Source organism: Citrobacter sp. Cpo074 (genome assembly GCF_030332745.1).
Taxonomy (GTDB): Bacteria; Pseudomonadota; Gammaproteobacteria; order Enterobacterales; family Enterobacteriaceae; genus Citrobacter; species Citrobacter portucalensis.
In genome coordinates, this window is sequence record NZ_JAOWHG010000033.1 from 397,788 (window position 1) to 455,458 (window position 57,671).

The window sequence follows — 57,671 nt, forward strand, 5'->3', positions numbered from 1 at the left end:
CGCATTGTGGCTATCGGTTTGGTTATGCTGCTCACCGCAGTGGTATTAAATCAGCTGGGCCAGGCGCTTATTCCCGTTAAACGCGCCAGCCCCACGCTTATGCTGGATAATATTTATCGCGTCAGCGAACTGCTGCATATTCCGACCAAAGATGCGTCGAAAGACAGTTTTCCTGGCGATCACGGCATGATGCTGCTTATTTTTTCCGCATTTATGCTGCGTTATTTCGGAAAAGTCGCAGGAATAATCGGCCTTATTATTGCTGTGGTTTTTGCCTTCCCGCGCGTAATGATTGGCGCTCATTGGCTCACTGATATCGTGGTTGGTTCCATGACGGTGGTCTTGATTGGCCTTCCCTGGTGGCTAATGACGCCATTAAGCGACCGATTAGTCACTCTGTTCGTGAATTATCTACCCGGCAAAAACAAACAATTTTTAAACAAATAACGCAGAGTAATTAACATCATCAGGGATACTTCTGATTCCCTGATGATGCCGGGCAATATTTCATCATTCTGATTGTCATTCCCCTGTCATCTTATTCATGTTTAAAATGAGTAGGTTGCGTATTTTTTACCCTGATTGTTCTTAATTTAGACAATGCCGTTTATTCACTTTCTGTATCAATTTTTCTTATAAGAAATCACGTAAAATCACTCGCATTGACCGGAACGATCGGGTAATCTCGAACTCGTTTTGCCTCGCGGGATAATTATTCCCTTTCAGAATAAATTTGTGCGTTCTGCCACAGATTTGACCTTAAGGAATTGTCTCATCGTGCGATGGTAATTAGTCTCGTCACGTTTGGCATTTTTTATAACGATATTTATCGTTAAGGACTTCAAGGGAAAACAAACAAAATGGTCAAATCTCAACCGATTTTGAGATATATCTTGCGGGGCATACCCGCGATAGCAGTTGCGGTTCTGCTTTCTGCATGTAGCACAACGAACACCGCCAAGAATATGCATTCTGAGACGCATGCTGTGGGCAATGGAGATAACTCTTCACTGCAAGCCTCTCAGGATGAATTTGAAAATATGGTACGTAATATCGATGTTAAATCACGTATTATGGACCAGTATGCTGACTGGAAAGGCGTGCGTTACCGCCTTGGCGGCAGCACCAAAAAAGGTATTGATTGCTCAAGCTTCGTGCAGCGTACATTCCGCGAGCAATTTGGTTTAGAGCTTCCGCGCTCAACCTATGAACAACAGGAAACGGGAAAATCCGTTTCGCGCACTAATCTGCGCACAGGCGATCTGGTTCTGTTCCGTGCTGGTTCTACTGGCCGTCACGTCGGTATTTATATCGGTAACAACCAGTTTGTACATGCCTCGACCAGCAGTGGCGTTATCATTTCCAGCATGAACGAGCCTTACTGGAAAAAACGTTACAACGAAGCTCGCCGGGTTCTGAGCCGCAGTTAGTTTCGTTTGGCAGCTATCCCTTGGCTATCCTGATGAGACATTCCAAAAGCACTGCTTCGGCGGTGCTTTTTTGTTTCACCCTGCGACTAAGAAAAATCTCACAACATGAGTCATTTCAGGTTATATTCATACAGAGTAAGCGGTTAAATCAGGTAAAATAAGGATCTATGTTCAGACGCTCTTCTTCATCCGGTCGGAAAATCCTGCTTTCCTGTATGTTAACGGGGCTTATCGTCGCAATACTCGTGAGTACCCTGCAGTTTTTCGTCACCTGGCATAAACGAGAAGTTAAGTACGACACGCTCCTTGCCGATATCCAGAATTACGTCAGCAGCTACTTCACCGACCTCAAAACCACCACCGATGCACTTCAGCCGCTGGTTGCCAACAGTTGCCAACAAGTCGGCGCTAAACTGACCTCCAGTGCAGCCTTCAGCCTGAACGTTCGCGCTTTCTTACTGGTAAAAGACGGCATCGCTTTCTGCTCTTCCGCGACAGGTTCAATGTTCACTCCGATTTTGGATTTGATACCAAACCTCGATATCAGCAGAAATATTGATGTGGAATTACTTCCCGGTACGCCCATGATGCCGGATAAGCCAGCGATCATGATTTGGCACCGAAACGCGTCGTTCAATGATAGCGGCGTATTTACCTCACTGAATATCAATCTGGCACCTTACCTACTCTATACCGCCCGGCAGGATGATTTTGACGGTATTGCGATTATCGTCGGTAATACCGCAATTTCGACATTCTCATCGCGAATCATCGATGTCTCCGCTCTTCCTCATACCTCCTGGCGGCAGGCCACTCTTGAAGGGATCCCGCTTAAAATTCGCTTATACGCACAAGAGTGGAACTATACCGACGTCTGGTATTCTATTTTGTTGGGATGTATGGCCGGGATTATTGCCGCCCTTCTCCTCTGGTACTACATCTACAGCATCCGTTTACGCCCAGGCAAAGATATCCTCAACGCCATCAAACATAACCAGTTTTATGTGGTGTACCAGCCCGTCGTAGAGATGCAAACGCTGGAAGTGAAAGGCGTCGAGGTCCTGTTACGTTGGAATCACCCAACAACGGGCGAGATCCCACCGGATGCCTTTATTCATTACGCTGAATCACAGAAAATGATTGTCCCGCTGACTCAGCATCTCTTTAAGTTGATCGCCCAGGATGCCCCGGCGCTGCAAAAAGTGTTACCCGCTGGCGCAAAATTGGGGATCAATATCGCGCCATCGCATCTGCATGGCGAGACATTTAAAGACGACATCCGGCACCTGCACGCTTCACTTCCCGCAAACTATTTTCAGATAGTGCTGGAAATCACTGAACGAGATATGCTCAATCAACACGAGGCCACAAAGCTATTTGAATGGCTGCATTCCGCAGGTTTTGAAATTGCGATTGATGATTTTGGCACCGGCCATAGCGCGCTTATTTATCTGGAACGCTTTACCGTTGACTACCTGAAAATCGATCGTGGGTTTATTAACGCCATTGGAACAGAAACCCTGACCTCTCCGGTTCTGGACGCCGTGTTGACACTTTCTAAACGTCTTAATATGCTGACGGTTGCGGAAGGGGTAGAAACTCCTGAGCAAGCCCGTTGGCTGCGCGATCGTGGAGTGCATTTTTTCCAGGGATACTGGATTAGCCGACCATTAAAGCTTGCTGATTTTGTGCGTTGGATGGCACAGCCCAATAAGCCGACGTGGTGATCGCAGTATGCGATTCATATACTCTCACTCGCCGCTACATCCCTTATCTTTCAGGCATGATGCCCGTCGGGTTGTGGCAGGAAAAGGAAATCACTTTTATATGATCCCTCGCGTACTGCTTCTGTTTATTACCCTCATCGGGTTTAGCGCCCAGGCGCAATCCATCAAAGAAAGCTATGCTTTTGCCGTACTGGGTGAACCGAAGTACGCATTTAACTTTAATCATTTCGATTATGTGAATCCCGCAGCCCCTAAAGGGGGTCAAATCACCCTGTCCGCCATTGGCACGTTTGACAACTTTAACCGCTATGCGATGCGCGGTAACCCCGGCGCACGTACCGAAACGCTTTACGATACGTTGTTTACGACCTCTGACGATGAACCTGGTAGCTATTACCCGCTCATTGCCGACAGCGCACGCTATGCTAACGACTATTCCTGGGTAGAAATTGCCATTAATCCACGAGCGCGTTTTCACGATGGCTCACCCATTACCGCCCGCGACGTCGCATTCACCTTCCACAAATTTATGACTGAAGGCGTGCCGCAGTTTCGTCTGGTCTACAAGGGAACAACGGTAAAAGCCATCGCGCCATTAACCGTACGCATTGAATTAGCCAAACCGGGTAAAGAGGACATGCTCAGCCTGTTTTCATTACCCGTGATGCCAGAGAAGTACTGGAAAGATCATAAGCTCAGCGATCCCTTATCATCGCCACCGCTCGCCAGCGGCCCTTATCGCATTACGAAATGGAAGATGGGCCAGTATATTGTCTATTCGCGCGTCAAAGATTATTGGGCCGCTAATCTGCCCGTCAATCGTGGACGCTGGAACTTTGATACCATCCGCTACGACTACTATCTGGATGATAACGTCGCCTTTGAAGCGTTTAAGGCCGGTGCGTTTGATCTGCGTCTTGAAAATGATGCCAAAAACTGGGCGACGCGTTATACCGGGAAAAATTTCGCGAATCATTACATCATCAAAGATGAGCAAAAAAACGAGTCCGCGCAGGATACCCGCTGGCTGGCATTTAATATTCAGCGTCCGGTATTCAGCGACCGACGGGTACGGGAAGCCATCACGCTGGCCTTTGATTTTGAATGGATGAATAAAGCGCTGTTCTATAATGCCTGGAGCCGGACCAACAGCTATTTTCAGAATACCGAATATGCCGCGACAAAATACCCCGACGCAGATGAGCTGGTGATACTCGCGCCCTTGAAAAAAGATCTCCCCTCTGAGGTCTTTAGCCAAATCTATCAGCCGCCAAAATCAAAAGGCGATGGCTACGACCGCGACAACCTGTTGAAAGCCGATACCTTACTGGAGCAGGCCGGGTGGGTACTAAAGGGTCAGCAGCGGGTAAACAGCGCCAGCGGTAAACCTCTGAGCTTTGAACTGTTGCTCCCGGCGGGCAGCAACAGTCAATGGGTGCTGCCGTTCCAGCACAACCTGCAGCGCTTAGGTATTACCATGAATATCCGCCAGGTGGATAACTCACAAATCACGAACCGCCTGCGCAGTCGCGACTATGACATGATGCCGAGGTTGTATCGCGCGATGCCGTGGCCGAGTTCGGACCTGCAAATTCTGTGGGCCTCTCAATATATTGATTCCAGCTACAACGCCCCCGGCGTACAAAGCCCGGTGATTGATAAACTGATCGACCAAATCATCGCGGCACAAGGTGATAAAGCCAAATTGATCCCACTAGGCCGGGCACTGGACAGGGTATTAACCTGGAACTACTACATGTTGCCGATGTGGTTTATGGCAGAGGATCGCATCGCCTGGTGGGATAAATTTTCGCATCCTGCTATTCGCCCAATTTACACCATTGGCCTCGACAACTGGTGGTATGACGTCAACAAAGCGGCGAAACTGCCCGCAGCCAGACGACAGGGAGAATAAATGGGCGCGTATCTGATTCGACGTCTACTGCTGGTGATCCCAACGCTTTGGGCCATCATCACCATCAACTTTTTTATCGTGCAAATAGCCCCAGGCGGACCGGTTGAACAGGCCGTCACCGCCATTGAGTTCGGGCAAAGCGGGGCATTACCCGGCGCGGGTAGCGAAGGCGTTCGCGCCAGCCACGCGCAAACCGGCGTTGGTAACATCAGCGACAGTAATTATCGAGGCGGCCGGGGTCTGGACCCGGAAGTGATCGCCGAAATCACTCGCCGCTATGGGTTCGATAAGCCCATTCATGAGCGTTACTTCAAAATGCTCTGGGATTACATTCGTTTCGATTTCGGTGACAGCCTGTTTCGTAGCGCCTCGGTGCTGACGCTTATCAAAGACAGCCTGCCTGTTTCCGTCACGCTGGGGCTGTGGAGTACGCTCATCATCTATCTGGTGTCGATACCGCTTGGGATCCGCAAAGCGGTGCATAACGGCAGCCGGTTTGATGTCTGGAGCAGCGCATTTATTATTGTCGGCTATGCCATACCGGCCTTTCTGTTTGCCATTTTGCTGATCGTCTTTTTTGCCGGGGGAAGCTACTACGACCTGTTCCCGCTTCGCGGGCTGGTTTCGGCCAATTTTGACTCCCTGCCCTGGTATCAGAAAGTAACCGACTACCTTTGGCATATTACCCTGCCGGTGCTGGCGACGGTGGTTGGTGGGTTTGCCGCGCTGACTATGCTGACCAAGAACTCATTTCTGGATGAGGTGCGCAAACAATATGTCGTCACCGCACGCGCTAAAGGGGTCAGCGAGAAAAATATTCTGTGGAAACATGTGTTTCGCAATGCCATGTTGCTGGTGATCGCCGGCTTCCCGGCAACGTTTATCAGCATGTTTTTTACCGGCTCACTGCTGATTGAAGTGATGTTTTCGCTTAACGGCCTGGGATTGCTGGGTTATGAATCCACCGTATCACGCGACTACCCGGTAATGTTTGGCACGCTTTATATCTTCACCCTGATCGGTCTGCTGCTGAATATCCTCAGCGACATCAGCTATACGCTGGTCGATCCTCGTATTGATTTTGAGGGACGCTAATGTCGCGATTAAGCCCCGTCAATCAGGCCCGCTGGGCGCGCTTTCGCCACAACCGTCGCGGCTACTGGTCGCTGTGGATTTTTCTGGTGCTGTTCGGTCTTAGCCTGTGTTCAGAACTGATTGCCAATGATAAGCCGCTACTGGTGCGCTACGACAATAGCTGGTATTTCCCCCTGTTCAAAAACTACAGTGAAAGCGACTTCGGCGGACCCCTGGCGACTCAGGCTGATTATCAGGACCCGTGGCTACAACAGCGCCTGGAAAACCAGGGCTGGATCCTGTGGGCACCAATACGCTTTGGGGCCACCAGCATTAACTTTGCCACCGATAAGCCCTTCCCTTCCCCGCCTTCCGCACAAAACTGGCTGGGAACAGACGCCAACGGCGGTGATGTACTGGCGCGCATCCTCTACGGCACACGTATTTCTGTCTTGTTTGGTCTAATGCTCACCCTCTGTTCGAGCGTGATGGGCATTATGGCTGGCGCAATTCAGGGCTATTATGGCGGCAAGGTGGACCTGTGGGGGCAACGATTCATTGAAGTTTGGTCAGGAATGCCAACGCTGTTTCTCATCATCCTATTGTCGAGCGTGGTCCAGCCTAACTTCTGGTGGCTGCTGGGCATTACTGTGCTGTTTGGCTGGATGAGCCTGGTTGGCGTGGTGCGCGCGGAATTTTTACGTACCCGAAACTTTGATTACATTCGAGCCGCTCAAGCGCTAGGCGTAAGCGATCGCAGTATTATTCTGCGTCATATGCTGCCTAACGCGATGGTCGCGGCCCTGACTTTTTTACCGTTTATTTTATGCGCCTCGATAACTACTCTGACCTCACTGGATTTTCTTGGGTTCGGTTTACCGCTTGGCTCGCCATCACTGGGAGAACTCCTGTTACAGGGTAAAAACAACCTGCAGGCACCGTGGCTTGGCATCACCGCGTTCATCTCCGTTGCCCTGCTACTATCGCTGCTGATCTTTATTGGTGAAGCGGTACGCGATGCGTTTGATCCCAACAAGGCGATTTAAAATGACACAACCTCTGTTAGCCATTGAGAATTTATCGGTAGGTTTTCGTCAACAAGAGACCGTGCGCACCGTAGTCAATGCCCTCTCACTACGGGTTGATGCCGGACAAACGCTGGCGCTGGTGGGCGAGTCTGGATCGGGGAAAAGCGTGACCGCGCTTTCTATCCTACGGTTGTTACCGTGCCCTCCGGTAGTTTACCCTTCCGGGGACATCCGTTTTCATGGTGAATCATTACTTCACGCCAACGAGCAGACACTTCGCGGCGTACGGGGGAATAAAATCGCCATGATTTTCCAGGAGCCGATGGTGTCACTGAACCCGCTCCACAATCTGGAAAAACAGCTTTATGAAGTGCTGTCGCTGCATAGGGGAATGCGTCGGGAGGCGGCGCGGGCAGAAATCCTGACCTGCCTGGATCGCGTTGGCATCCGTCAGGCGGCCAAACGTCTCGCAGATTACCCACACCAACTGTCCGGCGGTGAACGCCAGCGTGTGATGATCGCCATGGCACTGCTGACACGACCTGAGCTGCTTATTGCTGATGAACCGACTACCGCGCTGGACGTTTCCGTCCAGGCACAGATCCTGCAATTGCTGAGGGAACTACAGCGCGAGCTGAACATGGGATTACTGTTCATCACCCACAACCTGAGTATTGTGAAAAAACTGGCCGATACCGTGGCGGTCATGCAAAACGGCCAGTGCGTTGAGCAAAATAGAGCAGCACAGTTGCTCACTGCGCCAACGCATCCCTACACGAAGAAATTGTTAAACAGCGAACCTTCCGGCGACCCGGTACCTTTGCCTGTCGGGCAAGCTCCGTTGCTGGAAGTGGAAAAACTCCGCGTCGCCTTTCCTATCCGCAAAGGTATCCTGAAACGCGTGGTGGACCACAACGTCGTCGTTAACGACGTCAGTTTTTCCCTCCGGCCCGGTGAAACGCTGGGGCTGGTTGGAGAGTCAGGCTCCGGAAAAAGCACTACCGGACTGGCGCTTCTGCGGTTAATCACCTCGCAGGGAAGCATTGTGTTCGATGGTCTGGCACTGCATACCTTAAATCGACGCCAGCTGTTGCCGGTCCGTCACCGTATTCAGGTGGTATTTCAGGATCCCAACTCCTCGCTGAACCCACGCCTGAGCGTGCTACAGATTATCGAGGAGGGGTTGCGCGTTCATCAGCCTACCCTGTCAGCCGAACAACGCGAGGCACAGGTGAAAGCGGTAATGGCGGAAGTGGGATTGGATAGCGAAACGCGACATCGTTATCCTGCGGAGTTTTCTGGCGGACAACGCCAACGCATTGCTATTGCGAGAGCATTGATTCTCAAACCTTCCCTGATCATTCTGGATGAACCAACATCGTCGCTCGACAGGACCGTACAGGCGCAAATCCTGACGTTGTTAAAATCCTTACAGGAAAAGCATCGGCTGGCTTATATTTTTATCAGCCATGATTTGCACGTAGTACGCGCATTATGCCATCAGGTTATTGTGCTACGTCAGGGAGAGGTCGTGGAGCAAGGGCAATGCGAGCACGTCTTTAACGCACCACAGCAGGCCTATACGCGTCAGCTGCTCGCGCTAAGCTGACGCTCAAAAAGGATTGTTGTTTGAAAACGGTTCTGCGATAGCCACGCCGAAGTTTTTCAGTCTGCAGGTCGCGGCAAATTCGTCCTGGCGATTCACAAACAGGCACGGCTCCCCTTCACATTCCAGTACGGAACAAGGAACCTCGATATCACTGAGGGCCTGGCTGAGCTTATGCATGACTGACCACGCGCTGTCACCATCAGGACTGAGCAATTTGAGTGCCACCAGGCTGTTCTCATTACTCTGACCGTTTTGCGGAATCGGTTCAACTTTCGAACCTGCGAAACCCACCGACCAACGATAGCTCTGCGGCAGACGATGAACGATTGAGAGTTGTAATGTCATCACTTTCTTTCCCTGGAAGCACAATCACTTCACAATTATTTTACATCAATATTAACACATCATTGACAATACGTCTTTAGACAGTTGGTAAACGTTTACATCCAGTACTTATGCTGCTTACAGAACCCAGTAATTAAATTTATTCAACGGTTCTGGCATATTTCCGGGCTATATGTACTCGTTTCTGCGATCTAACTCAACCTTTTTAACTACAATGATGTGACTTTTTACATAAATTGATTTTACATAAAATAAACATAAGCGGGGGAAATGATAGATTTGCGGTTGATGTACATCAACTCTGGAGACCTTATGGCCCCCAGGTTGTGTAATAGATCACCGTTTTTGAGCGCGACTGGCGTAAAGATAGAAGAGAATTGAGCAGGTAGCGCAAAATGCGATCGACCATATCATTGGCCAGGCCGAGTTAAAGGTCGCCAGAGACAACAGGGCCCCGACAATGGCGCCAATGCCAAAGCGGAATGTCCCAGCCAGCGATGACGCCGTTCCCGCCATATGCGGAAATTCATCCAGAATAACCGCCATGGCGTTTGATGACACCATCGATACACAGCCAACAAACGCCGCAACGCCAACGACCAGAGCCCAGAACCCCAGCCCAAACAGTGCGCTAAAGACCATCCATCCCGCCATCACGAACTGGATCCACAGACCGGTACGGAACATATTCAATGCCCCAACCCGACGCACAAAGCGACTGTTGATGATAGTCATCACGAACAGGAATACGATGTTCAGTGCGAAGTAATAACCGAAATGCTGCGGTGAAACGTGGTTGATCTCAATGTAAACAAAGGGTCCGGCGCTCAGAAACGAGAACATCCCGGCAAAGCTGAACCCACTGGCCAGCATATAGCTCAGCACTCGTTTATGACGAAACAGCGAGGCAAAGTTGCCAATAGTGGTACGCAGGCGAAACGGCTGGCGACGCTCTACAGGCAGGGTCTCTTTGATCAGCGTAAAGATCATCACCGACGCCAGAACAGCCGCCATGGCGAGGATCCAAAAGATATAGTGCCAGCTAAGCCATACCAGCACCCAACCACCCACGATAGGTGCCAACAAGGGCGCAATTGTCGTGACCAGCATGACGAATGACATCATGCGTGAGAACTCTTCCTTCGGATAGATATCGCGCATCAGGGCGTTGATAACCACGCTCGCCGCCGCGGCAGCCAGACCGTGGAAGAAACGCATCACGATCAGTTGATCAATAGTTTGCGCCAGTGCGCAGGCCACTGCCGCCGCCGCAAACACCAGCGTTCCGCCCAGAATCACCGGCTTGCGCCCAATGCTGTCAGCCATTGGGCCATAGAGCAACTGCCCCACTGCAAACCCCAGAATATAGGTACTGAGGGTCATCTGCGCGCTACCCGCAGGCACACCAAACTGTTCTGAGATAACAGGTAGCGCCGGAAGATACATATCAATCGACAACGGCATCAGCATGGCTAACAAGCCAAGGATAAAGACTATGGCAATTGACGAGTTCTGCCGGGTGGTCACATTTAGCTCCTGAAATTAACGCGGGGTTAAGTTAACGCTGGCGATTTCTTCTTCGGTCAATGGACGGTATTCACCCGGCTCCAGATCGTCATCAAGCCTGATGTCACCAATTCGTTCACGGTGCAGTTCCACAACGTGGTTACCCACCGCGGCAAACATACGTTTTACCTGATGATAACGCCCTTCGCTGATGGTCAATCGCACCTGAGTTGGCGTAATGACCTCCAGAACAGCCGGTTTGGTCAGGTCTTTTTCATTATGCAACTGTACGCCATGGGCAAACTGCTCGGCGGTATCGTCTGCCACTGGCGACTCCAGCGTCACCAGATAGGTTTTCTCACAATGGTGACGAGGAGAGGTGATACGATGCGACCACTGTCCGTCATCGGTCATCAGTACCAGTCCGGTGGTGTCGATATCCAGACGCCCTGCCGCATGCAGTTTGTAGGCAACCGGTTCATCAAGGAAATAGAGCACCGTCGGATGATCCGGGTCATCCGTTGAGCAAACATAACCCTGAGGCTTATTCAGCATAAAATAGCGCGGGCCATTTTGTTGAACCAGGGAATTACCGTCATATTCGACGTCGTGTTCTGGTAGCAGCTTAAAGGCACTGTTTTTAACGATTTCACCGTCGACGGTAACGCGGTTAGCACGGATCTCACGCCCGGCAATAGCGCGGCTGACGCCGAGTTGCTGAGCGATAAATTTATCAAGTCGCATGAGTGTGATTTTTGCCTGTAAAAATACGAGAAGCGGGTTTACGCCCGAAAAGTGGGACTATTATCCGCCCAGTATAGCGGTGTTACACCATCCCTCAAGGGAAATGATTCATGGCATACTATACATTGTTGCTGTTTACCTTAATGAGCTCATGATTTTTACTCTTCGCCCGTACCAAAAAGAAGCCGTGGACGCCACGCTCAACCATTTTCGCCACCACCGCACCCCGGCGGTTATCGTCCTGCCAACCGGCGCGGGCAAAAGTCTGGTGATTGCTGAACTGGCCCGCGTGGCACGTGGTCGCGTACTGGTACTGGCGCACGTCAAAGAACTGGTCGCACAAAACCATGCCAAATATTGTGCGCTGGGGCTGGAAGCCGATATTTTTGCCGCAGGCCTGAAGCGTAAAGAGAGCCACGGGAAAGTAGTCTTTGGCAGCGTACAGTCGGTAGCGCGTAATCTGGACGCCTTTCAGGGTGAATTCTCACTGCTGATCGTCGATGAATGCCACCGTATTGGCGATGATGAAGAGAGTCAGTATCAGCAAATCCTCACTCACCTGACTAAAGTAAATCCCCACTTACGTCTGCTCGGGCTTACCGCCACACCTTTTCGTTTGGGTAAGGGCTGGATTTATCATTTTCATTATCATGGTATGGTGCGCGGCGATGAAAAAGCGCTGTTTCGCGACTGCATTTATGAATTACCGCTGCGCTACATGATTAAACACGGCTACCTGACGCCGCCAGAACGCCTCGACATGCCGGTCGTGCAGTATGACTTTAGTCGCCTGCAGGCGCAGAGTAACGGCCTGTTTAGCGAAGCAGATCTGAATCAGGAGCTGAAAAAGCAGCAACGAATAACGCCGCATATCATCAGCCAGATTGTCGAGTTTGCCCAAACCCGCAAAGGGGTGATGATTTTCGCCGCCACCGTTGAGCACGCCAAAGAAATTCTGGGCCTGCTGCCCGCTGACGACGCCGCGCTAATCACTGGGGATACGCCAGGCGCTGAGCGCGACGTGCTGATTGAAGAGTTCAAAGCCCAGCGCTTTCGCTATCTGGTGAATGTGTCGGTCCTGACCACCGGCTTTGATGCCCCGCACGTTGACCTTATCGCCATTCTGCGCCCGACGGAATCAGTTAGCCTTTACCAACAAATTGTCGGTCGTGGGTTGCGCCTTGCACCGGGTAAAACCGACTGTCTGATCCTCGATTATGCCGGCAACCCGCACGATCTGTACGCACCGGAAGTGGGTGCACCGAAAGGGAAAAGCGACAACGTTCCGGTACAGGTGTTTTGTCCTGCCTGCGGATTTGCAAACACCTTCTGGGGCAAAATCACGGCAGACGGCACGCTGATTGAACATTTTGGCCGCCGCTGCCAGGGATGGTTTGAAGATGATGACGGCCATCGCGAACAGTGCGATTTTCGTTTCCGTTTTAAAAACTGTCCACAGTGCAACGCGGAAAATGACATTGCTGCCCGCCGTTGTCGGGAGTGCGACACGGTGCTGGTTGACCCGGATGACATGCTGAAAGCCGCGCTCAGGCTCAAAGATGCGCTGGTCCTGCGCTGCAGCGGTATGGTATTACAAAACGGGCAGGATGATAAAGGCGAATGGCTGAAAATCACCTATTACGATGAAGACGGCGCTGACGTCAGCGAACGCTTTCGCCTGCACACTCCCGCGCAGCGTACGGCCTTCGAACAACTGTTTATTCGCCCGCACACCCGAACACCCGGTATACCCTTACGCTGGATAACCGCCGCCGATATCCTCAATCAGCAGGCGTTGTTACGGCATCCTGATTTCGTGGTGGCGCGCATGAAAGGTCAGTACTGGCAGGTCCGTGAAAAGGTCTTCGATTATGAAGGACGCTTTCGTCGGGCACATGAATTACGCGGTTAATCGTACTTTTGATTGATGTACCAGCCGTTTGAGTATAGAATCTCGCCCGCTTTTGCATACGCAAAGCAGATCACTTACCTGTTGCTGGGTCGCCTGTAGCAGGAATTATTAAAGAGAGATTTAAATGTTTACTATCAACGCTGAAGTACGTAAAGAGCAGGGTAAGGGTGCGAGCCGCCGCCTGCGTGCCGCTAACAAGTTCCCGGCTATCATCTACGGTGGCGCAGAAGCCCCGATTGCTATCGAACTGGATCACGATGCAGTTATGAACATGCAAGCTAAAGCTGAATTCTACAGCGAAGTTCTGACCATCGTTGTTGACGGTAAAGAAGTTAAAGTTAAAGCTCAGGCTGTACAGCGTCACCCGTTCAAGCCGAAGCTGTCCCACATCGACTTCGTTCGCGCGTAATCGCAAACAAGTTGAAGAAAAACCCCGCCAAGGCGGGGTTTTTTTATGGGATTTTGTCATCGATACTGATGGTTCTCGTCGACCGGATAAGGCGTTAACGCTCTCACCCGGCACACGGTTTTATTTCCCGCCAGACGTGCGGCGCTGCAGCTGGTCGCGCAGGTTCGGCGGCGTACCTTTGATGGTCAAGGTGTCCGTCGCCGGATCCCAGAAAATACGTTCACCCAGTAACATAGCGTCGAAGTTAATGGTTAACCCACCGCCGCTGCCTGCAAATTTGGTTAACTGACGCAGCGTACTGCGATCCGCAGGGAAGCTCTCTTCCAGCTCGTAGCCTTTATCAGCGGTAAATTCGCTGAAGCTGACTTCACTGACGCCGGAAAGCTCTTTAGACAGCGACTCCAGCTCGATCTCTTCACCAGCCTGCAGCTGCTCGTTACAGTAGCTGTACACCTGCTGACGCACGTTCTGGCGTTCGGCTTTATCGAGTTGCGCCTCGGCAGTAAAGTCATCGACCGCCTGCAGCAGGCCACGGTTTTGCGCTTTGGCGTTCAGACCTTCGCTGGCACCGAGGAAATCCATAAAGAAATCGGCGACTTTACGCCCGACTCGCCCTTTCAGGAACGTCAGATAGCGCGTGGACTCCGGATTGGTTTCCCACTCGGTTAAATCAATACGCGCCACGATGTCCGCATGATTGATATCCAGATAGTGCGTCGGGTTGATATCCAGATTTTCATTGACGCGCATGCTGCTTAAATTGTTCAGCACGGCGACCAGCAGATACTCTACCGCCAGATAGCGGTAATGGCAGAACAGGACAATACCGCCGTCGGCAAAAGGATATTTCGCCAGCTCGTCCCGCAAGCGTCCGGTCGCGGCACGACTAAATGCCAGAAAATCCTCTTCACCCTGACGCTGTAAATGCAGCGTTTGCGCCAGTTCACTCTCTTCGCTAAACAGGCCATAGGCTTTATTCTTGGCGCTATACACCCGATGCAACTCAGCCATCATATCGACAACCGTCGCTGTCGGTTCCAGTAATGAATCGCGCAAGACCAGCTCAAGGTTCTGCTCGTCACGTTTGATAAGCTGGTGCAGGGCAATCTGGTTGATATCCAGACTCATGATAAACTCTCCTTTTAGACCGGGCGGTATTCAACCACCTGCCGGACAGTGACGCAATAGAAGATAAAAAAGCAGAAAAAAAACTGTCTGTACGGTAATATGTTGCCCTTTCATGAACAGACTGATTTCGATTTATGCCACAAATTTCCCGCTATAGTGACGAACACGTTGAACAACTGCTGAATGAGATGCTCAACGTACTGGAAAAACATAAGGCGCCGACCGACCTTTCCCTGATGGTTCTGGGAAACATGGTGACTAACCTTATCAATACAAGCATCGCACCGGCCCAGCGCCAGGCGATTGCCAACTCTTTTGCCCGCGCATTGCAGTCTTCGGTAAACGACGACCAAGCGCATTAAGAGCCTGCTCCGGGGAAACGAACAACAGTTTATGGTAACTCATCGTCAGCGCTACCGTGAGAAAGTCTCCCAGATGGTTAGCTGGGGGCACTGGTTTGCCTTGTTCAACATTCTGTTGGCCATGGTTCTCGGTAGCCGTTACCTGTTTGTCGCCGACTGGCCGACAACCCTTGCAGGTCGTGTATATTCCTACCTGAGCGTTGTCGGGCATTTTAGCTTTCTGGTGTTTGCCACCTATCTGCTAATCCTGTTTCCCCTGACGTTTATCGTCATGTCCCAGAGGCTGATGCGATTCTTATCAGCTATTCTGGCGACGGCTGGCATGACGCTGTTGTTAATCGACAGCGAAGTTTTCACCCGCTTCCACCTGCACCTTAACCCGATAGTCTGGGAACTGGTCATTAATCCTGACCAGAACGAAGCGGCGCGTGACTGGCAACTGTTGTTTATCAGCGTGCCGGTTATCCTGCTAATAGAAATGTTGTTTGCGACCTGGAGCTGGCAAAAGCTGCGCAGCCTGACGCGTCGTCGCCATTTCGCCAAACCGTTAGCGGCATTCTTCTTTGTTTCTTTTATCGCCTCGCATGTGGTGTATATCTGGGCAGATGCCAATTTCTATCGCCCGATTACCATGCAACGCGCAAACCTGCCGCTCTCCTACCCGATGACGGCGCGTAAGTTTCTGGAAAAACATGGCCTGCTGGATGCGCAAGAGTATCAGCGTCGCCTGATCGAACAGGGTAATCCGGAAGCGGTTTCCGTGCAGTACCCGCTCAGCGAACTGCACTATCGCGATCTGGGTACCGGCCAGAACGTTCTGCTGATCACCGTAGACGGCCTGAACTACTCACGCTTTGAAAAACAGATGCCTGCGCTGGCTGAGTTCGCCGGGCAGAATATCTCCTTTACGCGTCACATGAGCTCAGGCAACACCACGGATAACGGGATCTTTGGCCTGTTCTATGGTGTATCGCCAAGCTACATGGACGGCATTTTGTCGACCCGAACGCCTGCGGCGCTGATCTCTGCACTGAACCAGCAAGGGTATCAGTTAGGACTATTCTCCTCGGATGGCTTTACCAGCCCGCTTTATCGCCAGGCGCTGCTGTCAGATTTCTCCATGCCGAGTGTGCAAACGCAATCAGACGAACAAACCGCAAGTCAATGGATTAACTGGCTGGGACGCTACGCGCAGGAAGATAATCGCTGGTTCTCCTGGGTCTCCTTTAACGGGACAAACCTTGATGACAGTAACCAGAAGAACTTTGCCAAACGCTACGCCAGCGCCGCTCAGGATGTGGATGCCAATATTAACCGTGTTCTTAGCGCCCTGCGCGACTCGGGTAAACTGGACAACACGGTGGTGATTATTACCGCTGGCCGCGGTGTGCCGCTGACTCAGGAAGAGAACAACTTTGCCTGGTCGCGCGGTCATCTGCAGGTTCCTCTGGTGATTCACTGGCCGGGAACACCTGCCCAGCGTATCAATAGCCTGACCGATCATACAGACCTGATGACGACGCTGATGCAGCGCCTGCTGCATGTCAGCACGCCGGCTAACGAATACTCGCAGGGGCAGGATTTGTTCAATGCTACACGTCGCCATTACTGGGTGACCGCCGCTGACGGCAGCACGATGGCAGTGACTACGCCAGAGATGACGCTGGTGCTGAACAACAACGGAAATTATCAGACCTATGATTTACGTGGCGAGAAAATAAAAGATCAGAAACCGCAGCTCAGCCTGCTGCTACAGGTTCTGACGGATGAGAAACGATTTATTGCTAACTGATTAATTATAAATCAGTTAGTGAGGCATCCTCTTGCATTCGTAGCGGAAAGCAGTAGTATTAGCAGCCATAGCGTCGGCACGTAGCGCAGCCTGGTAGCGCACCGTCATGGGGTGTCGGGGGTCGGAGGTTCAAATCCTCTCGTGCCGACCAAAAATCCCTAAAAAAACCAACCCTTGCGGTTGGTTTTTTTTATGTCTGCGATTCCGCATTCCTGAGTTTTACAGCAGCCTTCAGCACAGGTTTTGCTACTTACCCATGCACAAATTGGGGTAAAATTCATCCTCTCATCAGCGCGATGAATCTGGACGATTGATGCGCTGAAAACAATAATGATACTAATAAAAGCTCAGGAGAATAGTATGCCTGAAGTAACGCCTTTTCGGGTGCTGATTGTCGACGACCACCCACTCATGCGGCGGGGAATTAGTCAATTATTGCAACTGGATCCCGCATTTGACGTAGTCGCTGAAGCTGGCGACGGCGCAAGTGCTATCGATCTGGCAAACCGTCTGGACCTTGATGTGATCCTGCTGGATCTCAATATGAAAGGTATGAGCGGGCTGGACACCCTGAATGCGCTGCGTCGGGACGGCGTCACCGCGCAAATTATTATTCTTACCGTATCGGATGCCGCCAGCGATGTGTACGCCTTAATTGATGCCGGCGCGGATGGTTATTTACTGAAAGATAGCGATCCTGAAGTCTTGCTGGAAGCCATTCGTAACGGTGCCAAAGGTGGTAAAGCGTTTAGCGCTCGCGTTAGCGAATATCTGCGCGAACGTGACCTGTTTGGTGCGCAGGAAGATCCATTCAGCATTCTCACCGAACGCGAGCTGGATGTATTGCATGAACTTGCTCAGGGACTGTCGAACAAACAGATTGCATCAGTGCTGAATATTTCTGAACAGACGGTGAAGGTGCATATTCGCAACCTGCTGCGCAAACTCAATGTGCGTTCTCGCGTTGCTGCCACCATCCTGTTTTTGCAAACGCGCGGCATGCAGTAATCAATGAGATGCCGGATGACGACGCAGCAGCGTCTTATCCGGCCTACAAAGCTCGCACAGGCCCGAAAGCAGCACGCCTTCGGGTAATCTGGACTCTTACTTCTCCTGCGGCGTTAGCTGCTCCATCGCCTGCTTAATGCTGCGTTCTATCACCGCCCGACGGGTATCATTGGCCGGTAATAATTTCAGCATCATCTCCCACGCCGCAACCGCCTCGCCGAAGCGCTGCTGTTCAAAAGCGTTAAACGCGTACATGCTGAGAACCCGCACGTTGGCATGTTCACCGCGCACCAGCTGGCGTAACAGCTCCCCTCCCCTGCGATTATCGTCAGGATCGGATGAACGGGTCAGTGCTTCCGCATAACCCAGCGCCGCATCGCTGTTTTTAGGATCCAGTCGATAGGCATTGGCATAGGCTTCAGTGGCCGTACTGGCGTTACCGAGTACCATGCCAATACGCCCAAGCATGATCCAACCTTCAACGTTTGTAGGATCGGCTTGTAAACGCGTGCGCAGCCCCAGCGCCAGACGTGTCATATCTTCTTCATTGAGCGGGTCAGCTTTCGGATCCAACGCGCGTTCCAGCAGCGCCGGAGCCTGAGCGGTGGCCTGCTGCCAGACCTGAACCTGCTTATAGCTGCCGGTTTCATAATAGCTCACCGCGCCAACGATCAGCGCCACCACGATGCCGGGCACAAACAACCCAAATCCACCGCGCTTGCCATCCGGGATAACGTCGTCAGGAAACTCTTCAAGCTTCACCCGGACGCGTCGGCGAGTACGGGCAAAAATAATCCAGCCGCCCAAACCAATCGCTACCACCGGCATCACCCACAAAAGCACAGTAAGCGGCGTCAACGGCGGATCGTAAGTGACAAAGTTGCCGTAGCGCGCCACCATGTAGTCGACAATCTCTTTCTGGCTTTTCCCTTCCTGCATCAGTTCGTACACTTTCTGGCGCAGGTCAGTGGCAATCATTGAGTTAGAATCGGCGATACTGTTGTTCTGACATTTAGGACAGCGCAGCTGTTCGGTAAGCTGACGGAACTGCTGCTCCTGCGCTTCATCCTTAAACTGCATCACATCGATGGTCGCCAGCGCAGATCCCGAGATAACCAGCATCAGCAGGCCCAGTAAAAATCTCATTGCGCAGCCTCCTTACTGTACTTATCCCACAACGGTTTGATCTCGCTCTCCCACACCCTGGCATTCAAATCACCAGCATGGCGATAGCGAATAATACCTTTACCGTCGATCAGGAATGTTTCCGGCGCGCCGTACACGCCAAGATCCAGACCGAGCATACCGTCGCCGTCAAACAGGCTTAATGAGTAAGGATTTCCCAGCTCTTTCAGCCAGACAATGGCTTTCTGACGATCGTCTTTATAGTTCAGACCCACCACCCGCACGCCTTGCGCAGACAGCTGGTTCAGATACTGATGTTCGGCACGACAGGTCGGACACCAGGTCGCCCAGACGTTCAGCAGTACCGGTTTGCCTTGGGTCAGCACATCGGCCTGATAATGCTGACCCGGATTCTCCAGCGACTCCAGGCGGAATGTCGGAACGGGTTTGCCGATCAGCGCCGATTCCAGATTCGTGGGATCGTCTCCCTGAGCGTTACGCGCCAGCTGCCACAGCAGCGCCGCCGCAATGATCAGAAAAATAATAAACGGAATTAACAGTGCGTTGCGCTTCATACAGCCTCCGACGCATTTTTTTGCACCGCGGCGCGAGGACGCGCGCGCTGACGATAGCGTGGATCAAACAGGCAGAACAATCCGCCCAGCGCCATCAGCAATCCTCCGGCCCAAATCCAGCGAATAAACGGTTTGTAGTACAGACGCACAGCCCATGCGCCGTTATCCAGTTCTTCACCCAGCGCGGCGTACAGATCGCGCGTGAATCCGCCGTCAATTGCCGCTTCGGTCATCATCGAACTGGTGCTGTTATAGAAGCGTTTTTCCGCATGCAGCGTGGCTTCCGGTTTACCATCTCGGGTAACGCCAATAATGGCGACACCGCCCCGGTAGTTAGGTCCGGTAATATCTTTCACTTCGCGGAACGTGAACTGATAGTTATGGATACTGACGCTATCACCTGCTTTCATGCGCACATCGCGTTCAACGCTGTAGTTCTGGCTAAAGGCAATACCGACAATAGTTATCGCCAGCCCAACGTGGCCCGACACCATGCCCCAATAGCTTGGTGTTAATTTCGTTCCGCGGGAAACACGCAGGAATGCTTCGGACATCGCCAGCACGAATATCCAGCATGCCATCGCCAGCCCTACCACCGTCATAGCGGCAACTCGATCCTCAAACAGCCACGGCAGCAGCAGCGACAGAACAAGCGTGGTGACAAACGCGATAATCAGTAACGTTTTCAGTTTACGCGGTCGGTCACGGCCCCAGCGTACTAATGGCCCAATTCCCAGCAACAGCGCGAACGGCGCCATCAGCCAGGTAAACATGGTGTTGAAGAACGGTTCGCCAATCGAAATACTGCCCAGACCCAGTTGTTTGTGCACCAGCGGCAGCAGCGTGCCCAAGAGCACCACCAGCATGGCGGCAATCAGCAGAACGTTGTTGCCCAACAGCAGAGATTCACGCGACCACAGCGCGTTGTTCACCCGTGAGCGGACCTTGTGACCGCGCACCGCAAACAGCAGCAGGGAGCCGCCAATCACCAATACCATAAAGGCCAGAATAAACATCCCGCGCGACGGATCGGAGGCGAAGGCATGCACCGATACCAACACGCCGGAGCGCACCAGGAAAGTACCTAACAGGCAAAGCGAGAATGCGCAGATTGACAGCAGCAGCGTCCAGGCTTTAAAGCTGGCACGCTGTTCGGTTACCGACAGCGAGTGCATCAGCGCCGTTCCCACCAGCCATGGCATAAACGAGGCGTTCTCAACCGGATCCCAGAACCACCAGCCGCCCCAGCCCAGCTCGTAATAGGCCCAGGCCGAACCGAGTACAATACCCAGCGTCAGGAACACCCACGCCGCCAGCGTCCACGGACGCGAAAAACGGGCGAAGGTACTGTCCAGTCGTCCGCTCATCAGCGCGGCAATCGCAAACGCGAAGGCCACGGAGAAGCCGACATACCCCATGTACAGCAACGGCGGATGGAAAATCAGTCCCGGATCCTGCAACAGCGGGTTCAGGTCGCGCCCTTCAATAGGGAAGTTGGGCAACGTACGGGCAAACGGGTTGGAGGTAAACAGAATAAACAGCAGAAAGCCAACGCTTACCATCCCCATCACCGCCAGCACGCGAGCAACGATGTCCAGCGGCATTCGCTGGCTGAACGCCGCAACGGCGAACGTCCAGCCGCTCATCAGCAGCACCCATAGCAACAGCGAGCCTTCATGAGCCCCCCAGGTTGCTGCCACCCGATACCAGACCGGAAGCTGAGTATTGGAGTTGCTGGCAACGTAGGTGACGGTAAAGTCATTAACCACGAAGGCGTTGACCAGAATCAGGAACGCCCCCATCACGCAGATAAACAGAACCCAGGCAAAAGGCCGCGCGGAGGCCATCATTCGCACGTCGCCGCGCGCTACGCCCCACAGCGGATAGACCGACAGTAGTAACGCCACGCCGAGCGCAAGGCACAACAGCGCATTGCCAATTTCAGGCATCATGACGTTTTATCCTTATAAACACTTTCCGGGCGACGATGGTTTTCCTGCATCGCTTTTTCGACTTCCGGCGGGGTGTAATTCTCATCATGTTTGGCAAGAACCTCTTTGGCCTGCACATGATTTCCTTCGTCCAGTTCGCCCTGAACAACGACACCCTGCCCTTCGCGGAACAGATCCGGCAGAATGCCTTCGTAGGTGACATCCACCACACCTTCGGCGTCATAGATACTGAAATTCACCTTCAACGACTGCGGATCGCGCTTTACGCTACCGGGCATCACCATTCCGCCCACGCGCAGGCGCTGACCGACTTCGGGCATCTGCTGCGTTTCGCGCTTACCGTAGAGTATCTCTCCCGGCGTATAGAACAGGTCAATATTAGAACGCAGCGCATAAAGCACCAGCGTAATGGTCAACGCCAGACCCGCCAGTACCGCACAGGCTATCCATAACCGATTTTTACGTCGAATATTCACGCCGCCTCCCGTTGCACTTGCGCCGCACGCATACGCGCTTCTCTCGCCCGCTGCTGCGCCACACCGCGTAAAATTGCGCGATGTTGTAACGCGGAATGCAGTACCAGCACCACCAGCGGGATAACGCTCATCGCTACGGCAAGCCAGACATACAAGGCGTAGCCGCCCATCGCGAAAAAATCACTCCATGATGCAAATGCAGGGGTCATTGGCGGCCTCTTTTTAAGATCAGTTCGCTCACCCACGGGCGGCGTTTTTCCATCATCAAAATCAGGTTACGCATGCGCATCAGCGCCAGCGTGACAAACAGTAACAGGTAGCCGACGATCGCCAGACGCAGCGGCGTACGCATCGCCGGATCGATGCTTTGCTGCATGCGGGTAGAACCCTGATGCAGCGTATTCCACCACTCAACCGAATAGTGGATAATCGGTAAGTTGACCACGCCAATCAGCACCAGAATACCGGCGGCACGACCTGCCAGACGGCGGTCGTCAAAGGCATGCCACAGCGCAATGGCGCCCACGTAGAGAAACAGCAGCACCAGTTCAGAGGTGAGTCGGGCATCCCAGACCCACCAGGTTCCCCACATCGGTTTGCCCCATGCGGAGCCGGTCACCAGCGCAATAAAGGTAAACACTGCACCAATCGGCGCCATCGCAGCCAGCGCCAGATTGGCCATTTTCATCTGCCAGACCAGGCCGATAAACGCGGCAACAGCCATTGAGGCATAAATGCCCATCGACCAGATTGCCGCCGGAACGTGCAGATAAATAATGCGATAGCTCTGCCCCTGCTGATAATCCGCAGGCGCAAAACCAAAGCCCCAGACCCATCCCGTTATCAGTACCACCGCGCTGGCAATCGCCAGCCACGGGATAAACCAGCCACAGATCTGATAGAGCCGAGGGGGCATCGCCAATTGATGAAGTGTTTTCCACATAGTTCAGTCACCAGACTCCATAAATTAAAATCCGTTGTGCCAGAGCGCCTTGCCCGGCCTACACATCTAATTCTCGTTACTGCACGCTTATCCGTAACGCCGCGGCTGTGGCAAACGGGCTTAACGTGGCGCTGCCGACCAGCAACGCGCCCAGAATTGCCATGTACCCTTCAACCGGTAAGTGCATAGAAGCCGCATCCATCGCGGCGGTTGCAAAAATCAGTAAGGGTATGGTGAGTGGGAGCACCAGCACGCTTAGCAACACGCCGCCGCGCTTTAAGCCTACCGTCAACCCCACACCCGGCGCACCGAGGAAGCCCAGCGTCGGCGTTCCGAGTAACAACGTCAGCGCCATAATTTTCCAGCCGTACATATCCATGCCCAGCAGCAGCGCCACTAGCGGCGAGAGAATCAACAGCGGCAGGCCAGTCACGACCCAGTGCGCCATCACTTTCGCCAGCACCACGGCCGGTAGCGGTAACGGCAGCAGCATCAGTTGCTCAAGGCTGCCGTCCTGCAGATCATCACGAAACAGGCGTTCCAGCGCCAGCAATGACGCCAGCAGCGCCGCAACCCAAATGATGCCCGGCGCAATGCGCGCCAGTAGCTGCGGCTCCGGCCCAATGCTCAGGGGGAACAGCGTAATAACAATCAGGAAGAACCATAAAGGATTGGCGATTTCCGCACTATGACGAAACGCAACTCGCAGTTCTAAACGGAAGATTCGCCACATCATTGCGTTGCCCTCTCGCTGGTCAGCGCAATACGTCGCACTTTATCGGTTTCGACATTGAGCGGTTGGTGGGTGGTGAGAATAACAATACCGCCCTGCTCCGTATGCTGCGCCATACGCTGAGTCAGTCGCTCAACGCCGTTCACATCAATGGCGGTAAAGGGTTCATCGAGGATCCACAGCCGGGCGCGGGTCAGCCACAAACGGGCCAGCGCCACGCGCCGCTGTTGTCCGGCGGAGAGCTGGTTCACCGGAATATCTTCATATCCGGCAAGTCCCGCCTGCGCCAGCGCAGCCAGACACTGTGCAATGTCGCCGTCATGATGGAAGAAACGCAGGTTCTCCAACGCCGAAAGCCGGGTTTTTATCCCCGGCTGATGTCCGATCCACAGCAGTTGCTGATGGTAGCTGTCCCGCACGTGATGCAGCGGCTGCTCTTGCCAGCAAACCTCCCCTGCATCGGGACGCGCCAGCCCGGTAAGCAACCGCAGCAGAGTAGTTTTCCCTGCGCCGTTGCTGCCGGTAATTTGTACCCATTCCCCTGCGTTGACGCGAAATGACAGATTGCTGAACAGTATTCTGTCATCTCGCTCGCAAAGTAATTCTCTGGCTTCAAGCATACCTGGTTATCTACATCCTGTTAAAAGCCCGGTTTGACTTCGCGCATATCAGGCAGTTTGTGCGCTATCCCTTTATGACAGTCAATACAGGTTTGCCCGTCTTTCACGGCCTGGTCGTGCATTTTGGCCGCAACGCCTTTCTGGGCGGTTAAATCCATAAACTCGAAGTTGTGACAGTTTCGGCACTCTTGCGAATTATTATCTTTCATACGCCGCCACTCATTTTGCGCCATCGTCAGACGATGGTCTTCAAATTTCTGCGGTGTATCTATCAGCCCCAGTGCTTTCGCGTACAGCTCTTTACTGGCCTTGATCTTACGAATCATTTTCGGGCCCCACTCATGCGGGACGTGGCAATCAGGGCAAGTCGCTCGCACACCACTGCGGTTGTTGTAGTGTACGGTTTCCATGTATTCCTGGTATACCGTATTGCGCATTTCGTGACAGCTAATGCAGAACTCTTCTGTATTGGCCTTTTCCATACCGGTATTAAAGCCGCCCCAGAAAATAATGCCGCCCACAAAGCCGATTAACAACAGCGTGCCGAGCGCCAGACGGCTGGGGCGACGCCACCATTGCCAGACGCGCTTAATCCAGCCTGGTTTACGGTTAGAATTTTCCATAATGACCTCTTATTTCCCGTAACCTTTCGAGGGGGTGAAGGTATTTTCAACAATCGGCGCGGCGTCAGCCTGCGGAACGTGACATTGCAGGCAGAAATAACGACGCGGCGCAACTTCAGCCAATACCTTGCCGTCGCTGTCCATAAAGTGCGTCGGACTGATGCGCGGCGCACCGGTGGTGCGATAGCTTTCCACACCGTGGCATTGCAGGCAGCGGTTAGTGTTAGTCGTCACCTGATACCCTTCAACGCTATGCGGAATCATCGGCGGCTGATTCACATAGTTCAGCGGCATGCGCTCTTGCTCTTTCGGCATGCGAATCGCCCCTTCTTGTGTTCCTGAGACTTCCGGTGACTGGCTCAGATCCACTCCATTTGCAGCCCAAACGGCCCCACTGACGACCAGGGCAAGCAGGGCCGTCCATTGACACAGCGTCTTAATCAGGTCATGGCTTTTCATGATTTCGCTCCCGAACTCCATCGTGTTGTTATTGTAAAAACATCCTCAGAACAGACATCCACGCAGCGACCGCAGGCCATGCAATCGCGGCTGGTTACCTGCACCGGACTTTGCTCATCCAGCACCGGCGCACGTAGCACATGCGGTTCCGGGCAAACATGAAAACAATCCATACAGCGGTTACATCTGTTACGTTCTTTTGCCGAAACGGTTAATGCCCCTTTGCTTCCCACCACGCTATACAGCGCACCCAGTGGGCAAAGATGCCCGCACCAGCCATGCTCAACGACCAGTAAATCAAATAAAAACAGCGCGAGGATCAGCAGCGCTCCGCTACCGAATCCCATTACCAGGCTCCGTCCAAGCAGAGAGACTGGATTTATCCACTCCCACAACAGCGTACCGGTCAGGGCGGAACCGACCAGGATAACCACCAGCAGGACGTACCGTATATGGCGCGGCAGGGTTGCGGACTGATTCAGGTCAAACCTTCTGCGCAACCAACTGGCTAAATCGGTAACCGGGTTCATGGGACAAACCCAACTGCAAAACAGTCGCTTACCGGCCAGGGCATACAGCACCGTGATGATAGCTGCTCCCGTTAACGCCACCGTCGCCGGCAGATGCCCGCTGGCCAGGCTTTGCAGAGTAATCAGCGGATCGGTGAACGGGATAGCGTCCAGCAACAGGCTGCTACTGTAGTTGCCATGCAGGATCCATACGCCAAGCCACGGGCCGCTAAGGAACATCGCCAGTATCAGAAACTGACTCAAACGACGCAGCAGCAGCCAGCGATGACTCTTCCACCATCCTTTTTTTGCCTGCGCTTCACGCCCGGCATCACGTTTACGATTTGCCATTGTTCCCCTCCAGCCAACCGAAGCGGTAATGGTGTCCTAACTCCCCTTTCGCCAGCGACAGCGGCAGCACTTTTATTGCTGGCTGTTCCAGTACGCAGACTTTTTCGCATTTCCCACAGCCGGTACAGGCATCGCTGTGCACGGTCGGAATAAACCGCGCATGCTTGCCGGTACGCATATTGCGGTCCAGCTCCAGGGTGATCGCCTCATCAATTTTCGGGCACTCGCGATAGCAAACGTCGCACCGCAATCCCTGATAGTTGAGGCAGTTTTCGTGATCCAGCAGTACCGCCAGCCCCATACGCGAATCGTCAATGGATTCAATTTCCCTGTCCAACGCGCCGCTCGGGCAGACTTTGGCACACGGAATGTCCTCACACATTTCGCAGGGAATATCACGGGCGACAAAATATGGCGTACCGGCCGCCAGCCCGGAGGCCAGCGTTGCCAGCTTCAGCGTGTCATAGGGACATGCCTGAACGCACTGACCGCAACGTACGCAGGCGCTGGCGAATGCCTCCTCGCTCAGTGCACCAGGCGGGCGCAACCGCACGCCGGTTGCGCGTGCGGTTTGTTGTTGCAACCCCAGCGCCACGCCAACGACGGCCAGCCCGCCCGCTGCGCGAACCATATCGCGCAGAAAGCGGCGGCGGCCATTTTGGGGTTTTGCTGACCGGGACATAACGCGTTACACCTTCGCCAGTTTCACGGCGCACTTCTTGAAATCCGTCTCTTTGGAGAGCGGATCCGTCGCATCCAGCGTCAGGTTATTCACCAGCTGTGCGGCATCGAAGAACGGCATGTACACCAGCCCCTGCGGCGGACGGTTACGACCGCGTGTTTCAACAATCGAAATCACTTCGCCACGACGGGAAATCACTTTGACCTTATCGCCACGGCGCAGATCGCGTGCTTTTGCATCCAGCGGGTGGATAAACAGCACGGCTTCCGGGAATGCACGGTGTAGTTCAGGCACACGACGCGTCATACTGCCGGTATGCCAGTGTTCCAGCACACGTCCGGTAGACAGCCACAGGTCATATTCTTTATCCGGCGCTTCAGCAGCAGGCTCAAATGGCAGCGCGAAGATAACCGCTTTACCGTCCGGTTTACCGTAGAACTTGTAGCTTTCACCTGCTTTCACGTAAGGGTCGCTGCCTTCGCTGTAGCGCCACTGGGTCTCTTTACCCTCAACGACCGGCCAGCGTAAACCGCGCGCTTTGTGGTAATCGTCAAATGGCGCAAGATCGTGCCCGTGACCGCGGCCAAACCAGGCGTACTCTTCGAACAAGCCTTTTTGCAGATAGAAGCCCAGCTCGCGGGATTCATCGTTCAGTTGATCTTCAGCCAGTTCAGTCACTGGGAATTTCGTTACTGCTGGCGTAGCAAACAGCACGTCATACAGCGTTTTACCGCGCAGTTCCGGTTTTTGTGCCAGCAGCTCTTCCGGCCATACTTCTTCTGTTTTGAAGCGACGAGAGAACTGCACCAGTTGCCACAGATCCGATTTCGATTCGCCCGGCGCTTTAATTTGCTGACGCCAGAACTGTGTACGGCGTTCCGCGTTCCCGTAGGCGCCTTCTTTCTCTACCCACATCGCGGTCGGCAGGATCAGGTCAGCCGACAGGGCGCTGATCGTCGGGTACGGATCGGAGACGATGATGAAGTTACGCGGATCACGCCAGCCCGGCATACGCTCTTCGTTGATGTTCGGACCGGCCTGCATGTTGTTAGTACACATCGCCCAGTAGACATTGAGCTTGCCATCTTTCAGCGCGCGGTCTTGCGCCACGGCGTGCAGACCAACTTTTGCCGGAATGGTCCCTGACGGAATATTCCAGTGCTTCTCACAGATATCGCGGTGTTTTTCGTTCGTTACCACCATGTCCGCAGGCAGACGGTGGGAGAACGTACCGACTTCACGCGCGGTGCCGCAGGCTGAAGGCTGGCCGGTCAGAGAGAACGGGCCGCAGCCTGGCTGGGAGATTTTGCCAGTCAGCAAGTGCAGGTTATAGACCAGGTTGTTGGCCCACACGCCGCGGGTGTGCTGGTTAAAGCCCATCGTCCAGTAGGAAATAACTTTTTTCTTCGGATCGGCATACAGCTGCGCCAGCTGTTCCAGCTGATCTTTCGGTACGCCGGTCATTTCGGCGGTTTTATCCAGCGAGTACTCAGCAACGAAGGCTTTGTAATCCTCAAAGCTCATCGGTTCAGAAGCATCGGATCCCGGGTTTTTCGCCGCTTTTTCCAGCGGATGGGTTGGACGCAGACCGTAGCCGATGTCCGTCACGCCTTTACGCAGGTTAACGTGCTTGCTAAAGAAATCCTGGTTAATCGCATTGTTTTGAATGATGTAGTTCGCGATGTAGTTGAGGATCACCAGATCGGTTTGCGGCGTGAAGACCATACCGTTATCCGCCAGCTCAAAGCTGCGGTGCTGGAAGGTGGAGAGAACCGCGACGTTCACGTTAGGATCGGACAGACGACGGTTGGTGATGCGCGACCACAGGATCGGGTGCATCTCCGCCATATTCGCGCCCCACAGGACGAAGGCATCCGCATGTTCGATATCGTCATAGCAGCCCATCGGTTCATCCATACCGAAGGTACGCATAAAGCCGACTACCGCTGAGGCCATGCAGTGACGTGCGTTCGGGTCGATGTTATTGGAACGGAAACCCGCTTTAAACAATTTGGCAGCGGCATAACCTTCCCAAATCGTCCACTGGCCAGAGCCGAACATACCGATAGACTCAGGGCCTTTCTCTTTCATCGACGTTTTGAATTTCTCTTCCATCACGTCAAAGGCCTGGTCCCAGCTAATCGGGGTGAACTCGCCTTCTTTGTGATACTTGCCGTCTTTCATGCGCAGCATCGGCTGCGTTAAACGGTCTTTTCCGTACATGATTTTCGGCAGGAAGTAACCTTTGATGCAGTTGAGCCCACGGTTAACCGGCGCATCCGGATCGCCCTGGCATGCCACAACACGCCCTTGCTGCGTTCCGACCAATACGCCACAGCCCGTCCCGCAAAAACGGCACGGGGCTTTGTCCCATTTAATGGCTTCTTGCTGACCGACTACCGCGCGGGCAACGCCCGGCACGCTTAACCCGGCAGCCGCCGCAGCGGCCGCAACGGCGTTAGCTTTCATAAAGCTACGACGACTGAGTTTCATGGTGTTTCCTCACCTTGCTCATCCTGCTGGTGATAAACCAGCGACACCGCCAGTACGCCCGCAACGTTGCGTACTGACTCAATTGTTTTCATTAGCGTTTCACTTTGCTCAGCTTCCACCACCACAATCAACTGACCACTTTCCACATCGCTGAGTGCAACTTCACAACCGGGAAAGGAACGCAACTGCGTGGCGATATCGTTGATATGCTGGCTTTTGGCCTGAACGACCAGGCTGCAGACCTGCCAGTTATTGTCCATGGTTGTACTCCGCGTTAATGGCTGATACCGGGCAGATAGCGACACAGGCGCCACATCCGTTACAGTCCTGATTGTCGAGCTGCGGCTGATAAATGCCGGACAGCGTGGGACGAAAGATTATTGCCATGGGCTCACAGCTATCCTGACAGCGGTGACATTCAACGGACTGATGTGCGAGACAGTTTTCCCCAATCGTAAAATTCAGATCCCATGCCCTGGTGTGGCGCGGAAGAAAAAGTGATTCGGGACAGGCTTCTGCGCAGGCATAGCAAAAGCTGCACTCGCCGTGTTTGAAATTTACGCTCGGGTAACCACCCTGGCCTCGCTGCAGGATGTCGGTTTCGCACGCCTGGATGCAGGCGTCACAACGGAGGCAATGGGCAAGAAAGTGAGAGTCTTCCTTGCTCCACGGCGGACGGATCCCTGCGCTGGCGTTTCGCCAACTGCCTGTCAACATACCTCGACGGGATAAATCAACCATGACATTGTCCTTCCATAATGACGCCCTCCCTCGGCGGGTTGAACGACATAAAAAACTGCACTATTTATGAGTAGTTATTTTTAGCCGTAAGATATTTCAGGATGTGTTAGAGGTGCATACCCCAATTGGGGTAAATGCTGTTGCCGGATCAAAGGAGTGTTGAGTTGGCGGGAAAAAATGCGCTTTTGCTCACATTTCAATGAGTTATATAACAATGTATATAACGGTTTATTCAAAAAGATAAAGATCTCAATATTAGGATAATTCCTAGGATATATCGCTACCATGGCAGCGAAACTCTACCTAATACACTTTAAATATAAGTAAATCCAGATTAATAGATTATCCAAATATGTTAACCTGCTACAGACTCGTTCATAAGACAGAAGAAAGGAAACACTGTGAACAATAAGATGAAGACAATTATCCCTGCCGTACTTTTCGCCGCCTTTGCCAGCACCTCTGCATGGGCTGCCAGTAACGATACCGCCGCTCAGCCGCTGGAAAAAGTCGCCCCTTATCCCAAGGCGGAAAAGGGTATGAAGCGCCAGGTTATCCAGCTTACCCCTGAGAAAGATGAATCTACTCTGAAAGTAGAACTGCTGATCGGACAAACGCTGGAAGTTGACTGTAACCAACACCGCCTGGGCGGAGAACTGGACAGCAAAACGCTGGAAGGTTGGGGATATGACTACTATGTCTTTGACAAAGTTACCTCTCCGGTTTCAACCATGATGGCCTGCCCGGACGGTAAGAAAGAGAAGAAATTCATTACTGCGCATCTGGGTGATGACGGAATGCTGCGTTACAACAGCAAGCTGCCGATTGTGGTCTACACCCCGGAAAACGTGGACGTTAAATACCGTATCTGGAAAGCGGAAGACAAAATTCAGGACGCAGTCACGCGCTAAGTGAGAATGTGCCGGATGGCGGCGTACCGCCTTATCCGGCCTACAGACGCATAAACAATGCCGGATAAGCGCAGCAGCGCCATCCGGCATTTTATTTTACAGCGCTATATCCGCAACGGCTTTCTGTTCAGGCTGCGGTTGTGCCTGAGGTTTCAGTTGTGGTTTCGGTGCTTCATCAGCAACCTGCGGCTTGTCATATTTCAGACCCAGAACCTCACTGGTGTACTGCAACTCTTGTTCCGTAGCCTCAACGTTACCGTTCAGCTTAGTACCATAAGACGGAATAATGGTTTTCAGCTTCGCCTGCCACTCGGGGCTGGCTACTTTATCTTTAAACACTTTTTCCATCAGATGCAGCATGATCGGTGCCGCGGTTGATGCGCCCGGAGAAGCTCCCAGCAGCGCAGCAATCGTGCCTTCTTTATCGCTGACGACCTCAGTGCCCAGACGCAGCACGCCACCCTTCTCCGCATCGCTTTTGATGATCTGCACGCGCTGGCCCGCCTGCCATAAACGCCAGTCTTCTTTTTTCGCCTGCGGATAGTACTCTTGCAGCGCAGCAAAACGGTCGTCGTCGCTGAGCATCACTTGGCTCACCAGATATTTCACCAGATCGAAGTTATCCAGACCCACGTTGACCATAGGCATAAAGTTCGAGGTGGTGGTCGAGCTGAGCAGATCCCACAATGAACCGTTTTTCAGGAACTTGGTGGAGAATGTCGCGAATGGCCCAAACAGCACAACGCGCTTGCCATCAAGGATACGGGTATCGATATGCGGTACAGACATCGGCGGCGCGCCAACGGAGGCCTGACCGTACACTTTCGCCAGGTGGCGATTGACCACATCCGGATTTTCTGCAACCAGGAACTGCCCGCCAACCGGGAATCCGGCATAGCCTTTCGCTTCCGGAATGTCGGTTTCCTGCAACAGCTTCAGCGCAGCGCCACCGGCACCGATAAAGACAAACTTCGCCTTGATATCGTGTTCCGCTTCGTTATTTTTCAGATCGGCGACTGTGACAGTCCAGCTATTGTCGGCATTACGCTTAAAGCCACGCACTTCGGTGCTCAACTGCAGCGCAAAGTTGGGCTTTTTCTGCAATGAGGTAATCAGTTGGCGGGTGATTTCGCCGTAGTTCACGTCAGTACCAATCTCGGTACGCGTTGCTGCGACTTTCTGCTGCGGATCGCGACCTTCCATGACCAGCGGCGCCCACTCTTTAATCTGCGCGTGGTCTTCGGAATAGCGCATACCACGGAACAGCGTGCTCTGCTGCAGTGCGGTGTAACGGGCACGCAGGAAGTTCACGTTCTCGTCACCCCAGACAAAACTCATGTGCGGAACGGTGGTGATAAACGAGCGTGGTTCATGCATTACGCCATTATTGACCTGATAGGCCCAAAACTGGCGGGAAATCTGGAAGGCTTCGTTAATTTCGACTGCCTTTTCAATGCTGATGCTACCGTCGGCCTTTTTAGGCGTGTAGTTCAGCTCCATCAGTGCGGAGTGGCCGGTTCCGGCGTTATTCCAGCCGTTTGAGCTTTCCTGCGCTACACCATCCAGTCGCTCAACCATGGTCATTGACCATTGCGGCTCCAGCTCCTGTAAATAGGTTCCCAGCGTGGCGCTCATGATGCCGCCGCCAATCAACAGTACATCCGTTTCCTGCTCTTCCGCCGCTTTCGCTTTTGCCGCCATCGAGACAACATTCAGCCCAACGGCCATGGTGAAGAGCATGGCAGTCACTTTTTTCATAATGTTAATGCCTTACTTTTAGTATCGCTTTTTTGCTTTTAATGCAGGTGAAAATCGAGCGGCACCAACGGTAACACTTAAGTAAAAATAATTAAATAAAGTTTATAAATTATATTTAATTTTTAAAAATGTTATTAATACGTTGATAGTTTATGCGGTTATTGACAATCATTTCTGGAAACCGGTCCATCTGACGGGTACTATGCTGCGCTTTGCTATTCACCGCACGGATGCCTGTCGGTCTGCTGTATCAGGCCATTTCTGACCTGAGTGTAACTATGTCTGCAACTCAACATTCCTCTGCCACAGTCTCGGAACACACGACCCGTGCCGTGCTCCGCCAACCCCGTCTGCTGGTGCGCGAAACGCTGGCCGGCGTGGTAACCGCCCTGGCGCTGATCCCGGAAGTAATCTCGTTTTCCGTGATCGCAGGCGTTGATCCTAAAGTCAGTCTGATCGCCTCCGTCGTACTGTGCCTGGCGATGTCTTTTTTAGGCGGTCGTCCCGCAATGGTTACCGCCGCTGCAGGATCGGTCGCGCTGGTGATTGGTCCGATGGTGCATCAACACGGCGTGCAATATATCCTTCCTGCAGTGGTGCTGGCCGGGATGATTCAGATCCTGTTTGGTGTATTGGGAATGGCACGTCTGATGCGATTCATCCCTACGGCCGTGATGACCGGCTTTGTTAACGCGCTGGGTATATTGATTTTCTTTGCCCAGGTCCCGCATTTCTGGGGCAAAAGCCCGCTCATCTGGGGGCTGTTTGTCCTGACGCTGCTGATTGTGCTGTGGGTTCCGCGGTTTATTAAAGCAATTCCCGCACCGCTTATCGCCATCGTGCTGCTAACCGTGTTCACTGTCAGCAGCGGGCAACTGTTACCGACCGTCGGTGATGAAGGTTCAATGAGCGGCGGCCTGCCGGGTTTCACCCAGTTGTTGGTTCCGCTCAACCTGCAAACGCTGGCGATTATCTGGCCCTGCGCGCTGAGTATTGCTTTTGTTGGTTTGATGGAGTCGCTGTTAACCGCCCGTCTGGTGGATGACCTGACGGTGACGCCGTCGAATAAAAATCGCGAGAGTGCCGGGCTGGGGATAGCCAATATTCTGGCCGGATTTTATGGCGGCATCGCCGGGTGCGCGATGATTGGTCAAACCATCGTTAACGTCGAGATGGGCAAAGGACGCAGCCGCGTCTCGACGGTTGCCGCCGGACTGGTATTACTCCTGTTAGTCACAGGGTTAAGCGAAGTGATGGCAGAAATACCCATGTCGGTGCTGGCAGGTATTATGGTAATTGTGGCGGTAAAAACCTTCAGTTGGCACAGCATCCAGCCCGCCACGCTGACGAAACTCCCCGTCACTGAAACGCTGGTGATGCTGGTGACCGTCGCTGCCACGGTTTCTACCGGCAACCTGGCGATTGGCGTGGTTGCCGGGGTGATGACGATGCTCATTCTACCGCGTATCGTCAGACGCAAACGGGCGACTACATCAGAAACAGCGTTGCCAGACCGAGAAAAATAAAGAAACCACCAGTATCAGTGATAGCGGTTATCATGACGCTCGAGCCGACCGCCGGGTCGCGCCCGAGCTTCACCATCGTCATCGGAATGATAACCCCCATCAACGCCGCCATCAGTAGATTGAGCATCATCGCCAGAGTCATCACACCACCGAGCGCCATATCATCGTACAGCCACCAGGTAATGCCACCCATAATCCCGCCCCACACGAGGCCGTTGATTAGCGCTACGCCCATCTCGCGCAGGATGAGAAACGTCAGGTTCCCCGGCTGAATATTTTGCAGCGCGAGCGCGCGGACAATCATAGTGATAGTTTGATTCCCGGTATTGCCGCCGATACCCGCCACAATCGGCATCAACGAGGCCAGCGCCACCAGTTGCGAAATCGTATGTTCAAAACCGTCGATCACCCGCGAGGCGATAAAGGCGGTACAGAGGTTAACGGCCAACCACGCCCAGCGGGTTTTTACCGCTTTGGTAACAGGCGCAAACACGTCCTCTTCGGCGCTTAAGCCCCCCATTCGACGCAGATCGGTGTCGGTTTCTTCATAGACAACGTCGACAATCTCATCGATGGTTAAACGGCCCATCAGTTTACCGGAAGGGTCAACCACCGCGGCGCTGACCAGGTTGTCGCGTTCGAAGGTACGCGCAGCGTTTTCGGCGATATCTTCAGGAGAAAAGGTGAGCGGGTCATCTTCCATCACCTCGCTGACTTTTCGCTGCACATCATTGAGTAAAATGCAGGTTAGCGTCAGTTCGCCAACCAGCACTTTATTGCGATCGGTCACGAAAAGTTTATCGGTGTTCTCCGGCATTTTCCCCAGCCGCCGCAGATAGCGTTGCACCACTTCCAGCGTCACGTCCGGACGCACGGTGATGACTTCGAACTCCATGATCGCGCCGACGCTATTTTTCTCGTAGTGCAGCACCTGGCGGACGCGCGTCCTCTCCTCTGCCGGTAACGTCGCCAGCAGACGACCGGTAAGGTTACGAGGCAAATGCTGCACCAGGTAAATCTGTTCATCAATATCGAGATATTGCAGCGCATCCAGCAGCTCGCGGTCGCTCATCTCATCGATCAGGTCGTCCCAGACGTTTTCAGACGCCTCAAGCAAGACGTTACCGCGCTTTTCATTTTCGACCAGCCGCCACAGGGCGTGGCGCTCTTCAGAGGGCAAAGCTTCGAGGGTATCGGCCAGGTCAGGCGGTGGCAGGTGGGCCACCAGCGCCCCTACCTCAGCAATATCGTCGGCTAACGTACCGACGTCATATTGCTCAGCCAGGGTAAGCTTGCCCAACAGCGTTGAAATAATGGCTTTATCAGTGGTCAGCAGCCAGATGAGGCGCGCACGCTCTTCATCACGCAGTCTGGCGCTGTTTTTGTTTATTACGGACATTAATCATAAATCCATGATATGAAATATCATTAATCATGATGCCGATTTATGTAAATAACAATAAACAGTGCCGCCGGGTGGCTAAAAAACCGGCGGCACGAAGGATCAGGCTGTGCGAGCCACCGCGTCGCGCGAGGCGGCGTCACGTTCATCGCCCAACAGTTCACTCAACTGTCCGTTACGCATTTCCAGTAGACGATCGGCGTGAATAAAATAGTGATCGTCGTGGCTGATGGCGAAAATGGTTTTCCCCATTTCCTGCATCAAAGGCAATAGCACCTGATAGAACTCCCGGCGGAAATGGGGATCCTGATCGGCAGCCCATTCGTCCAGCAGAATGATGTCGCGCTCCTCCGCCAGGGCCAGCAGCAGCGCCACGCGTTTCTTCTGCCCTTTCGACAGCTTCAGATTGAGGATACGACCATCGCTCAGCTCCAGCTTATGACCCATCTTCAGATGTTCCAGCCACTTCGCGACCAGCTGCGGATTAGCCTCTTTACCTTCCGGCCCCAGCAGTTTGTCGAACAGCCAGACGTCGGTAAACACGGCGGAGAAGAGCTTGCGGTAGTCTTCCGGTTTTTCAACGGCAACGGCCTTACCATCAAGCAATATTTCGCCTGACTGCGGCTGGTATAGACCGGTCAGTAACATCGCCAGCGTAGATTTCCCGCTACCGTTACCGCCAATCAGAAAGATCAGTTCACCGCGATGAATCGTCAGATTCACCGGCCCTACGGAAAACGCATTATCCTGATAGTGAAAAACCACGTTGCGCAGCTCCAGCGTTTGCCAGTTGGGAAACGCGGTTGGGCGTGGGAATTCGGCCTTAAAAGGTGCCAGTGCGAATTTATTCAGCTTGTTGAACGCCACCTGCGCGGTAAGCAGCGTCGGCAGCGCGCCAACGGCAGAAAGCAACGGTGTTCGCAGGAATAACAGCGTCAGAGAATAGGTCGCTGCCACGGCGGTATCAGCCCATCCCAGACTGTTAGCCATCCAGAACACCAGGCCAATGGCACCCAGCATCATAATGTTCGACCAGTTAACCGCGCTCAGGTGGAAGGTATCGGCACGGATAATATGGTGGCGATACTCTTTGGCATCCGGGACGTACATCTGATTAAAGATATGCTCGGCGCGCTCGCGGTTAAGCGTCAGCTCTTTGCGCCCTTCCAGCACCGTCTGATAATCGTTGTACAACTTGTCTTCAGTTTCGCGCAAGGTGGCCATGTGTTTATACACCCGCGCCACCAGCACAAATCCGCCCCAGATGGTGATTGCCATCCAGATTGCCGTTACCAGTAGCATTTTGGTCGACAGCATCGCCAGATACGCCGCCGATCCTATGGTCAGGATAATCCCCTGCACCAGCTCAGGCAGACGAACAAAGGCGATGGTGATGTTGCGGATATCACTGGTTAAACCGGCCAGCAACGAGGCGCTGCCAAGCTGTTCAATACGCTCGACGTGAGTATCCAGAATTCGTTTGATAAATTCGCTACGCAGGCGGTAGACAAAGTGGTGACCCAGCGTGGTCAACGCCAGCTGAGAACCGAGGGTGACAACCATCAACAACAGCAGCAGGCCAAGAAACTCCGGTAGCACCATCAGCGTGGTGTCGACCGTTTCGATCAAGCGCTGGTTGATAAACGCAATCAGCCCAATCCCCAACGCGGCGCTGGCGAGGCTGAGCGCCATCACGCTGATAAATGGCCAGCGATACTGCCGCCAGACAAGAAGTAAAAGTTCCATGCTAACAACCCGGACAAGTAATAACAGCCCGCAGTTTAAACATCTCTTCGTCGACAGCAATAATAATTCTTATTTTTATTCTTTTTTACCAGCCAGACGAAACGTCAGGTTGTAACGACAGTCTCCGGTTAATGGGTGATACCCTGTTTTAAGCGGCTGGATCCCATGATAAAACAGCCGCGAATTACCGCCCCACACCACGACATCGCCATGTTCCAGCAGCAAACGCTTTAAAGGGTCATTACGGTGCAATCCGCCAAATTGAAAGATGGCTGGTAGCCCCAGCGATACAGAGACAATCGGCGCCCGCAGGTCGGGCTCGTCTTTATCCTGATGTAAGGACAGTTTTGCCCCTGGTGTGTAGCGGTTAATCAGGCAGGCATCGGGTTGAAAATCAGCATAGCCCGCCGCCGTCGCCGCCTGTTGGCACAGATCAACGAACGCATCCGGCAGCGGCGGCCAGTGCGTGCCGGTGAGTGGATCAAACGGAGAATAAAGATAGCCATGCTGATCCGTCGTCCAGCCCAGATGGCCGCAGTTGGTCATCGCCACCGACATCGTATAGCCGCCGGGCGTCACCATCTGGCGAAACGGCGACTGTCTGGCGACAGCCGCTATCGCCTGCAGTAAAGAGGGCGCAGAGTCAAAAGCGAAACGTCGCAGAATAACCGCACCTGACGCCAGCGGCTCCTGCCAGGGTTTCGCATCCGCAAAGAGATCGAGCATTATGTTTCCTCGCCAGTAGCTTCCCGTTGCAGTAACTGCGCCTTGCGCGCAATACCCCATCGGTAGCCCGAAAGTGCGCCATCGCCACGGATCACCCGGTGACACGGGATAACAATCGCCAGTTTGTTGGCCCCACAGGCACTGGCCACCGCGCGCACCGCCTTCGGTTTGCCGATGGCGCTGGCCAGCTGTTGGTAGCTCACTGTTTCGCCGCACGGAATTGTGCGCAGCGCCTGCCACACCTGCTGCTGAAATGCGGTGCCCCGGATATCCAGGGGGAGCGATAGCGACGCGTCACGCGAATTGATCGCGACGATCACTTCGCGCACGCGCTGCTGAAAATCGGCATCTGCAGGTACATCCTGCGCGGCGGGAAACAGCGCATGAAGATCCGCAACCAACGTAGCGTCATCATCGCCAAGCAAGATCGCGCAGATACCCCGCTCGCTTTCCGCCACCAGACAGCGACCCAGAGCGCAATCTGCGAGGGTATAGCGTACAGATACGTTATCGCCACCTTTACGAAATTGCTTTGCCGTCATGCCTAATGCTTGATCGGCTTTGCGGTAGTAGCTGCTGCTGTCGGGGAATCCGGCGTTGAGAATCGCCTGTGTAACCGAAACACCTTTCGCCAGGGCATCGCGCAGACGGCGAGCACGCCATGATTGTTGCCACACTTTCGGGGTCATGCCCGTCGTGGCTTTGAACAGACGATGCAAGTGATACGGGCTCATTGCCACCTGCTGTGCCAGCTCGTCCAACGTAAGAGGTGACTCTTGCTCCAACAACTGACAGGCGCGGGCAATTTTATCCAGCCGATGCTGTTGCGCGCTGTCTTTATCCGGCTGGCAGCGCTTACAGGGGCGAAACCCGGCATCCTGTGCCTGCTGGGCATCGGCGAAAAAACGGACATTTTTGCGCAGCGCATGTTTTGCCCGACAGGACGGACGGCAGAAAATACCGGTAGTCTGGACGGCAAAAACAAACTGACCGTCGGCGTTAACGTCGCGATCCACAACGGACTGCCAACGGTCATCGTCAGTGATGCGTAAACGATTTTTCATTTCGGACTCCTTTGTTAAGCATAGCGCTTAGCCTCAGTGTGTCCCCATCGTCGGGCATAAAAACCCGCAATCTTGCTTTTTAATTTTTTTCGCTGACCAGAAAGCTATTAAACTGCGGCGACATCCAGGTTTTAAACCCCTCACCCTCTTTCACAATCATATAGACCGCCAGCCCTTCACGACGCACGACTTCTTTGGCCTTTTCCGGGCCGAGCACCATCAATCCGGTATCCCAGCCATCGGCTTCCAGCGCCGTTGGCGCAATCACCGTTACGGACACCAGATTATGTTCGATCGGGCGACCGGTTTGTGGATCGATAACATGGGAAAGGCGCTTACCGTCCAGCTCATAATAGTTCCGGTAGCTGCCGGAGGTGCTAATGCCGTGCCCGTTAATGTCGACAATCGCCTGCACCGCGTTTTCACGATCGGTGGGTTTCTGGATTGCCACTCGCCACGGATGCCCTTCAGCATTCATTCCCCTGCTGTTCAGCGCACCACCAACGGAAACCAGATAACGGGAGATCCCCTCTTGCTCCATCAATCGAGCCAGATGATCGGCGGCGTACCCTTCACCAACGGTCGAGAGATCAACATACAGATCCGGCAAGTCTTTTTGCAGGTAGTTCTGATGCGCTTCATTCACGACTTTCAGATGAGAAAGCCCTGTTTGCGCTTTTGCAGCGTCAATTTGCCCTTGGGTGGGAATATGCAACGGCTGCTGATCCGGGCCAAATCCCCACATGTTGACTAACGGCCCCACGGTGATATCCATGGCCCCATCGGTTTTTGCACCAATGCGTAGCGCCGAAGTCACGATATCCGCCATGGCGTCGTTAACCGGCCACGGCGACAGACTTTTCGACAGGTTAAAGCGCATTAACGCAGAATCGTTTTTATAGGTGGAGAGCAGTTGATCATCGGCATCAAGCTGAGTCTGGATCTTGGCCTGCAGTTCCCTGGCGCGTTTGGCATCTACGCCTACCACACTGACCCGCCAGAAAGTGCCCATCGTTTTACCTTCCAGAACCGTGGCAGGAATTGTGGTCTGAGCAGGTTTCGGGGCCTCATCGCACCCGACAAAAAAGATCGTCACAGCCAGCAGTGCTGCGCGATAAAAATTCATTTCCATACGTAATTATCCTCATGCGAACGGGCGCAAGAGTACACCAAAAATCGTTGTTTGTACGGCGAAAAAACGGCATTAAAAAAGGCCCCGCAGGGCCTTTGATAGACATAATGTAGATTAGAACTGGTAAACCAGACCCAGTGCTACGATGTCATCGGTGCTGATGCCAGCATCACGAGTGAACTGGTTGTCATCCAGCAGGTTGATTTTGTAATCAACATAGGTGGACATGTTTTTGTTGAAGTAGTAGGTCGCGCCAACATCAACATATTTCAGGATATCTTCGTCGCCATAGCCGCGGCCCAGGTCTTTACCTTTGGACTGCAGGTAAGCCACGGACGGACGCAGACCGAAGTCGAACTGGTACTGAGCAACGGCTTCGAAGTTCTGTGCTTTGTTAGCCCAGCCCAGGGAGCCCGCACGCGTTGCGTTGTAGGTCTGGGTGTACTGTGCTGCCAGGTACACGTTGTTCGCGTCGTATTTCAGACCACCAGTGTAGGTTTCAGCACGGTCGCCAGTACCGAAGTTCAAACGGTTCTGCTCGTCAGTACGTTTGGAGCTGGTGACAGCAGTACCCAGTGCGAAGCCTTCACCGATATCATAAGTGATAGATCCGCCAACGCCGTCGCCGTTTTGACGCAGCGCGTCACGACCGTTGTTGGTCACGCCAGTGAACGTTCTGCCGTTCTCGTCTTCGCCGCTTACGCTACCGTTTTTACCCTGATACTGAATGGCAAAGTTCAGGCCATCAACCAAACCGAAGAAGTCGGTGTTACGGTAGGTCGCGAAGCCGTTACCACGCTGCTGCATGAAGTTGTCAGCACCGTAAGTATCGCCGCCGAATTCTGGCAGGACATCGGTCCAGGACGTTACGTCGTAAACTACGCCGTAGTTACGACCGTAGTCGAAAGAACCTACGTCAGCGAATTTCAGACCCGCAAACGCCACACGCGTCCAGGCGTTGTTTTCACTTTCAGCTGCATTACCCTGAATCTGGTATTCCCACTGGCCGTAACCGGTCAGTTGGTCGTTAACCTGAGTTTCGCCTTTGAAGCCGATACGCATGTAAGTCTTGTCACCATCATCACCTTTGTTGTCGGAGAAATAGTGCAGACCGTCGACTTTACCGTACAGATCTAATTTGTTGCCGTCTTTGTTATAAATTTCAGCCGCATTCGCTGCGCCTGCTACCAGCAGTGCTGGTACCAGGAGGGACAGTACTTTAACTTTCATGTTATTAACCCTCTGTTATATGCCTTTATTGCTTTTTTATGCCACTGCATACTGATTAAGGTCATTAACCAGTCGGCAACTTCATTCTCCGCAAAAACACAGAATAATCCAACACGAATATGATACTAAAACTTTTAAGGTGTTTCATTTATCGGTATAGATGTTTCTAAATGTTAATGAAAGGGAACTTTTTTAAAATCAAAAAACAGTCGAAATAAGCACAAATAATCAAGAATCATTTCAATTCTCTTTAAAATCAATGCATTGCACAAAAATATCTTATAGCACTGAATGACAAAACAAAATCTTCACTCGCAACTAAAATAGACCCGCTATCATCATTAACTTTATTTATTACCGTCATTCATTTATGAATGTCTGTTTACCCCTATTTCAGCCGAATGCTCAGCGTTCGGTTTTTTTTTACCCTTCTTTACACAAAACTTACCTTTCTGTGCTACCGATGAAAAACTATAACGACTATTAACTATCTCGGGCGTCACGATCAGATATAAGTTTGATAAATAATTTCTTGTTATTTAATGCTAAATGTATACATTCCGTACGAATATTTGTACCCACCTTTATCCACTGTACACCTTTGCACCGCCATGACTGCAACAAAATCAGGCGCAAAGAATGCAGGCCAGGCGGCGCGGTGTAAGTGTGGTAATTCATACATTACCCTTTATACTGCCCTTTCATCTTTCGCGTCGTTTAACAGGTCATAAACACGAATGAGTCAGTCTGACACAACGGTTTCCACCCGATTCTCCCTGTTACCAGGAAGTATTACCCGTTTCTTCTTATTACTGATCGTTGTGCTGTTGGTGATGATGGGTGTTATGGTCCAGAGCGCCGTCAACACCTGGCTAAAGGATAAGAGTTATCAGATTGTCGATATTACCCATGCCATTCATAAAAGGGTCGATACCTGGCGATACGTGACCTGGCAAATCTATGACAATATTGCCGCTACAACCAGTTCACCAGGCGCAGATGGGCTACAGGAAACGCGTCTGAAACAAGATATCTATTATCTTGAGAAACCCCGCAGAAAGACTGAAGCGCTGATTTTCGGCTCGCATGACAGTTCTACACTGGAAATGACCCAGCGCATTTCAACGTATCTGGATACGCTGTGGGGCGCGGAGAATGTCCCATGGTCAATGTATTACTTGAATGGTCAGGATAACAGCCTGATCCTAATCTCGACGTTACCGCTGAAAGATCTGACCTCCGGTTTTAAAGAATCGACGATTGGGAATATTGTCGATTCCCGACGCGCTGAAATGCTGCAACAGGCTAATGCGCTGGATGAGCGTGAAAGCTTCTCTTCTTTGCGCCGCCAGGTCTGGCAGAACGGACATTACTTCACGCTACGCACGACCTTTAATCAGCCAGGGCATTTGGCCACCGTTGTCGCCTTTGACCTCCCCATTAATGACCTGATCCCTCCCGGGATGCCGTTGGACGGTTTCCATCTGGAACCTGATGCCACCTCAACAACCGAGCATATTACTGAAAAAGAGTCACCAGACAGCGTCAGTATCAGCTTCAACAATGGCAAGATTGAAATCTCTTCAGCGCTGAATTCAACGGATATGCGACTGGTATGGCAAGTTCCATTTGGTTCCTTGCTGCTGGATACGCTGCAAAACATTCTGCTGCCGCTGTTATTGAACATTGCGTTACTGGCCCTGGCGCTGTTTGGTTATACCACCTTTCGCCACCTCCCTGCCCGTTCGACTGAAGTGGCGCCAAACCTTGCGGCAAATAATGAGCTGCGTGTTCTGCGCGCAATCAATGAAGAGATTGTTTCCCTTCTGCCGCTGGGATTACTGGTACACGATCAGGAAGCAAACCGCACGGTTATCAGCAATAAAATTGCCGACCACCTGCTGCCGCATTTAAATCTGCAAAACATTACCAATATGGCAGAGCAGCATCAGGGAGTGATTCAGGCCACCATCAATAATGAACTGTATGAGATCAGACTGTTTCGCAGCCAGATCTCCCCGAGAACGCAGATCTTTATCATTCGTGACCAGGACCGCGAGGTGCTGGTCAATAAGAAACTGAAACAAGCACAGCGGCTGTATGAGAAAAACCAGCAGGCCCGCGCGGCCTTTATGCAGAATATTGGCAGCGCGCTGAAAGCCCCCGCGAAAACGCTGGCTGCTAATGCCGCCGCGCTCAATACACCAGACAGCCAGAAACTGGCCAATCAGGCCGACGTTCTGGTGCGCATGGTGGACGAAATCCAGCTAGCCAACCTGCTGGAGAACGATGCCTGGAAAGGTGAATCCACACTGTTTTCCGTGCAGGCATTAATTGACGACGTGGTTCCGGAGGTTCTGCCGGCCATTAAGCGTAAAGGGCTGCAGCTGCTGATTAAAAATCACTTAAGCGCCCATGACGAACGCCGTGGCGATCGCGATGCCTTGCGCCGTATTTTGCTGCTGTTGATCCAATATGCGGTAACCACCACGCAGATTGGTAAAATCACGCTGGAAGTCGACCAGGATGAGTCAGAGGCCGAACGCCTGACCTTCCGCATTCTGGATACCGGGGAAGGCGTCACATTAAATGAAGTTGATAATCTCCATTTCCCATTCATTAATGACACGCAGGGCGATCGGTATGGCAAAGCCAACCCGCTAACGTTCTGGCTGTGCGATCAGTTAGCCCGCAAACTTGGCGGACACCTGAATATTAAAGCACGGGAAGAACTTGGAACACGTTACATCGTCCATGTTAAAATGCCGCTGCACGATCAACATGCTGATAGTGAAGAGCGCCTGTTGGATGACGTCTGCGTAATGGTTGATGTCACCTCAAATGACGTACGTAGCATTGTATTACGTCAGCTGGAAAACTGGGGGGCAACCTGCATCACGCCCGATGAACGGTTGAATAGTCAAGAATATGATCTCTTTTTAACGGATAATCCGTCTAATCTTACTGCCTCAGGCCTACTTTTAAGCGATGATGAGTCTGGCGTACGGAAAATTGGCCCAGGCCAACTGCGCGTCAACTTTAATATGAGCAATGCTATGCAGGAAGCGGTCCTTGAGCTGATTGAAGAGCAGCTGGCACAAGAAGAGTTCCAGGAACTCCCCCTCGGCGGAGATGAAAACGCCGAACTTCATGCCAGTGGTTACTACGCACTCTTTGTAGACACAGTACCGGATGATGTTAAGAGGTTGTATACTGAGGCGGCTATCAGCGATTTCGCTGCATTAGCCCAAACGGCCCATCGCCTGAAAGGCGTGTTTGCCATGCTTAATCTGGTACCCGGCAAGCAGTTATGTGAAGCGCTGGAACATCTTATTCAAGAGAAAGATGCTCCAGGTATAGAAAAATACATCAGCGACATTGACGTTTACGTCAAGAGCTTGCTGTAGCAAGGTAGCCCAATACATGAACACTATGAACGTAATTATTGCCGATGACCACCCGATTGTACTGTTCGGTATTCGTAAATCACTTGAGCAAATCGAGTGGGTAAATGTTGTCGGCGAATTTGAAGACTCCACTGCACTGATCAACAATTTGCCTAAGTTGGATGCGCATGTGTTGATTACCGACCTCTCCATGCCGGGAGATAAATACGGTGATGGGATCACGTTAATTAAATATATCAAGCGTCATTTCCCAAGCCTGTCGATTATCGTTCTGACCATGAACAACAATCCGGCTATCCTGAGCGCGGTACTGGATCTCGATATCGAAGGGATCGTACTGAAGCAAGGCGCGCCAACCGACCTGCCAAAAGCGCTGGCCGCGCTGCAGAAAGGTAAGAAATTTACCCCTGAAAGCGTGTCTCGTCTGCTGGAGAAAATCAGCGCCAGCGGCTATGGCGACAAACGTCTGTCACCGAAAGAGAGTGAAGTTCTACGCTTGTTTGCCGAAGGTTTCCTTGTTACTGAGATCGCCAAAAAGCTCAACCGCAGCATTAAAACCATCAGCAGCCAGAAAAAATCGGCAATGATGAAGCTCGGTGTGGAAAACGATATCGCACTGCTGAATTACCTTTCCTCTGTGACGCTGAGTCCGTCAGACAAAGAGTAATTCTTTATCACGTCAAAATGCCTGATGGCGCTGCGTTTATCAGGCCTACGAATAAACAGCATCGTGCACGTTTCGTAGGCCGGATAAGACTAACGCCGCCATCCGGCTCTTTTCCCCTATCCCCGCGTTTTTCTCACTCTTTCCGCATAGACCGCCAGCGTTTGCTTCAATACGTCTAAGGTCACCGGCTTGGACAGACAGCTATCCATACCTGATTCCAGACAACGCTGCTTCTCTTCGGCCAGCGCGTTTGCCGTTACCCCCACAACAGGCAGCGTTAACCCTAGCTGGCGGATACGCTGCGTCAGGCGATAACCATCCATATTTGGCATGTTGACGTCACTCAGCACGATATCGATATGGTTTTTGCTGAGTACATTGAGCGCATCCACACCGTCATTCGCCGTTTTACACTGATATCCCAACGATCCCAGCTGATCGGCCAGTAAGCGCCGGTTGATAGGGTGATCGTCAACAACCAGGATCATCATGTCATCGTTCGTCGCACCGGCTTTATCCGGGGCTGGCAGCGCCGTGGAGAGATCTTCACTCCCCAGCTCTACACTGTAGATATGCGCCAACAGCGCAGGCAGTTCGTGCGGTGACGCCACGCTGTGTACCCATTCTCCAGGCTCTCTTTCCAGCGGAATGCCAATATGGCGGCGGCAGAAAATTACCGCTGCTCGTCCCTGCCAGGCCTGTTCCAGCACATCGTCGGCCACCAGCAGGTCATCCGCATCAGGCTGTTGTCCCTCATATCGCAGCACCGTCATCCCGTTACGCGTCAGGCTGGATTCGAGAAATTGGTACAGTGACGCATTACGTACTGCCAGCCAGCAACGCGTGCCTGCCAATCCTTCAACACCCTTTTTCAGCGGATACTGTGCGCCATAAAGCGGAATACGCAGCGTAAACTGACTCCCCATTCCCGGCTCGGAATCGACGGAAATATCCCCATCCATCATGCTGATCAGTTTTTCACAAATCGCCAAACCGAGTCCCGTTCCCTGGAAATTACGCTGTACGCCAGTCCCCACCTGGAAGAAAGGATCGAACAACCGAACCACCTCTTTGGCAGGGATCCCTACACCGGTATCACGCACTCGAATGCTCAGGTAGTCGCCGCTGCACTGCACGTGCAGCACAATACAACCGGTATCGGTAAACTTGATTGCGTTACTCAGCAGATTAGAAATCACCTGTTGTAAACGCATCGGATCGCCATTCAACGCCACGGGCACATCCGGGTCGATAAAGCAGTACAACCCCAACTGCTTGCGGACCACCAGCGGCAAATAGTTAGCCGTAATATGGTTCATGACTTCACGCGGTGAAAACTCTCGCGGCTCAATCTTCAACTGTTCAGATTCAATTTTTGAGAAGTCGAGAATATCGCTGATAATTTTCAGCAGCAGGCTGGAAGAGTTATTCATCGCCGTTACCAGACGATCCACCCCACTCGGTAACTCTTTGGTTTGCAACAAATCAAGGTTCCCGATAATGCCATACAACGGTGTACGTAGCTCATGGCTCACCGTCGCAAGGAACATCGATTTGGACTGGCTGGCCTGTTCCGCCGCCTGCGCCATCTCCTGCAACGACTCTTCCATTTTAACGCGCGCACTGACATCAACCAGGACACAAATTGCCACGTTTTCATTGCGATAGCGCGAGTGCACAAAGCTGATTTGCAGATTGGTATTGTTGCTGGTTAGCACATCAACAAAATTGACCTGTTGGCCGCAAATAATTTGCGTTAGCCGCTGACGGTCTTCATGCGTCAACATGTTCAGATAGGTGTGCGCCAGTTCGTTACTCAGGATGTTAATGCCATCCATCGTGCGCAGAATACAAATACCCACCGGCGCAGAAGCCACGATTTTACGGTTAAACTGCTCATGTTCTTCCAGCCGCTGAGCATCACTTTCCGCCGGAATAAAAATGCGCCGTTCATACATGCGCGTGAGCATAAACAATGCCGCGCCAACCAGCGCGTTCAACAAGATAGCGTTCAGGATCATCATGCGGATCCGCTCCAGCACCAGATCGACCGGAACGGAATAAACGATGCTCAGGGAGGACGGAGGCAGATTCTTCTTCAATACCAGCTCGCGGAAACCCGGCGTGTAACCAAACCAGGAGCGTTCCTGCATCCAGTGGGGCTCAGCCTTAATATTCCCTTCAGGGCCAGTGAGAGAAATTAGCGCATGGCCATTTTCGTCGAGGATGGTCACACCCATCGGTAAACTGCCCGGAGTGAAGAAATTCTCCATGCGAATAGGCTGCTCTACGCCCAACAGCGCCTGGAGGCGATTGGCGAGGTAAACCGGCGTCAGCGCATAGAAATACCCTACTCCCGGACGTGGCCCCTGGCTGATCCAGAACAAGTTGTTACCGTTTTCGTCTTGCGTAGCATTGCGATACTTAATAATGCGCTCATGCAGCGCCTTCAGGGCCTCGTCACGTTCGACGGGCATATCACGCAAGCCGAAATTGGCCATACAGAGGTTGTCGCTGCCGATCAGGAACACTCGATTTAAATCATAGGCGGCGGAAAAGTTGTCGCGCCAGTAGCGCATAAACCATGCCAGTGATTCCAGAGAACCTCGCCAGGCGTTGCCCATGACAGAACAGTCTGAGTCGGCAAACAACGGCTCAAAATTAGGCACGACGGTTTTATCATCTCGCGCCCGCAGCGACATCACACCGTTTTCTGCCGTTAAGCGATTCTCGGCAATATATTTAAGCTCTTTGATGACATCAGATGTGCGCTGAATGTAGCGCTGGGCCTGATCGGAGCTGAGATTAAGTTCCTGATGGATCTCAGACTCTCGCTGGTGCAGCGCATTCACAATGTAGAACACGGAGGCGAACGCAATCAGACACCAGATAACGAGCGCCAAAGCTCTGAACAGGTAGCGTGAAACTTTTAGGGTTGAATGAACGGAAGCAAGGTATTTCAAAGGGGCGAAGCTCCGCCTCAGGGCATTAATAGAGTGTGGTTAAGGTAGCGGTAAATGTCTTTTGTCGCAATGCCATTAAAAAAAGGGCCGGATTTCTCCGGCCCTTTTTATAGCGTCTTAATTACTCGTCAGCGTCATCCGCTGCTGCATCGTCATCGCTTTCCGCTTCAGGTGCGATATCCTCGTCACCTTCAGCTGCACTTCCGTCGATGGAATCGAGCTCTTCATCATCAACCGGTTCAGCAACGCGTTGCAGACCCACGACGTTTTCGTCTTCCGCAGTACGGATAAGGATCACACCCTGGGTATTACGCCCTACCACGCTGATTTCCGACACGCGAGTACGTACCAGCGTACCTGCGTCGGTGATCATCATGATCTGGTCGGTATCCTCAACCTGCACTGCGCCAACAACGGAACCGTTGCGCTCGGTAACCTTGATGGAGATTACGCCCTGGGTCGCACGAGACTTGGTCGGATACTCTTCCGCCGCCGTACGTTTACCGTAACCGTTCTGAGTAACGGTCAGGATCGCACCTTCACCGCGCGGAACGATCAGCGATACCACGCTATCTTTTTCCGCCAGCTTGATACCGCGTACACCGGTCGCGGTACGACCCATTGCACGGACAGCATCTTCTTTAAAGCGCACCACTTTTCCTGCCGCAGAGAACAACATGACTTCGTCACTGCCGGATGTCAGATCTACACCAATCAGTTCGTCGCCTTCGTTCAGGTTAACCGCAATAATACCGGCAGAACGCGGACGGCTGAACTCAGTCAGCGCCGTTTTCTTCACGGTACCGCTGGCGGTTGCCATGAAGACGTTCACGCCCTCTTCGTACTCACGTACTGGCAGAATTGCGGTAATACGTTCGTTAGCTTCCAGCGGCAACAGGTTGACGATTGGACGTCCACGTGCGCCACGGCTTGCTTCCGGCAGCTGATAGACCTTCATCCAGTACAAACGACCACGGCTGGAGAAGCAGAGGATCGTGTCATGGGTGTTGGCCACCAGCAGGCGGTCAATAAAGTCTTCTTCTTTAATGCGTGCTGCTGATTTACCTTTACCGCCACGACGCTGGGCTTCGTAATCGGTTAACGGCTGATATTTCACGTAACCCTGATGAGACAAGGTTACGACAACATCTTCCTGGCTAATCAGATCTTCGATGTTGATGTCAGCGCTGTTCGCGGTGATTTCAGTACGACGAGCGTCACCGAACTGTTCACGAATCAGCTCCATCTCTTCACGGATAACTTCCATCAGACGATCGGCGCTGCCCAGAATGTGCAGCAGTTCAGCGATCTGTTCCAGCAGCTCTTTGTATTCGTCGAGCAGTTTTTCGTGCTCAAGGCCGGTCAGTTTCTGCAAACGCAGATCCAGAATAGCCTGGGCCTGCTGTTCAGTCAGATAGTACTGACCGTCACGCACGCCAAATTCCGGCTCCAGCCATTCAGGACGCGCGGCGTCATCACCGGCACGTTCCAGCATGGCGGAAACGTTGCCCAGTTCCCACGAACGCGCAACCAGCGCAGCTTTCGCTTCAGCCGGGGTCGGCGCGCGGCGGATCAGTTCGATGATCGGATCGATGTTCGCCAGCGCAATCGCCAGCGCTTCAAGGATGTGCGCACGGTCGCGGGCTTTACGCAGTTCAAAGATAGTACGACGGGTTACGACTTCACGGCGGTGACGTACGAACGCGGCAATAATATCTTTCAGGTTCATGATCTTCGGCTGGCCATGGTGCAATGCAACCATGTTGATACCGAAGGAAACCTGCAGTTGGGTCTGGGAATAGAGGTTGTTCAGAACCACTTCCCCGACCGCATCGCGTTTCACTTCTATCACGATGCGCATACCGTCTTTGTCAGACTCGTCACGCAGCGCGCTGATGCCTTCAACGCGTTTGTCTTTTACCAGCTCGGCGATTTTCTCAATCAGGCGCGCTTTGTTTACCTGATACGGAATTTCGTGAACGATGATGGTTTCACGACCCGTTTTGGCATCCGCTTCGACTTCCGCGCGTGCGCGAATGTACACTTTGCCACGACCGGTACGGTAGGCTTCTTCGATACCACGACGACCGTTGATGATCGCGGCAGTCGGGAAGTCCGGACCCGGAATATGTTCCATCAGCCCTTCAATGCTGATGTCTTCATCGTCAATATATGCCAGACAGCCGTTGATCACTTCGGTCAGGTTGTGCGGCGGAATGTTGGTCGCCATACCTACCGCGATACCGGACGAACCGTTCACCAGCAGGTTAGGAATTTTGGTCGGCATGACGTCAGGAATTTGTTCGGTGCCGTCATAGTTGTCGACGAAATCAACCGTTTCTTTTTCCAGGTCAGCCATCAGCTCATGGGCGATTTTCGACATACGGATTTCCGTATAACGCATCGCCGCTGCGGAGTCGCCATCGACAGAACCAAAGTTACCCTGACCATCTACCAGCATGTAGCGCAAGGAGAATGGCTGCGCCATACGAACAATGGTGTCGTAAACGGCGGTATCACCATGAGGGTGGTATTTACCGATTACGTCACCAACGACACGGGCAGATTTTTTATAGGCTTTATTCCAGTCGTTGCCCAATACGTTCATGGCGTAAAGTACGCGACGGTGAACCGGTTTCAGGCCATCTCGGACGTCCGGCAGCGCACGGCCAACAATGACCGACATCGCATAATCCAGATAGGAGCTCTTCAGCTCTTCCTCAATGTTGACCGGTGTAATTTCTCTCGCAAGGTCGCTCATCTAACCGCTATCCCTCTACTGTATCCCGGATTCAAAGGTCGCAAATTATAACACATCCGTGCAGATTCAGGTAAATGGATTCCCCCTGACAGAGGCTTTATTCATCCCGTCAGGCTGATATACTCATTTGCATCGCAAATTTAGGAGTAGAAGCCCCAATGAATGCCGAAAAACCTCCGGTAGCTCACAACGTTGACCATGAAGAAATTGCCAAGTTTGAAGCAGTCGCGTCACGCTGGTGGGATCTTGAGGGTGAATTTAAGCCGCTGCACCGCATTAACCCACTGCGTCTGGGCTATATTACTGAGCGCTCAGGCGGCCTGTTTGGTAAAAAGGTACTCGACGTCGGATGCGGCGGCGGTATTCTGGCGGAGAGTATGGCGCGCGAAGGTGCCACCGTTACCGGACTGGACATGGGTTTTGAACCGCTGCAGGTAGCAAAACTGCATGCACTGGAAAGCGGTATCCAGGTAGAGTATGTACAAGAAACCGTCGAAGAGCATGCGGAAAAGCATGCACATCAGTATGACGTTGTCACCTGCATGGAAATGCTGGAGCACGTGCCAGACCCACAGTCAGTGGTCAGAGCTTGCGCCAGGTTGGTCAAACCGGGTGGTGAAGTATTTTTCTCCACGCTTAACCGCAACGGCAAATCCTGGCTGATGGCGGTGGTCGGAGCGGAATATATTCTGCGCATGGTGCCGAAAGGCACGCACGATGTGAAAAAATTTATTAAGCCTGCTGAATTATTAGAGTGGGTTGACCAGACCGTACTGAAAGAGCGCCATATGACCGGCCTGCATTACAACCCCATCACCAACACCTTCAAACTTGGCCCGGGCGTTGATGTGAACTATATGGTACATACCACCGCCAAGGTTGATTAACCGCTCCTGTAGGCCGGATAAAGCGTGCAACGCCGCCATCCGGCATGCTTACTGGAACCATGCCTGATGACGTTTCACTTATCAGGCCTACAAATCCTGTGCCAGATCATAAGAACTTTCCTTGCCTTAGATGAAGAAATCAGCACTCGATCAAATTTTCTATTTTTTTTCTCAATTATTGACATCCCCGCCAGGCCTTATAAGACGCGCACTTAGCGATTATCACCCTTTTGCAACCTCAATTTAACCTCAAAATCAACTCTTGTGCTGAAAAGAATCCCTACTAGAATACTCACCATATAGCGTCTATTTTATCAAACAACCCCTACATATAGTATTTATCCACAGACTTAGTCACAACATGACTCTGTGGATAATATGGGGGATATTTTTTCTTTCACGGACAGGTAAAAAACCACATGAATCAGAGTCTGCTGGTGACAAAGCGTGATGGTAGTACAGAGCGCATCAATCTCGACAAAATCCACCGAGTTCTGGATTGGGCGGCAGAAGGACTGAATAACGTATCGATTTCTCAGGTCGAGCTGCGCTCCCACATTCAGTTTTATGACGGAATCAAGACCTCCGACATCCATGAAACAATCATCAAAGCAGCCGCCGACCTGATCTCCCGCGAAGCGCCGGATTATCAATATCTGGCTGCCCGTCTGGCGATTTTCCATCTGCGTAAAAAAGCGTACGGTGAGTTTGAACCGCCAAAGCTGTTCGACCATGTCGTGAAAATGGTTGAAATGGGCAAATACGACAATCATCTGCTGGAAGACTACACGGAAGAAGAGTTCAAGCAGATGGACTCGTTCATCGTACACGACCGTGATATGACCTTCTCCTACGCTGCGGTGAAGCAGTTGGAAGGTAAATATCTGGTGCAAAACCGTGTTACCGGTGAGATCTATGAAAGCGCACAGTTCCTCTATATTCTGGTAGCGGCTTGCCTGTTCTCTAACTATCCGCGTGAAACACGTCTGCAATATGTAAAACGTTTCTACGACGCCGTTTCTACGTTCAAAATCTCGCTGCCGACGCCAATTATGTCCGGCGTGCGTACCCCAACGCGTCAGTTCAGCTCCTGCGTACTAATCGAGTGCGGCGACAGCCTGGACTCCATCAACGCAACCTCCAGCGCAATTGTGAAATACGTTTCTCAGCGTGCAGGTATCGGCATTAACGCTGGTCGCATCCGTGCGCTGGGTAGCCCGATTCGCGGCGGTGAAGCGTTCCACACCGGCTGTATTCCGTTCTACAAGCATTTCCAGACTGCAGTGAAATCCTGCTCTCAGGGTGGCGTACGCGGTGGTGCAGCCACGCTGTTCTACCCAATGTGGCACCTGGAAGTTGAAAGCCTGCTGGTCCTGAAAAACAACCGTGGCGTAGAAGGCAACCGCGTACGTCACATGGACTACGGCGTGCAGATCAACAAACTGATGTACACCCGTCTGCTGAAAGGCGGCGACATCACCCTGTTCAGCCCGTCCGACGTCCCGGGTCTGTATGACGCTTTCTTCGCCGATCAGGATGAGTTCGAGCGTCTGTACACCCAATATGAAAACGACGACAGCATCCGCAAACAGCGCGTGAAAGCGGTTGAGCTGTTCTCACTGATGATGCAGGAACGTGCCTCGACCGGTCGTATCTACATTCAGAACGTTGACCACTGCAACACCCATAGCCCGTTTGATCCGGTTGTCGCGCCGGTACGCCAGTCCAACCTGTGCCTGGAAATTGCTCTGCCGACCAAACCGCTAACCGACGTTAACGATGAAAACGGCGAAATTGCACTGTGTACGCTGTCCGCATTTAACCTGGGCGCTATCGAAAGTCTGGACGAACTGGAAGAGCTGGCTGTACTGGCGGTACGTGCGCTGGATGCGCTGCTCGATTACCAGGATTATCCGATTCCGGCCGCCAAACGCGGTGCGATGGGTCGTCGTACGCTGGGTATTGGCGTGATCAACTACGCTTACTGGCTGGCGAAAAACGGTAAACGCTACTCTGACGGCAGCGCCAATAACCTGACTCACAAAACCTTTGAAGCGATTCAATATTACCTGCTGAAGGCTTCTAACGAGCTGGCAAAAGAGCAAGGCGCATGCCCATGGTTTAACGAAACCACCTATGCGAAAGGTATTCTGCCGATTGATACCTATAAAAAAGATCTTGATGCTATCGCTAACGAACCGCTGCATATGGACTGGGAACAGCTGCGTGAATCTATCAAGACTCACGGCCTGCGTAACTCCACGTTGTCAGCCCTGATGCCGTCCGAGACCTCTTCGCAGATCTCCAACGCCACCAACGGTATTGAACCGCCACGCGGTTACGTGAGCATCAAAGCATCGAAAGATGGGATTCTGCGTCAGGTCGTGCCGGACTACGAACACCTGCACGACGCATACGAACTGCTGTGGGAAATGCCAAACAACGACGGCTATCTGCAGCTGGTAGGCATCATGCAGAAATTTATCGATCAGTCGATTTCCGCCAACACCAACTACGATCCGTCGCGCTTCCCGTCCGGAAAAGTACCGATGCAGCAGTTGCTGAAAGACCTGCTCACCGCCTACAAATTTGGTGTCAAAACGCTGTATTATCAGAACACCCGTGACGGTGCGGAAGACTCTCAGGACGATCTGGTACCGTCCATTCAGGACGATGGCTGCGAAAGCGGCGCATGTAAGATTTAATCTTTTGCCGGGTGGCGTAACGCTTACCCGGCCTACAAATTAATTCGCGGTATTGTAGGCAGGATAAGCAAAGCGCATCCGGCAGTACATTCCAGACAGGATTCACATCAATGGCATACACCACTTTTTCACAGACGAAAAATGATCAGCTTCTGGAACCGATGTTCTTCGGCCAGCCGGTGAACGTCGCCCGCTACGATCAGCAAAAATATGACATCTTTGAAAAACTGATCGAAAAGCAGCTCTCTTTCTTCTGGCGTCCGGAAGAAGTCGATGTTTCTCGCGATCGTATCGACTTCCAGGCATTGCCGGAACATGAAAAACATATCTTCATCAGCAACCTGAAGTATCAGACGCTGCTGGACTCCATTCAGGGACGTAGTCCTAACGTCGCGCTGCTGCCGTTAATCTCGATCCCTGAACTGGAAACCTGGGTGGAAACGTGGGCGTTTTCTGAAACGATCCACTCCCGCTCTTACACCCACATCATCCGTAATATTGTTAACGATCCGGCGGTGGTGTTTGACGATATCGTCACCAACGAGCAAATCCAGAAACGCGCAGAAGGCATCTCCAGCTACTACGACGAATTGATCGAGATGACCAGCTACTGGCATTTGCTCGGTGAAGGTACGCATACCGTTAATGGTAAAACGGTTGTCGTAAACCTGCGTGAGCTGAAGAAGAAGCTGTATCTGTGCCTGATGAGCGTGAACGCGCTGGAAGCGATCCGCTTTTATGTCAGCTTCGCCTGCTCTTTCGCCTTCGCCGAACGTGAACTGATGGAAGGCAACGCGAAAATTATTCGTCTGATCGCCCGCGACGAAGCCCTGCACCTGACCGGTACTCAGCATATGCTGAACCTGCTGCGCAGCGGCGTGGACGATCCGGAGATGGCGGAAATTGCCGAAGAGTGCAAACAAGAGTGCTACGACCTGTTCGTACAGGCCGCGCTGCAGGAAAAAGAGTGGGCAGATTATCTGTTCCGTGATGGCTCAATGATTGGCCTGAACAAAGACATTCTGTGCCAGTACGTTGAGTACATCACCAACATCCGTATGCAGGCTGTTGGGCTCGATCTGCCATTCCAGACACGTTCTAACCCGATCCCGTGGATCAACACCTGGCTGGTGTCCGATAACGTCCAGGTTGCGCCGCAGGAAGTGGAAGTCAGCTCTTATCTGGTCGGCCAGATCGATGCCGAAGTCGATACTGACGATCTGAGTAACTTCCAGCTCTGATGGGCCGCGTGACTCTGCGCATCTCTGGCACGCAGTTGCTGTGCCAGGATGAACACCCTTCCCTGCTTGCCGCGCTCGAGTCGCACGATGTTGAAGTCGAATATCAGTGTCGTGAAGGCTACTGCGGCTCCTGCCGTACCCGCCTGGTGGCGGGACAGGTTGACTGGATTGCAGAACCGCTGGCCTTCATTCAGCCCGGTGAAATATTGCCGTGCTGTTGCCGGGCAAAAGGCGATATTGAAATAGAGTTATAGTGTTTAGTGAACTTCATGCGCGGAGACCAGTACCACGTCTCCGCGTTTTTTCATCTGCATGATATACAGCGCCCCGGCCAGTACCACCAGCAGCGCACCCACCAGATAAATCGCCCGATATCCCACGCCCTCGACCATCATCCCCATGATAAACGCGCCGATTGCCATTCCCGCATCCATCGCATTGAAAAACAGCGAATTGGCGATACCAATTTTATGGGGTTCCACCGAACTAATAATTTGTGTCTGAAATACGGGTGTGACAGAACCATAACCGATGCCAATTAATCCACCGGAAATAATCATCATAATGCTGCCGTTAGTATAGCCAAGCGCCACCAGCCCGACGGTGAAAGCCAGCAAACACGGATAGACCACGTATTTCGGCCCTTTTTTATCACAAACATTGCCGGTAAAGGTTCGACAGATCATCAGGCAAATGGCGTAACACAACAGGAAATTACTGGCGGCGGCCATCAGATCGAGCTCGCGCGCATACAGTGCGAGAAAAGCGGAAACGCCCGCGTAGGAAAAGGTCATGAAAAACGTCACCATCGCGAAAGGCAGTGCGGCGCGATCAAACATAGCAGCAAATCCCAGCTTCGGTTTTGAGCCGTCAGCATGACGGATAACCGGCGGTACGGCGACAATCAATGACAGGATAATACCCAGTACGGCAACCGCGCTACACAGCCAGAATGCAGTGGTAAAAGCTTCCCAGCGTGCCATGTTCAGCCCTACCCACGGCCCCACAACCATTGCCAGTCCCATGGCTAACGAGAAAAAACTGATGCCCTCCCCACGTCGGGAGGCCGGTATCAACCGCGCGGAAATCGTTCCTTTTACCGTGGTAATAACGCCAAACGTTACACCATGAAGCACCCGAATCAACAGCAGTGATTCAATTGAGTGGCAAACAGGATACAGCGCAGTGACCACCAAAAAGGCCAGAGAAGAGAGCACCAGAATTGTTTTATTCGAATATTTTCCTACCCATTGTCCCGCAAACGGGCGCACAAC

49 protein-coding genes and 1 tRNA gene (2 of these 50 cut by a window edge) are annotated in these 57,671 nt (G+C 52.6%); 21 read left to right on the forward strand and 29 right to left on the reverse strand.

Annotated features, from left to right (window positions below):
* The 7 genes from OGX83_RS16180 to yejF all read left to right on the forward strand — a co-directional run.
* On the forward strand, nt 1-447 hold the 3' portion of the coding sequence (locus tag OGX83_RS16180) for a phosphatase PAP2 family protein (RefSeq protein WP_250671962.1). It extends 267 nt beyond the left edge of the window; only the last 447 of its 714 coding nucleotides appear in the window; the start codon falls outside the window, past its left edge; the stop codon is at nt 445-447.
* Between the two features lie 413 nt (nt 448-860).
* Complete coding sequence (gene mepS, locus OGX83_RS16185) at nt 861-1,430, forward strand: bifunctional murein DD-endopeptidase/murein LD-carboxypeptidase (protein ID WP_003834567.1); 570 nt, start codon at nt 861-863, stop codon at nt 1,428-1,430.
* Nucleotides 1,431-1,597: 167 nt separating this feature from the next.
* Entirely contained in the window at nt 1,598-3,157 is a 1,560-nt protein-coding gene (locus OGX83_RS16190) for a cyclic di-GMP phosphodiesterase (RefSeq protein WP_048215898.1), read from the forward strand.
* Nucleotides 3,158-3,257: 100 nt separating this feature from the next.
* Nucleotides 3,258-5,072: an extracellular solute-binding protein gene (locus tag OGX83_RS16195; RefSeq protein WP_111465321.1), complete on the forward strand. Its 1,815-nt coding sequence runs from the start codon at nt 3,258-3,260 to the stop codon at nt 5,070-5,072.
* Nucleotides 5,073-6,167, forward strand: a complete 1,095-nt coding sequence (locus OGX83_RS16200) for a microcin C ABC transporter permease YejB (protein WP_286588563.1) — start codon at nt 5,073-5,075, stop codon at nt 6,165-6,167.
* On the forward strand, nt 6,167-7,192 hold the full coding sequence (locus OGX83_RS16205) for an ABC transporter permease (RefSeq protein ID WP_003834577.1): 1,026 nt from the start codon (nt 6,167-6,169) through the stop codon (nt 7,190-7,192). Before OGX83_RS16200 ends, OGX83_RS16205 begins: the two co-directional genes overlap by 1 nt.
* A gap of 1 nt (nt 7,193) precedes the next feature.
* Entirely contained in the window at nt 7,194-8,783 is a 1,590-nt protein-coding gene (gene yejF, locus OGX83_RS16210; RefSeq protein WP_153687476.1) for a microcin C ABC transporter ATP-binding protein YejF, read from the forward strand.
* A 3-nt stretch (nt 8,784-8,786) separates the two neighbouring features.
* Here the strand turns inward: yejF and OGX83_RS16215 are convergent, their stop codons facing one another.
* The 3 genes from OGX83_RS16215 to rsuA form a co-directional block, all read right to left on the reverse strand.
* A complete protein-coding gene (locus tag OGX83_RS16215; protein WP_085951589.1) occupies nt 8,787-9,131 on the reverse strand; it encodes a YejG family protein in 345 nt (114 codons plus the stop codon).
* 333 nt (nt 9,132-9,464) lie between these two features.
* Nucleotides 9,465-10,655 carry a Bcr/CflA family multidrug efflux MFS transporter gene (locus tag OGX83_RS16220; protein WP_003834584.1) on the reverse strand — a complete coding sequence of 397 codons (1,191 nt, stop codon included), beginning with the start codon at nt 10,653-10,655 and terminating at the stop codon, nt 9,465-9,467.
* Between the two features lie 15 nt (nt 10,656-10,670).
* On the reverse strand, nt 10,671-11,378 hold the full coding sequence (gene rsuA / locus OGX83_RS16225) for a 16S rRNA pseudouridine(516) synthase RsuA (protein WP_008785291.1): 708 nt from the start codon (nt 11,376-11,378) through the stop codon (nt 10,671-10,673).
* Between the two features lie 151 nt (nt 11,379-11,529).
* Here rsuA and radD point away from each other — a divergent pair, with 151 nt between their 5' ends.
* On the forward strand, nt 11,530-13,290 hold the full coding sequence (radD, locus tag OGX83_RS16230; protein ID WP_286588567.1) for a DNA repair helicase RadD: 1,761 nt from the start codon (nt 11,530-11,532) through the stop codon (nt 13,288-13,290).
* A 124-nt stretch (nt 13,291-13,414) separates the two neighbouring features.
* Entirely contained in the window at nt 13,415-13,699 is a 285-nt protein-coding gene (gene rplY / locus OGX83_RS16235; protein ID WP_003027502.1) for a 50S ribosomal protein L25, read from the forward strand.
* Nucleotides 13,700-13,819: 120 nt separating this feature from the next.
* Here the strand turns inward: rplY and yejK are convergent, their stop codons facing one another.
* Complete coding sequence (gene yejK / locus OGX83_RS16240; protein WP_286588569.1) at nt 13,820-14,827, reverse strand: nucleoid-associated protein YejK; 1,008 nt, start codon at nt 14,825-14,827, stop codon at nt 13,820-13,822.
* 134 nt (nt 14,828-14,961) lie between these two features.
* On the opposite strand from yejK, the gene OGX83_RS16245 reads away from it, so the two are divergent.
* The 4 genes from OGX83_RS16245 (at nt 14,962) to narP (ending at nt 17,989) form a co-directional block, all read left to right on the forward strand.
* Nucleotides 14,962-15,189 (forward strand): YejL family protein, encoded by a 228-nt coding sequence (locus OGX83_RS16245; protein WP_003027506.1) that lies wholly within the window; start codon nt 14,962-14,964, stop codon nt 15,187-15,189.
* 31 nt (nt 15,190-15,220) lie between these two features.
* Nucleotides 15,221-16,981, forward strand: a complete 1,761-nt coding sequence (gene yejM, locus OGX83_RS16250; RefSeq protein WP_057066518.1) for an LPS biosynthesis-modulating metalloenzyme YejM — start codon at nt 15,221-15,223, stop codon at nt 16,979-16,981.
* A gap of 74 nt (nt 16,982-17,055) precedes the next feature.
* Nucleotides 17,056-17,132 (forward strand) — tRNA-Pro (locus OGX83_RS16255).
* 209 nt (nt 17,133-17,341) lie between these two features.
* The gene (narP, locus tag OGX83_RS16260; protein WP_003834605.1) at nt 17,342-17,989 is read left to right on the forward strand and encodes a nitrate/nitrite response regulator protein NarP; all 648 of its coding nucleotides are present in this window, start codon (nt 17,342-17,344) and stop codon (nt 17,987-17,989) included.
* A gap of 96 nt (nt 17,990-18,085) precedes the next feature.
* Here the strand turns inward: narP and OGX83_RS16265 are convergent, their stop codons facing one another.
* From OGX83_RS16265 to napF, 15 genes are all read right to left on the reverse strand, one after another.
* Complete coding sequence (locus OGX83_RS16265; RefSeq protein ID WP_032944027.1) at nt 18,086-19,135, reverse strand: cytochrome c-type biogenesis protein CcmH; 1,050 nt, start codon at nt 19,133-19,135, stop codon at nt 18,086-18,088.
* Nucleotides 19,132-19,689: a thiol:disulfide interchange protein DsbE gene (gene dsbE, locus OGX83_RS16270; RefSeq protein ID WP_003834613.1), complete on the reverse strand. Its 558-nt coding sequence runs from the start codon at nt 19,687-19,689 to the stop codon at nt 19,132-19,134. Before dsbE ends, OGX83_RS16265 begins: the two co-directional genes overlap by 4 nt.
* Nucleotides 19,686-21,641 (reverse strand): heme lyase CcmF/NrfE family subunit, encoded by a 1,956-nt coding sequence (locus OGX83_RS16275; RefSeq protein WP_048224655.1) that lies wholly within the window; start codon nt 21,639-21,641, stop codon nt 19,686-19,688. Before OGX83_RS16275 ends, dsbE begins: the two co-directional genes overlap by 4 nt.
* A complete protein-coding gene (ccmE, locus tag OGX83_RS16280; RefSeq protein ID WP_003834619.1) occupies nt 21,638-22,117 on the reverse strand; it encodes a cytochrome c maturation protein CcmE in 480 nt (159 codons plus the stop codon). The genes OGX83_RS16275 and ccmE overlap by 4 nt, the downstream gene beginning before the upstream one ends.
* A complete protein-coding gene (gene ccmD / locus OGX83_RS16285; protein WP_020996676.1) occupies nt 22,114-22,326 on the reverse strand; it encodes a heme exporter protein CcmD in 213 nt (70 codons plus the stop codon). The genes ccmE and ccmD overlap by 4 nt, the downstream gene beginning before the upstream one ends.
* Nucleotides 22,323-23,060: a heme ABC transporter permease gene (locus OGX83_RS16290; protein ID WP_003027538.1), complete on the reverse strand. Its 738-nt coding sequence runs from the start codon at nt 23,058-23,060 to the stop codon at nt 22,323-22,325. The genes ccmD and OGX83_RS16290 overlap by 4 nt, the downstream gene beginning before the upstream one ends.
* Nucleotides 23,061-23,136: 76 nt before the next feature.
* Nucleotides 23,137-23,796, reverse strand: a complete 660-nt coding sequence (ccmB, locus tag OGX83_RS16295) for a heme exporter protein CcmB (RefSeq protein WP_003027542.1) — start codon at nt 23,794-23,796, stop codon at nt 23,137-23,139.
* Nucleotides 23,793-24,413, reverse strand: a complete 621-nt coding sequence (ccmA, locus tag OGX83_RS16300; RefSeq protein WP_008785298.1) for a cytochrome c biogenesis heme-transporting ATPase CcmA — start codon at nt 24,411-24,413, stop codon at nt 23,793-23,795. Before ccmA ends, ccmB begins: the two co-directional genes overlap by 4 nt.
* A gap of 20 nt (nt 24,414-24,433) precedes the next feature.
* Entirely contained in the window at nt 24,434-25,036 is a 603-nt protein-coding gene (gene napC, locus OGX83_RS16305) for a cytochrome c-type protein NapC (RefSeq protein ID WP_003027548.1), read from the reverse strand.
* 9 nt (nt 25,037-25,045) lie between these two features.
* The gene (gene napB / locus OGX83_RS16310; RefSeq protein ID WP_048215889.1) at nt 25,046-25,495 is read right to left on the reverse strand and encodes a nitrate reductase cytochrome c-type subunit; all 450 of its coding nucleotides are present in this window, start codon (nt 25,493-25,495) and stop codon (nt 25,046-25,048) included.
* Entirely contained in the window at nt 25,492-26,355 is an 864-nt protein-coding gene (gene napH, locus OGX83_RS16315) for a quinol dehydrogenase ferredoxin subunit NapH (RefSeq protein ID WP_003027552.1), read from the reverse strand. The genes napB and napH overlap by 4 nt, the downstream gene beginning before the upstream one ends.
* Nucleotides 26,342-27,037, reverse strand: coding sequence for a ferredoxin-type protein NapG (napG, locus tag OGX83_RS16320; protein ID WP_003834629.1), 696 nt, complete (start codon nt 27,035-27,037; stop codon nt 26,342-26,344). Before napG ends, napH begins: the two co-directional genes overlap by 14 nt.
* A gap of 6 nt (nt 27,038-27,043) precedes the next feature.
* Nucleotides 27,044-29,530 (reverse strand): nitrate reductase catalytic subunit NapA, encoded by a 2,487-nt coding sequence (gene napA / locus OGX83_RS16325; RefSeq protein WP_286588571.1) that lies wholly within the window; start codon nt 29,528-29,530, stop codon nt 27,044-27,046.
* Nucleotides 29,527-29,790 carry a chaperone NapD gene (napD, locus tag OGX83_RS16330; RefSeq protein ID WP_003027560.1) on the reverse strand — a complete coding sequence of 88 codons (264 nt, stop codon included), beginning with the start codon at nt 29,788-29,790 and terminating at the stop codon, nt 29,527-29,529. Before napD ends, napA begins: the two co-directional genes overlap by 4 nt.
* Nucleotides 29,780-30,271, reverse strand: coding sequence for a ferredoxin-type protein NapF (gene napF / locus OGX83_RS16335; RefSeq protein WP_057066516.1), 492 nt, complete (start codon nt 30,269-30,271; stop codon nt 29,780-29,782). Before napF ends, napD begins: the two co-directional genes overlap by 11 nt.
* A gap of 413 nt (nt 30,272-30,684) precedes the next feature.
* On the opposite strand from napF, the gene eco reads away from it, so the two are divergent.
* Nucleotides 30,685-31,182 carry a serine protease inhibitor ecotin gene (gene eco / locus OGX83_RS16340; RefSeq protein ID WP_234096387.1) on the forward strand — a complete coding sequence of 166 codons (498 nt, stop codon included), beginning with the start codon at nt 30,685-30,687 and terminating at the stop codon, nt 31,180-31,182.
* Nucleotides 31,183-31,278: 96 nt separating this feature from the next.
* On the opposite strand, the gene mqo is transcribed toward eco, so the two are convergent.
* Complete coding sequence (gene mqo, locus OGX83_RS16345) at nt 31,279-32,940, reverse strand: malate dehydrogenase (quinone) (RefSeq protein WP_003834639.1); 1,662 nt, start codon at nt 32,938-32,940, stop codon at nt 31,279-31,281.
* A 278-nt stretch (nt 32,941-33,218) separates the two neighbouring features.
* Between mqo and OGX83_RS16350 the strand changes: the two genes are divergently transcribed.
* The gene (locus tag OGX83_RS16350; protein WP_286588573.1) at nt 33,219-34,466 is read left to right on the forward strand and encodes a SulP family inorganic anion transporter; all 1,248 of its coding nucleotides are present in this window, start codon (nt 33,219-33,221) and stop codon (nt 34,464-34,466) included.
* On the opposite strand, the gene mgtE is transcribed toward OGX83_RS16350, so the two are convergent.
* The 6 genes from mgtE to OGX83_RS16380 form a co-directional block, all read right to left on the reverse strand.
* Nucleotides 34,429-35,865 carry a magnesium transporter gene (gene mgtE, locus OGX83_RS16355; RefSeq protein WP_008785304.1) on the reverse strand — a complete coding sequence of 479 codons (1,437 nt, stop codon included), beginning with the start codon at nt 35,863-35,865 and terminating at the stop codon, nt 34,429-34,431. The genes OGX83_RS16350 and mgtE overlap by 38 nt on opposite strands.
* Before the next feature lie 105 nt (nt 35,866-35,970).
* Nucleotides 35,971-37,614, reverse strand: coding sequence for a multidrug ABC transporter permease/ATP-binding protein (locus OGX83_RS16360; RefSeq protein ID WP_003834645.1), 1,644 nt, complete (start codon nt 37,612-37,614; stop codon nt 35,971-35,973).
* A gap of 75 nt (nt 37,615-37,689) precedes the next feature.
* A complete protein-coding gene (alkB, locus tag OGX83_RS16365; RefSeq protein ID WP_502873520.1) occupies nt 37,690-38,340 on the reverse strand; it encodes a DNA oxidative demethylase AlkB in 651 nt (216 codons plus the stop codon).
* Nucleotides 38,340-39,404 carry a bifunctional DNA-binding transcriptional regulator/O6-methylguanine-DNA methyltransferase Ada gene (gene ada / locus OGX83_RS16370; RefSeq protein WP_286588575.1) on the reverse strand — a complete coding sequence of 355 codons (1,065 nt, stop codon included), beginning with the start codon at nt 39,402-39,404 and terminating at the stop codon, nt 38,340-38,342. The genes alkB and ada overlap by 1 nt, the downstream gene beginning before the upstream one ends.
* Before the next feature lie 79 nt (nt 39,405-39,483).
* A complete protein-coding gene (gene apbE / locus OGX83_RS16375) occupies nt 39,484-40,536 on the reverse strand; it encodes an FAD:protein FMN transferase ApbE (protein WP_286588577.1) in 1,053 nt (350 codons plus the stop codon).
* Between the two features lie 114 nt (nt 40,537-40,650).
* Nucleotides 40,651-41,766, reverse strand: coding sequence for a porin OmpC (locus tag OGX83_RS16380; RefSeq protein WP_048215883.1), 1,116 nt, complete (start codon nt 41,764-41,766; stop codon nt 40,651-40,653).
* 737 nt (nt 41,767-42,503) lie between these two features.
* Here OGX83_RS16380 and rcsD point away from each other — a divergent pair.
* Both rcsD and rcsB read left to right on the forward strand, forming a co-directional pair.
* On the forward strand, nt 42,504-45,173 hold the full coding sequence (rcsD, locus tag OGX83_RS16385) for a phosphotransferase RcsD (RefSeq protein ID WP_286588579.1): 2,670 nt from the start codon (nt 42,504-42,506) through the stop codon (nt 45,171-45,173).
* Nucleotides 45,174-45,189: 16 nt separating this feature from the next.
* Nucleotides 45,190-45,840, forward strand: a complete 651-nt coding sequence (gene rcsB / locus OGX83_RS16390) for a response regulator transcription factor RcsB (protein ID WP_003027592.1) — start codon at nt 45,190-45,192, stop codon at nt 45,838-45,840.
* Between the two features lie 116 nt (nt 45,841-45,956).
* Here the strand turns inward: rcsB and rcsC are convergent, their stop codons facing one another.
* Complete coding sequence (rcsC, locus tag OGX83_RS16395) at nt 45,957-48,803, reverse strand: two-component system sensor histidine kinase RcsC (RefSeq protein WP_213753086.1); 2,847 nt, start codon at nt 48,801-48,803, stop codon at nt 45,957-45,959.
* A 121-nt stretch (nt 48,804-48,924) separates the two neighbouring features.
* Nucleotides 48,925-51,564 (reverse strand): DNA topoisomerase (ATP-hydrolyzing) subunit A, encoded by a 2,640-nt coding sequence (gene gyrA, locus OGX83_RS16400; protein ID WP_003834662.1) that lies wholly within the window; start codon nt 51,562-51,564, stop codon nt 48,925-48,927.
* A gap of 158 nt (nt 51,565-51,722) precedes the next feature.
* Here gyrA and ubiG point away from each other — a divergent pair, with 158 nt between their 5' ends.
* The 4 genes from ubiG to yfaE all read left to right on the forward strand — a co-directional run bounded on the left by ubiG (nt 51,723) and on the right by yfaE (nt 56,651).
* On the forward strand, nt 51,723-52,451 hold the full coding sequence (ubiG, locus tag OGX83_RS16405) for a bifunctional 2-polyprenyl-6-hydroxyphenol methylase/3-demethylubiquinol 3-O-methyltransferase UbiG (protein WP_008785314.1): 729 nt from the start codon (nt 51,723-51,725) through the stop codon (nt 52,449-52,451).
* A 419-nt stretch (nt 52,452-52,870) separates the two neighbouring features.
* Nucleotides 52,871-55,156, forward strand: coding sequence for a class 1a ribonucleoside-diphosphate reductase subunit alpha (gene nrdA / locus OGX83_RS16410; protein WP_003834667.1), 2,286 nt, complete (start codon nt 52,871-52,873; stop codon nt 55,154-55,156).
* A gap of 110 nt (nt 55,157-55,266) precedes the next feature.
* The gene (nrdB, locus tag OGX83_RS16415; protein ID WP_003834668.1) at nt 55,267-56,397 is read left to right on the forward strand and encodes a class Ia ribonucleoside-diphosphate reductase subunit beta; all 1,131 of its coding nucleotides are present in this window, start codon (nt 55,267-55,269) and stop codon (nt 56,395-56,397) included.
* The gene (yfaE, locus tag OGX83_RS16420) at nt 56,397-56,651 is read left to right on the forward strand and encodes a ferredoxin-like diferric-tyrosyl radical cofactor maintenance protein YfaE (protein WP_003027609.1); all 255 of its coding nucleotides are present in this window, start codon (nt 56,397-56,399) and stop codon (nt 56,649-56,651) included. Before nrdB ends, yfaE begins: the two co-directional genes overlap by 1 nt.
* A gap of 3 nt (nt 56,652-56,654) precedes the next feature.
* Here yfaE and OGX83_RS16425 read toward each other — a convergent pair whose 3' ends face one another.
* On the reverse strand, nt 56,655-57,671 hold the 3' portion of the coding sequence (locus tag OGX83_RS16425) for an MFS transporter (protein ID WP_048234859.1). Its footprint extends 174 nt past the window's final position; only the last 1,017 of its 1,191 coding nucleotides appear in the window; its start codon lies off the right edge, out of view — the gene reads right to left on this strand; it ends in the stop codon at nt 56,655-56,657.

Excerpts from the sequence above, each read along its gene's own strand:
- yfaE (WP_003027609.1), top strand. The coding sequence starts at position 56,397 with ATGGGCCGCGTGACTCTGCGCATCTCTGGCACGCAGTTGCTGTGCCAG.
- nrdA (WP_003834667.1), top strand. The coding sequence starts at position 52,871 with ATGAATCAGAGTCTGCTGGTGACAAAGCGTGATGGTAGTACAGAGCGC.
- rcsD (WP_286588579.1), top strand. The coding sequence starts at position 42,504 with ATGAGTCAGTCTGACACAACGGTTTCCACCCGATTCTCCCTGTTACCA.
- mepS (WP_003834567.1), top strand. The coding sequence starts at position 861 with ATGGTCAAATCTCAACCGATTTTGAGATATATCTTGCGGGGCATACCC.
- napD (WP_003027560.1), bottom strand. The coding sequence starts at position 29,790 with ATGGACAATAACTGGCAGGTCTGCAGCCTGGTCGTTCAGGCCAAAAGC.
- OGX83_RS16245 (WP_003027506.1), top strand. The coding sequence starts at position 14,962 with ATGCCACAAATTTCCCGCTATAGTGACGAACACGTTGAACAACTGCTG.
- OGX83_RS16290 (WP_003027538.1), bottom strand. The coding sequence starts at position 23,060 with ATGTGGAAAACACTTCATCAATTGGCGATGCCCCCTCGGCTCTATCAG.
- ada (WP_286588575.1), bottom strand. The coding sequence starts at position 39,404 with ATGAAAAATCGTTTACGCATCACTGACGATGACCGTTGGCAGTCCGTT.
- ccmB (WP_003027542.1), bottom strand. The coding sequence starts at position 23,796 with ATGATGTGGCGAATCTTCCGTTTAGAACTGCGAGTTGCGTTTCGTCAT.
- nrdB (WP_003834668.1), top strand. The coding sequence starts at position 55,267 with ATGGCATACACCACTTTTTCACAGACGAAAAATGATCAGCTTCTGGAA.
- rsuA (WP_008785291.1), bottom strand. The coding sequence starts at position 11,378 with ATGCGACTTGATAAATTTATCGCTCAGCAACTCGGCGTCAGCCGCGCT.
- OGX83_RS16205 (WP_003834577.1), top strand. The coding sequence starts at position 6,167 with ATGTCGCGATTAAGCCCCGTCAATCAGGCCCGCTGGGCGCGCTTTCGC.
- napG (WP_003834629.1), bottom strand. The coding sequence starts at position 27,037 with ATGTCCCGGTCAGCAAAACCCCAAAATGGCCGCCGCCGCTTTCTGCGC.
- ccmD (WP_020996676.1), bottom strand. The coding sequence starts at position 22,326 with ATGACCCCTGCATTTGCATCATGGAGTGATTTTTTCGCGATGGGCGGC.
- ccmA (WP_008785298.1), bottom strand. The coding sequence starts at position 24,413 with ATGCTTGAAGCCAGAGAATTACTTTGCGAGCGAGATGACAGAATACTG.
- apbE (WP_286588577.1), bottom strand. The coding sequence starts at position 40,536 with ATGGAAATGAATTTTTATCGCGCAGCACTGCTGGCTGTGACGATCTTT.
- napF (WP_057066516.1), bottom strand. The coding sequence starts at position 30,271 with ATGGTTGATTTATCCCGTCGAGGTATGTTGACAGGCAGTTGGCGAAAC.
- napA (WP_286588571.1), bottom strand. The coding sequence starts at position 29,530 with ATGAAACTCAGTCGTCGTAGCTTTATGAAAGCTAACGCCGTTGCGGCC.
- OGX83_RS16200 (WP_286588563.1), top strand. The coding sequence starts at position 5,073 with ATGGGCGCGTATCTGATTCGACGTCTACTGCTGGTGATCCCAACGCTT.
- rplY (WP_003027502.1), top strand. The coding sequence starts at position 13,415 with ATGTTTACTATCAACGCTGAAGTACGTAAAGAGCAGGGTAAGGGTGCG.
- gyrA (WP_003834662.1), bottom strand. The coding sequence starts at position 51,564 with ATGAGCGACCTTGCGAGAGAAATTACACCGGTCAACATTGAGGAAGAG.
- ubiG (WP_008785314.1), top strand. The coding sequence starts at position 51,723 with ATGAATGCCGAAAAACCTCCGGTAGCTCACAACGTTGACCATGAAGAA.
- OGX83_RS16350 (WP_286588573.1), top strand. The coding sequence starts at position 33,219 with ATGTCTGCAACTCAACATTCCTCTGCCACAGTCTCGGAACACACGACC.
- OGX83_RS16275 (WP_048224655.1), bottom strand. The coding sequence starts at position 21,641 with ATGATGCCTGAAATTGGCAATGCGCTGTTGTGCCTTGCGCTCGGCGTG.
- OGX83_RS16380 (WP_048215883.1), bottom strand. The coding sequence starts at position 41,766 with ATGAAAGTTAAAGTACTGTCCCTCCTGGTACCAGCACTGCTGGTAGCA.
- mqo (WP_003834639.1), bottom strand. The coding sequence starts at position 32,940 with ATGAAAAAAGTGACTGCCATGCTCTTCACCATGGCCGTTGGGCTGAAT.
- alkB (WP_502873520.1), bottom strand. The coding sequence starts at position 38,340 with ATGCTCGATCTCTTTGCGGATGCGAAACCCTGGCAGGAGCCGCTGGCG.
- narP (WP_003834605.1), top strand. The coding sequence starts at position 17,342 with ATGCCTGAAGTAACGCCTTTTCGGGTGCTGATTGTCGACGACCACCCA.
- OGX83_RS16360 (WP_003834645.1), bottom strand. The coding sequence starts at position 37,614 with ATGGAACTTTTACTTCTTGTCTGGCGGCAGTATCGCTGGCCATTTATC.
- OGX83_RS16195 (WP_111465321.1), top strand. The coding sequence starts at position 3,258 with ATGATCCCTCGCGTACTGCTTCTGTTTATTACCCTCATCGGGTTTAGC.
- yejK (WP_286588569.1), bottom strand. The coding sequence starts at position 14,827 with ATGAGTCTGGATATCAACCAGATTGCCCTGCACCAGCTTATCAAACGT.
- napB (WP_048215889.1), bottom strand. The coding sequence starts at position 25,495 with ATGAAAAGCCATGACCTGATTAAGACGCTGTGTCAATGGACGGCCCTG.
- napH (WP_003027552.1), bottom strand. The coding sequence starts at position 26,355 with ATGGCAAATCGTAAACGTGATGCCGGGCGTGAAGCGCAGGCAAAAAAA.
- yejM (WP_057066518.1), top strand. The coding sequence starts at position 15,221 with ATGGTAACTCATCGTCAGCGCTACCGTGAGAAAGTCTCCCAGATGGTT.
- OGX83_RS16265 (WP_032944027.1), bottom strand. The coding sequence starts at position 19,135 with ATGAGATTTTTACTGGGCCTGCTGATGCTGGTTATCTCGGGATCTGCG.
- dsbE (WP_003834613.1), bottom strand. The coding sequence starts at position 19,689 with ATGAAGCGCAACGCACTGTTAATTCCGTTTATTATTTTTCTGATCATT.
- rcsB (WP_003027592.1), top strand. The coding sequence starts at position 45,190 with ATGAACACTATGAACGTAATTATTGCCGATGACCACCCGATTGTACTG.
- yejF (WP_153687476.1), top strand. The coding sequence starts at position 7,194 with ATGACACAACCTCTGTTAGCCATTGAGAATTTATCGGTAGGTTTTCGT.
- eco (WP_234096387.1), top strand. The coding sequence starts at position 30,685 with ATGAAGACAATTATCCCTGCCGTACTTTTCGCCGCCTTTGCCAGCACC.
- OGX83_RS16190 (WP_048215898.1), top strand. The coding sequence starts at position 1,598 with ATGTTCAGACGCTCTTCTTCATCCGGTCGGAAAATCCTGCTTTCCTGT.
- radD (WP_286588567.1), top strand. The coding sequence starts at position 11,530 with ATGATTTTTACTCTTCGCCCGTACCAAAAAGAAGCCGTGGACGCCACG.
- napC (WP_003027548.1), bottom strand. The coding sequence starts at position 25,036 with ATGGAAAATTCTAACCGTAAACCAGGCTGGATTAAGCGCGTCTGGCAA.
- mgtE (WP_008785304.1), bottom strand. The coding sequence starts at position 35,865 with ATGTCCGTAATAAACAAAAACAGCGCCAGACTGCGTGATGAAGAGCGT.